At 73.0% G+C, this 57,061-nt stretch carries 48 protein-coding genes and 2 pseudogenes (2 of these 50 running past the window's edge); 31 read left to right on the top strand and 19 right to left on the bottom strand.

What is annotated here, in order from left to right; translation table 11 throughout:
* Window positions 1-2,002 carry the 3' portion of a pyruvate dehydrogenase (acetyl-transferring), homodimeric type gene (gene aceE / locus CP984_RS28135; RefSeq protein ID WP_003979718.1) on the top strand. It extends 731 nt beyond the left edge of the window, so only the last 2,002 of its 2,733 coding nucleotides appear in the window; its start codon lies beyond the left edge, outside the window; the stop codon is at window positions 2,000-2,002.
* A 160-nt stretch (window positions 2,003-2,162) separates the two neighbouring features.
* Here the strand turns inward: aceE and CP984_RS28130 are convergent, their stop codons facing one another.
* From CP984_RS28130 to CP984_RS28120, 3 genes are all read right to left on the bottom strand, one after another.
* Entirely contained in the window at window positions 2,163-2,492 is a 330-nt protein-coding gene (locus CP984_RS28130) for a hypothetical protein (protein ID WP_003979719.1), read from the bottom strand.
* Window positions 2,493-2,561: 69 nt separating this feature from the next.
* Window positions 2,562-2,966 (bottom strand): peptidase inhibitor family I36 protein, encoded by a 405-nt coding sequence (locus CP984_RS28125; protein WP_003979720.1) that lies wholly within the window; start codon window positions 2,964-2,966, stop codon window positions 2,562-2,564.
* 347 nt (window positions 2,967-3,313) lie between these two features.
* Window positions 3,314-4,918, bottom strand: coding sequence for an MFS transporter (locus tag CP984_RS28120; RefSeq protein WP_003979721.1), 1,605 nt, complete (start codon window positions 4,916-4,918; stop codon window positions 3,314-3,316).
* Window positions 4,919-5,032: 114 nt separating this feature from the next.
* Between CP984_RS28120 and CP984_RS28115 the strand changes: the two genes are divergently transcribed.
* The 7 genes from CP984_RS28115 (at window position 5,033) to CP984_RS28085 (ending at window position 13,308) form a co-directional block, all read left to right on the top strand.
* On the top strand, window positions 5,033-5,791 hold the full coding sequence (locus tag CP984_RS28115; protein ID WP_003979722.1) for a TetR family transcriptional regulator: 759 nt from the start codon (window positions 5,033-5,035) through the stop codon (window positions 5,789-5,791).
* Between the two features lie 243 nt (window positions 5,792-6,034).
* Entirely contained in the window at window positions 6,035-7,255 is a 1,221-nt protein-coding gene (locus tag CP984_RS28110; protein ID WP_003979723.1) for an alpha/beta hydrolase, read from the top strand.
* Window positions 7,256-7,520: 265 nt separating this feature from the next.
* The gene (locus CP984_RS28105) at window positions 7,521-8,417 is read left to right on the top strand and encodes a DUF4429 domain-containing protein (protein WP_003979724.1); all 897 of its coding nucleotides are present in this window, start codon (window positions 7,521-7,523) and stop codon (window positions 8,415-8,417) included.
* A gap of 180 nt (window positions 8,418-8,597) precedes the next feature.
* Window positions 8,598-9,941, top strand: coding sequence for a sensor histidine kinase (locus tag CP984_RS28100; protein WP_226048709.1), 1,344 nt, complete (start codon window positions 8,598-8,600; stop codon window positions 9,939-9,941).
* A complete protein-coding gene (locus CP984_RS28095) occupies window positions 9,938-10,618 on the top strand; it encodes a response regulator (protein WP_003979726.1) in 681 nt (226 codons plus the stop codon). The genes CP984_RS28100 and CP984_RS28095 overlap by 4 nt, the downstream gene beginning before the upstream one ends.
* Before the next feature lie 215 nt (window positions 10,619-10,833).
* Window positions 10,834-12,000 (top strand): alpha/beta hydrolase, encoded by a 1,167-nt coding sequence (locus CP984_RS28090; protein WP_003979727.1) that lies wholly within the window; start codon window positions 10,834-10,836, stop codon window positions 11,998-12,000.
* 69 nt (window positions 12,001-12,069) lie between these two features.
* Entirely contained in the window at window positions 12,070-13,308 is a 1,239-nt protein-coding gene (locus CP984_RS28085; RefSeq protein ID WP_003979728.1) for an acyltransferase family protein, read from the top strand.
* A 117-nt stretch (window positions 13,309-13,425) separates the two neighbouring features.
* On the opposite strand, the gene CP984_RS28080 is transcribed toward CP984_RS28085, so the two are convergent.
* Complete coding sequence (locus CP984_RS28080) at window positions 13,426-14,454, bottom strand: aldo/keto reductase (RefSeq protein WP_003979729.1); 1,029 nt, start codon at window positions 14,452-14,454, stop codon at window positions 13,426-13,428.
* A 7-nt stretch (window positions 14,455-14,461) separates the two neighbouring features.
* Complete coding sequence (locus CP984_RS28075) at window positions 14,462-14,935, bottom strand: MerR family transcriptional regulator (RefSeq protein ID WP_003979730.1); 474 nt, start codon at window positions 14,933-14,935, stop codon at window positions 14,462-14,464.
* Between the two features lie 180 nt (window positions 14,936-15,115).
* Here CP984_RS28075 and CP984_RS28070 point away from each other — a divergent pair, with 180 nt between their 5' ends.
* The gene (locus CP984_RS28070; RefSeq protein WP_030183464.1) at window positions 15,116-15,934 is read left to right on the top strand and encodes a serine hydrolase domain-containing protein; all 819 of its coding nucleotides are present in this window, start codon (window positions 15,116-15,118) and stop codon (window positions 15,932-15,934) included.
* A 65-nt stretch (window positions 15,935-15,999) separates the two neighbouring features.
* On the opposite strand, the gene CP984_RS28065 is transcribed toward CP984_RS28070, so the two are convergent.
* Entirely contained in the window at window positions 16,000-16,674 is a 675-nt protein-coding gene (locus CP984_RS28065; RefSeq protein WP_003979732.1) for a pirin family protein, read from the bottom strand.
* Window positions 16,675-16,747: 73 nt separating this feature from the next.
* Between CP984_RS28065 and CP984_RS28060 the strand changes: the two genes are divergently transcribed.
* The 5 genes from CP984_RS28060 to CP984_RS28040 all read left to right on the top strand — a co-directional run bounded on the left by CP984_RS28060 (window position 16,748) and on the right by CP984_RS28040 (window position 21,738).
* Complete coding sequence (locus tag CP984_RS28060; RefSeq protein ID WP_003979733.1) at window positions 16,748-17,938, top strand: PucR family transcriptional regulator; 1,191 nt, start codon at window positions 16,748-16,750, stop codon at window positions 17,936-17,938.
* Window positions 17,939-18,027: 89 nt separating this feature from the next.
* Entirely contained in the window at window positions 18,028-18,969 is a 942-nt protein-coding gene (locus CP984_RS28055; protein WP_003979734.1) for an ACP S-malonyltransferase, read from the top strand.
* 13 nt (window positions 18,970-18,982) lie between these two features.
* A complete protein-coding gene (locus tag CP984_RS28050) occupies window positions 18,983-20,029 on the top strand; it encodes a ketoacyl-ACP synthase III (RefSeq protein WP_003979735.1) in 1,047 nt (348 codons plus the stop codon).
* A 118-nt stretch (window positions 20,030-20,147) separates the two neighbouring features.
* Entirely contained in the window at window positions 20,148-20,396 is a 249-nt protein-coding gene (locus CP984_RS28045; RefSeq protein ID WP_003979736.1) for an acyl carrier protein, read from the top strand.
* A gap of 76 nt (window positions 20,397-20,472) precedes the next feature.
* A complete protein-coding gene (locus CP984_RS28040) occupies window positions 20,473-21,738 on the top strand; it encodes a beta-ketoacyl-[acyl-carrier-protein] synthase family protein (protein ID WP_003979737.1) in 1,266 nt (421 codons plus the stop codon).
* 74 nt (window positions 21,739-21,812) lie between these two features.
* Here CP984_RS28040 and CP984_RS28035 read toward each other — a convergent pair whose 3' ends face one another.
* Window positions 21,813-22,688, bottom strand: a complete 876-nt coding sequence (locus CP984_RS28035) for an NAD(P)-dependent oxidoreductase (RefSeq protein ID WP_030183459.1) — start codon at window positions 22,686-22,688, stop codon at window positions 21,813-21,815.
* 54 nt (window positions 22,689-22,742) lie between these two features.
* On the bottom strand, window positions 22,743-23,237 hold the full coding sequence (locus CP984_RS28030; RefSeq protein WP_003979739.1) for a DUF3145 domain-containing protein: 495 nt from the start codon (window positions 23,235-23,237) through the stop codon (window positions 22,743-22,745).
* A 326-nt stretch (window positions 23,238-23,563) separates the two neighbouring features.
* Here CP984_RS28030 and CP984_RS28025 point away from each other — a divergent pair, with 326 nt between their 5' ends.
* Together CP984_RS28025 and CP984_RS28020 are read left to right on the top strand one after the other, a co-directional pair.
* Entirely contained in the window at window positions 23,564-24,457 is an 894-nt protein-coding gene (locus CP984_RS28025) for an SGNH/GDSL hydrolase family protein (RefSeq protein ID WP_003979740.1), read from the top strand.
* Between the two features lie 137 nt (window positions 24,458-24,594).
* A complete protein-coding gene (locus tag CP984_RS28020) occupies window positions 24,595-25,380 on the top strand; it encodes a DUF4097 family beta strand repeat-containing protein (RefSeq protein WP_003979741.1) in 786 nt (261 codons plus the stop codon).
* Window positions 25,381-25,382: 2 nt separating this feature from the next.
* Here CP984_RS28020 and CP984_RS28015 read toward each other — a convergent pair whose 3' ends face one another.
* Window positions 25,383-25,802 (bottom strand): hypothetical protein, encoded by a 420-nt coding sequence (locus CP984_RS28015; RefSeq protein WP_030183454.1) that lies wholly within the window; start codon window positions 25,800-25,802, stop codon window positions 25,383-25,385.
* A 58-nt stretch (window positions 25,803-25,860) separates the two neighbouring features.
* Window positions 25,861-28,398, bottom strand: coding sequence for a beta-glucosidase family protein (locus CP984_RS28010; protein ID WP_003979743.1), 2,538 nt, complete (start codon window positions 28,396-28,398; stop codon window positions 25,861-25,863).
* 248 nt (window positions 28,399-28,646) lie between these two features.
* On the opposite strand from CP984_RS28010, the gene CP984_RS28005 reads away from it, so the two are divergent.
* From CP984_RS28005 to CP984_RS27995, 3 genes are all read left to right on the top strand, one after another.
* Entirely contained in the window at window positions 28,647-29,180 is a 534-nt protein-coding gene (locus CP984_RS28005; protein WP_003979744.1) for a TetR/AcrR family transcriptional regulator, read from the top strand.
* A 63-nt stretch (window positions 29,181-29,243) separates the two neighbouring features.
* On the top strand, window positions 29,244-30,572 hold the full coding sequence (locus CP984_RS28000; RefSeq protein ID WP_030183450.1) for a C15 family peptidase: 1,329 nt from the start codon (window positions 29,244-29,246) through the stop codon (window positions 30,570-30,572).
* Window positions 30,569-31,354: a carbon-nitrogen hydrolase family protein gene (locus CP984_RS27995; RefSeq protein WP_003979746.1), complete on the top strand. Its 786-nt coding sequence runs from the start codon at window positions 30,569-30,571 to the stop codon at window positions 31,352-31,354. Before CP984_RS28000 ends, CP984_RS27995 begins: the two co-directional genes overlap by 4 nt.
* Before the next feature lie 465 nt (window positions 31,355-31,819).
* On the opposite strand, the gene rbsK is transcribed toward CP984_RS27995, so the two are convergent.
* The 6 genes and pseudogenes from rbsK to CP984_RS27960 form a co-directional block, all read right to left on the bottom strand.
* The gene (gene rbsK / locus CP984_RS27990) at window positions 31,820-32,734 is read right to left on the bottom strand and encodes a ribokinase (protein ID WP_003979747.1); all 915 of its coding nucleotides are present in this window, start codon (window positions 32,732-32,734) and stop codon (window positions 31,820-31,822) included.
* A pseudogene (locus tag CP984_RS43050) lies at window positions 32,727-34,735 on the bottom strand (ABC transporter permease/substrate-binding protein). The gene rbsK and the pseudogene CP984_RS43050 overlap by 8 nt, the downstream one beginning before the upstream one ends.
* Window positions 34,725-36,372, bottom strand: a pseudogene (locus tag CP984_RS27975) (sugar ABC transporter ATP-binding protein). Before CP984_RS27975 ends, CP984_RS43050 begins: the two co-directional pseudogenes overlap by 11 nt.
* A complete protein-coding gene (locus CP984_RS27970; protein ID WP_003979750.1) occupies window positions 36,369-37,436 on the bottom strand; it encodes a LacI family DNA-binding transcriptional regulator in 1,068 nt (355 codons plus the stop codon). Before CP984_RS27970 ends, CP984_RS27975 begins: the two are co-directional and overlap by 4 nt.
* Window positions 37,437-37,679: 243 nt before the next feature.
* Window positions 37,680-38,108, bottom strand: coding sequence for an organic hydroperoxide resistance protein (locus CP984_RS27965; RefSeq protein ID WP_003979751.1), 429 nt, complete (start codon window positions 38,106-38,108; stop codon window positions 37,680-37,682).
* 328 nt (window positions 38,109-38,436) lie between these two features.
* Window positions 38,437-39,459: an NADP-dependent oxidoreductase gene (locus tag CP984_RS27960; RefSeq protein ID WP_003979752.1), complete on the bottom strand. Its 1,023-nt coding sequence runs from the start codon at window positions 39,457-39,459 to the stop codon at window positions 38,437-38,439.
* Window positions 39,460-39,546: 87 nt separating this feature from the next.
* On the opposite strand from CP984_RS27960, the gene CP984_RS27955 reads away from it, so the two are divergent.
* The 3 genes from CP984_RS27955 (at window position 39,547) to CP984_RS27945 (ending at window position 41,604) form a co-directional block, all read left to right on the top strand.
* On the top strand, window positions 39,547-39,978 hold the full coding sequence (locus CP984_RS27955; RefSeq protein WP_030183441.1) for a MarR family winged helix-turn-helix transcriptional regulator: 432 nt from the start codon (window positions 39,547-39,549) through the stop codon (window positions 39,976-39,978).
* A 155-nt stretch (window positions 39,979-40,133) separates the two neighbouring features.
* Complete coding sequence (locus tag CP984_RS27950; protein ID WP_003979754.1) at window positions 40,134-40,772, top strand: mycothiol-dependent nitroreductase Rv2466c family protein; 639 nt, start codon at window positions 40,134-40,136, stop codon at window positions 40,770-40,772.
* Window positions 40,773-40,800: 28 nt separating this feature from the next.
* A complete protein-coding gene (locus CP984_RS27945) occupies window positions 40,801-41,604 on the top strand; it encodes a maleylpyruvate isomerase family mycothiol-dependent enzyme (RefSeq protein ID WP_003979755.1) in 804 nt (267 codons plus the stop codon).
* Here the strand turns inward: CP984_RS27945 and CP984_RS27940 are convergent.
* Window positions 41,591-43,210, bottom strand: a complete 1,620-nt coding sequence (locus CP984_RS27940; RefSeq protein ID WP_043978512.1) for an MFS transporter — start codon at window positions 43,208-43,210, stop codon at window positions 41,591-41,593. The two genes, CP984_RS27945 and CP984_RS27940, sit on opposite strands and share 14 nt — an antisense overlap.
* 160 nt (window positions 43,211-43,370) lie before the next feature.
* Here CP984_RS27940 and CP984_RS27935 point away from each other — a divergent pair, with 160 nt between their 5' ends.
* Window positions 43,371-44,387, top strand: coding sequence for a GntR family transcriptional regulator (locus CP984_RS27935; protein ID WP_003979757.1), 1,017 nt, complete (start codon window positions 43,371-43,373; stop codon window positions 44,385-44,387).
* On the opposite strand, the gene CP984_RS27930 is transcribed toward CP984_RS27935, so the two are convergent.
* Together CP984_RS27930 and CP984_RS41465 are read right to left on the bottom strand one after the other, a co-directional pair.
* A complete protein-coding gene (locus tag CP984_RS27930) occupies window positions 44,353-45,588 on the bottom strand; it encodes a helix-turn-helix domain-containing protein (protein WP_003979758.1) in 1,236 nt (411 codons plus the stop codon). The two genes, CP984_RS27935 and CP984_RS27930, sit on opposite strands and share 35 nt — an antisense overlap.
* A gap of 14 nt (window positions 45,589-45,602) precedes the next feature.
* Window positions 45,603-45,746, bottom strand: coding sequence for a hypothetical protein (locus CP984_RS41465; protein WP_165417060.1), 144 nt, complete (start codon window positions 45,744-45,746; stop codon window positions 45,603-45,605).
* Window positions 45,747-45,949: 203 nt separating this feature from the next.
* Here CP984_RS41465 and CP984_RS27925 point away from each other — a divergent pair, with 203 nt between their 5' ends.
* The 8 genes from CP984_RS27925 to CP984_RS27890 form a co-directional block, all read left to right on the top strand.
* The gene (locus CP984_RS27925; protein WP_003979760.1) at window positions 45,950-46,897 is read left to right on the top strand and encodes a DUF3068 domain-containing protein; all 948 of its coding nucleotides are present in this window, start codon (window positions 45,950-45,952) and stop codon (window positions 46,895-46,897) included.
* Window positions 46,898-47,107: 210 nt separating this feature from the next.
* On the top strand, window positions 47,108-48,340 hold the full coding sequence (locus CP984_RS27920) for a glycosyltransferase family 4 protein (protein WP_003979761.1): 1,233 nt from the start codon (window positions 47,108-47,110) through the stop codon (window positions 48,338-48,340).
* A gap of 7 nt (window positions 48,341-48,347) precedes the next feature.
* On the top strand, window positions 48,348-49,073 hold the full coding sequence (locus CP984_RS27915; RefSeq protein WP_003979762.1) for a class I SAM-dependent methyltransferase: 726 nt from the start codon (window positions 48,348-48,350) through the stop codon (window positions 49,071-49,073).
* Window positions 49,070-53,614 (top strand): alpha-(1->3)-arabinofuranosyltransferase domain-containing protein, encoded by a 4,545-nt coding sequence (locus CP984_RS27910; protein ID WP_003979763.1) that lies wholly within the window; start codon window positions 49,070-49,072, stop codon window positions 53,612-53,614. Before CP984_RS27915 ends, CP984_RS27910 begins: the two co-directional genes overlap by 4 nt.
* Window positions 53,611-55,101 carry a condensation protein gene (locus tag CP984_RS27905; protein WP_226048708.1) on the top strand — a complete coding sequence of 497 codons (1,491 nt, stop codon included), beginning with the start codon at window positions 53,611-53,613 and terminating at the stop codon, window positions 55,099-55,101. Before CP984_RS27910 ends, CP984_RS27905 begins: the two co-directional genes overlap by 4 nt.
* A 157-nt stretch (window positions 55,102-55,258) precedes the next feature.
* Window positions 55,259-56,035 (top strand): class I SAM-dependent methyltransferase, encoded by a 777-nt coding sequence (locus CP984_RS27900; protein WP_003985210.1) that lies wholly within the window; start codon window positions 55,259-55,261, stop codon window positions 56,033-56,035.
* Window positions 56,036-56,039: 4 nt separating this feature from the next.
* Complete coding sequence (locus CP984_RS27895; RefSeq protein ID WP_003985209.1) at window positions 56,040-56,999, top strand: DMT family transporter; 960 nt, start codon at window positions 56,040-56,042, stop codon at window positions 56,997-56,999.
* Window positions 56,996-57,061 carry the beginning of a Trm112 family protein gene (locus tag CP984_RS27890; RefSeq protein ID WP_003985208.1) on the top strand. 168 nt of this gene lie beyond the right edge of the window, so the window shows 66 of its 234 coding nt (coding positions 1-66); the start codon lies at window positions 56,996-56,998; its stop codon lies off the right edge, out of view. The genes CP984_RS27895 and CP984_RS27890 overlap by 4 nt, the downstream gene beginning before the upstream one ends.

The following is a 57,061-nucleotide window of genomic DNA, read 5'->3' as shown; positions in this document are numbered from 1 at the left end:
CGACGGCGAGATGGACGAGCCGGAGTCGCTCGGCCAGCTGTCCCTCGCGGCGCGTGAGGGCCTGGACAACCTGACCTTCGTGGTCAACTGCAACCTGCAGCGCCTGGATGGCCCGGTCCGCGGCAACGGCAAGATCATGCAGGAGCTGGAGTCGCAGTTCCGCGGCGCCGGCTGGAACGTGATCAAGCTGGTGTGGGACCGGAGCTGGGACCCGCTGCTGGCCCAGGACCGCGACGGCGTCCTGGTCAACAAGCTGAACACGACCCCGGACGGCCAGTTCCAGACGTACGCGACGGAGACCGGCGCGTACATCCGCGAGCACTTCTTCGGTGACGACCACCGCCTGCGCGCGATGGTCGAGAACATGACCGACCACCAGATCCAGCACCTGGGCCGCGGCGGTCACGACCACAAGAAGATCTACGCGGCCTACGCGGCGGCCAAGGCCCACAAGGGCCAGCCGACGGTGATCCTCGCGCAGACCGTCAAGGGCTGGACGCTCGGCCCGAACTTCGAGGGCCGCAACGCGACCCACCAGATGAAGAAGCTGACGGTCGAGGACCTCAAGGGCTTCCGTGACCGGCTGCACCTGCCGATCCCGGACAAGGACCTGGAGGACGGCCTGCCGCCGTACTACCACCCGGGCCGCGACTCCGAAGAGATCCAGTACATGCACGACCGCCGCAAGGGGCTGGGCGGCTATGTGCCGACCCGCGTCGTGCGGGCCAAGCCGCTGCCGCTGCCGGACGACAAGGCGTACGCGGGCGCGAAGAAGGGCTCCGGTCAGCAGAAGATCGCCACGACCATGGCGTTCGTGCGGGTCCTGAAGGACCTCATGCGGGACAAGGAGATCGGCAAGCGCTTCGTGCCGATCGCGCCCGACGAGTACCGCACCTTCGGCATGGACGCGTTCTTCCCGTCCGCGAAGATCTACAACCCGCTGGGCCAGATCTACGAGTCGGTCGACCGCGAACTGCTGCTGGCCTACAAGGAGTCGCCGACCGGCCAGATGCTGCACGACGGCATCTCCGAGGCCGGCTGCACCGCCTCGCTGATCGCGGCGGGCTCCGCCTACGCCACGCACGGCGAGCCGCTGATCCCGATCTACGTCTTCTACTCGATGTTCGGGTTCCAGCGCACCGGTGACCAGTTCTGGCAGATGGCCGACCAGCTCGCGCGCGGCTTCGTGCTGGGTGCGACCGCCGGCCGTACGACCCTGACCGGTGAGGGCCTCCAGCACGCGGACGGCCACTCCCAGCTGCTCGCCTCGACCAACCCGGCGTGTGTCGCCTACGACCCGGCGTACGGGTACGAGATCGCGCACATCGTCAAGGACGGTCTGCGCCGGATGTACGGCGAGAACAGCGAGGACGTCTTCTACTACCTCACCGTCTACAACGAGCCGATCCAGCACCCGGCCGAGCCGGCGGACGTGGACGCCGAGGGCATCCTCAAGGGTCTGTACCGCTTCAAGCAGGGCGAGAAGGGCGAGCACGCGGCCCAGATCCTCGCCTCCGGCGTGGCGGTGCCGTGGGCGCTGGAGGCCCAGCAGATCCTGGCCGACGAGTGGAACGTCAAGGCGGACGTCTGGTCGGCGACCTCCTGGAACGAGCTGCGCCGCGACGCGGTGGAGGCCGAGGAGCACAACCTGCTCCACCCGGAGGAGGAGCAGCGCGTCCCGTACGTGACGCAGAAGCTGGCCGACGCCGAGGGCCCGAAGGTGGCCGTTTCCGACTGGATGCGGGCGGTTCCGGACCAGATCGCGCGCTGGGTGCCGGGCACCTACCAGTCCCTGGGCGCCGACGGCTTCGGCTTCGCCGACACGCGTGGCGCGGCCCGCCGCTTCTTCCACATCGACGCGCAGTCGATCGTGCTCGGCGTGCTCACCGAGCTGGCCAAGGAGGGCAAGGTCGACCGTTCGCTGCTGAAGCAGGCGATCGACCGCTACCAGCTGCTGGACGTCGCCGCCGCCGAGGCCGGCGAGGCGGGCGGCGACGCGTAGGCGCCCCCGTACCGACAGCGGCTCGTGGAGCCACAGCGCGGCGCCCCCGGCCGGAACGCTCCGGCCGGGGGCGCCGCGCTCTGCTGTTCCGGTGGTTCCGTCCGCCGCCGGGGTGTCCGGTGACGGACGGGTGACCGCCCACGGTTGCCGCGGAGCCCGGTCAGATCGGGGAGCCCGCGGCGACGCCGACGATCCCGGTGATCGCCAGCACCGTGTCGATCGCACCGAGGACCACAGCCACCAGTGCCGGGAGCGCCTGGCTTCCGGCACCCCACCGGCGGCCCATCGCGAACCACCCGAGGAGCACGGCCACCGGTCCCAGGACGATGCTGAGGATGAAGAATCCGGCGACCGCGCAGATGAGTCCGATCACGCCCAGCGTCGCGCGGTCCGGCCCGCTCCGAGGTCCCGTCCGGCCCCGTGAGCGGGGGGTCTTGCGCGAGTGGGTACGCCATCGCGTACGGCTGTGCTGTCCGAGGCCCGCCATCATCCCTCCCGAGGGTCGCGTGGTCCGGGCTCGCCACCCGGGTACCCCGCGCCGCCGCCTCCACTCCCCCGCTCAGCTCTCCCAGATTTTGAACGCCCGCACCTGGTAGGGGGATTCGGGTACCCAGCTGCCGCCGCCCGGGTAGGTGTCGAACTCCCCGGTCTCCTGGCACTCGGCGCTCTGGTACGTGGTCACCGGCCGTCCGGTGCGGTTGGCGAAGGAGGCGGCACGGGCGCCGGCGGGCAGCGTGACGCAGCTTTCGATGTCGGTGTCGGCCAGTTCGTGGACCTGTCGCTCACCGCTGAAGCCGCGGCCGGGCCAGAGGCAGAACTGACCGGTGGCGCAGTCCCCGGCGGCCGGGCCGGTGTGCGCCCTCGGCCGCGGCTGCGGCGTGCCGTGCGCGGGCGGGACGCCGAGGTGGGCGGCGGCCAGTGCGGCGGCTCCCGCGATCAGGAGGCCGGTGTGGACCGTACGCATGTGGATCACTCCCCCGTGGAGTACGAAGTGGTGTGCCGCGGCGGGCGGTTGGCCGCCGCGGGGTCGGTGATCCGAGCTTGGCGGGGTGCTGGGGCGGGCGCCAGGCCCGCACGGATCGGTCCACCCGGACAGGCGATGCGCTGCCGCCGGGCGTTCAACGGGGCGCGCACGGCCTCTGGTTGACGCGGCTCGCGGGCATAAGGCCCGGTCAGCGTACGCACGGGTGCGGAGAACCTCAGCCCCGTACGAGCGACCGCGCGCCTGTGGAGAAACGAAACGCGCGGCCGGCCCGGGCGGAGAGCCCCGGCCGGCCGCGCGTCAACGCGACCCGGTTGTCCGGCGGTCGGTCAGATATGTCCGACGCCCGCGCCCGCCTCCGCGTTCGCGCCGCGCTTGGTGAACAGCGCGACGACGGCCGCGACGACCGACACGACGCAGGCGACGGTGAAGGCCAGGCCCATACCGGAGACGAACGTGTCGTGCACCGCGGTGCCGATCCGGTCGACGATCTGCGGCGTCATGCCCGGGGCCTGGGCCACCTGCGGCGGCACCGCGCCGACCTCGGCGGCGGCCTTCAGGGCCGGGTCCGGAGCGCCCGGCAGGCCCGCCTTGGTCCAGTTGCCCGCGAAGTCCGAGCTGACCTTGCTGGACATCACGGCGCCGAGCACGGCCGTACCGAGGCTGCCGCCGACCTGCATGGCGGCCTGCTGGAGGCCGCCCGCCACGCCGGAGAGCTCCAGCGGCGCGTTGCCGACGATGACCTCGGTGGCGCCGACCATGACCGGCGCCAGGCCCAGGCCGAGCAGCGCGAACCACACGGACATGGCCAGCGTGCCGGTACCGGTGGTCAGCGTCGTCATGCCGAACATGGCGACGGCGGTGCAGACCATGCCGCCGACGAGCGGGATACGGGGGCCGAACTTGGTGATCAGCGCGCCCGCGGCGGGCGAGCCGACGATCATCATCGCGGTGAGCGGCAGCAGGTGCAGGCCGCTGTCGACCGGGCTCAGGCCGTGCACGTTCTGCAGGTAGAAGGTGACGAAGAAGAGGCCGCCCATGAAGCCGAAGGCCATCAGGACCATCAGGATCGTACCGGCCGTCAGCGGCACGGAACGGAACATCCGCAGCGGGATCAGCGGCTCGCGGACCTTGGTCTCCAGGATCGCGAAGGCGGCGAAGACGACGACAGCGGCGGCGAGGAAGCCCAGCGTCTTCGCGTCGCCCCAGCCCCACTCACCGGCCTTGATCAGGGCCCAGATGAGGCAGAACATGGCGCCCGAGAGCAGCACGATGCCGGGGATGTCGAAGGAGCGCGGGGCGTTCTGGGCGCGGTGGTCCTTGAGGATGACCAGGCCCAGGACCAGGGCGAGCACACCGACCGGCACGTTGATGAAGAACACCGACTGCCAGCTGACGTGCTCGACGAGCAGGCCGCCGACGATCGGGCCGCCGGCGGTGGAGGCGCCGATGACCATGCCCCAGATGCCGATGGCCATGTTGAGCTTCTCGGCCGGGAAGGAGGCGCGCAGCAGTCCGAGGGCGGCGGGCATCAGGAGCGCGCCGAAGATGCCCTGGAGCACGCGGAAGGTGATGACCAGCGAAACCTCGCTGGACAGACCGATGGCTCCGGAGGCGAGCGCGAAGCCCACCACGCCTATGAGGAACGTCTGCCGGTGGCCGAAGCGGTCACCGAGCTTGCCGGCTGTGATCAGCGAGACGGCGAGGGCCAGCAGATAGCCGTTGGTGATCCACTGGACGTCGGCGAGGGACGCCTTCAGGTCCGCCTGGATGGCCGGATTGGCGATGGCGACGATGGTCCCGTCGAGGGCCACCATCATCACGCCGATCGCGACGGAGAACAGGGTCAGCCACGGATGGCCCCGGAGTCCCTTGCGAGGCTCCGGTACGGAAAGGTCCGGTGCGGCTTGGGCAACCGGGGTCTGAGAGCTCATTCTTCGAGGCTAATGTCAGCCACTGACAGTTGACAAAGCAATTCATGAGTCGGTAACTGTCATCTAGCTCACAGGTATTCTGAGCAGCGGCAACAACGAGAAAGGCGGCGCAGGATGGCACCCTCCACGCCGCAGGTGACACGACCTGAAACCGCCTGGTCACCCGGTCCGGGCGACAGGAACACGACTCCTTCGGCGGGCGCCGGCCCGGCCACCGAGCGCCCGGCGCGGCCCGCTCCCGCCCCCTCCGGCGGCCTGCGCGAGCGCAAGAAGCAGCGCACCCGTGACGCGCTGATCCGCTCCGCCCTCGAACTGTTCACGGCGCACGGCTACGAAGAGACGACGATCGACGAGATCGCCGAGGCCGTCGACGTCTCGCAGCGCACGTTCTTCCGCTACTTCGCGAGCAAGGAGGAGGTCGTCTTCGCCGTCCACGAGATGGTGGAGGCGCGCTTCGCCGAGGAACTGGAGCGGCGGCCGGAAGGTGAGGCGCCTTTGGAGGCGCTGCACAACGCCGTGATGTCCTCGTGGGACGACATCGGCGGCGCGATCCAGTCGGTGATTCCGCTGGAACTGCACATGCGCACCTATCAGATGATCGAGTCGACGCCCGCGCTGGTCTCCGCGCACTGGCGCCGCTACGCGATCCTGGAGGAGCAGATCGCCCGCCTCATCGCCCGGCGCGAGGGCGTGGACGTGATGACGGACCCGCGCCCGCGGGTGGTCGTGGCGGCGTTCAGCGGGGTGATGCGGGTCGCCGGGAAGGTGTGGGGCGAGGGCGAGGACGTGAGCGTGGAGTCGATCCGCGAGATCACGGAGGAGTACCTCGCGCAGATCGTTCCGGCCGTGAGCGGTGAGTGGCGGGGCCGGTAGGCGGCGAACGACACGGCCAGTGAGCCGACGGCCGCGGCGGTCCGCCCGTACCCCCGCCACACACCCAGCCGCAGCACCCCGACCCGCCGCCCCACCCGACCACCTACCTGAGAACGTTTCTGCACGTCTGAGCGCCGAACCGCCGCACGGCGTGTCCGTTGTGGCGCCAAATGCGCAGGTCGAAACGTGATATCCCTCACGGGCCGAGCGGGCGCCCCGCCCCGTCTCCTAGGGTGGCCCGCGGTGACTTCTTCGTTCTCGGGGCTCGGTGCTCCCTCCTTCGGTTTCCTGCAGTCCACCGCCTGGCGTGCGGCGCTCGCCCTGGTGGTGGTGTTCGTGATGCTCGCGATGACCGGCTGGACGGCCGTCAGAGGCAGCAAGGACGACGCCGATCCGCTGGCCACCGCGCGGGCCGCCTGGGACCACGCCTCCTTCCGGGGGCACCGTTTGCCGGACGCCGGCTCGGCGCCCGGCGCGCTCGCGGCCTTCTTCGGCTCGCTCGGCCGCGCCGACCGGGCCGCGCTCGCCGACCGCTTCCCGCTGGTGGTCGGCAACATGGGCGGCGCCCCCGTGGACCTGCGTTATCGGGCCAACAAGAAGGCGTTGCGGCAGGCCGGCGACGCGGCGCGGAAACGGATGCACGATCAGCGGCTGACGCCGGTGGGCCGCCAGGACGCGGGCCGGCTGATGCACCGCTTCGAGTCCATGGGCACCGCGGGGCGGCAGATCCTCGCCTTCGACCCGGCCGGCGGCGGCCGGGCCGCCGAGGTCTTCGGTGACCTGGGGCATGCCCGCCGCGTCTCCGTGGTGGTGCCCGGCGTGGACACCAACCTGGCCACCTTCGAGCGCACAGCGCGCGCCACGAGCGCGCCCGCCGGCATGGCCAAGTCGCTCTACGACGCGCAGCGCGCCGCCCGCGCCGACGCCCGTACGGCGGTGATCGCCTGGGCCGACTACACCGCACCTGCCGGGCTCGGGGTCGAGGCCGCCACCGGGCAGCTCGCCGCGCAGGGCGCGCTGCGGCTGAACGCCCTGGTCCGGGCGCTGCCGAAGAGCGCCTCCGTATCGCTGATGTGCCACAGCTACGGCTCCGTGGTGTGCGGCGTCGCGGCCAGCCGGCTGCCGTCCTCCGTGACCGACATCGCGGTGGCGGGCAGCCCCGGCATGCGGTCGGAGACCGTCACCGGGCTCGGTACGCACGCCCGGGTCTGGGCCATGCGGGACGCCGACGACTGGATTCAGGACGTGCCGTACATGGAGGTCGGCGGGCTCGGCCACGGCGCCGACCCGGTCACCCCGGCCTTCGGCTCGCGGGTGCTGTCGGCCCGCGGCGCCGAGGGACACGCCGGGTACTTCGAGCCCGGCACACAGAGCCTGCGCAACTTCGCGATGATCGGGGTGGGCGCGGTCGCCTCGGTGGACTGCGCCCCGCAGGACCGGGACTGCTCGGCCGACCTCGCCTGAGCCGCGGCGCCCGGAGGCGGGCTCCGGGAAGGGAACGCCCTGGCCGGGAGGCGGGCGCGCGGCGGGCCGGGCGCACCGGCCGCGCGCGGGTCACTCCCCGGCCGTGCCGCCGGACCCGATGCCCGCGCCGGATACCGGAGTCACGGGTCGCGCGCTCCGGACACACCGGGCTCGCGGGCGGCATGGGGCAAAAGCGGCTTGACGCGCGTAGCGCATGATGTCCGGAAGGGGGACGGGCGGGCGACCGCCGCTTACGATGAGCCGCATGGGTGATGTGCTGGCCGGTTTTCACGCCGTCTGGGAGTTCGACACGGACTCCGTGCTCATCCGCTTCGAACGGGGGATCCGCAGGCCGAAGCTCTTCCAGGCGCTCGGCGAGCGGCGCGTCCCGTACGAGGCGCTGAAGTCCGTCGAGCTGACGCCGGGCAGGCGCGGCACGGTCGTGCTGCGCGCGGTGCCCCGGCCGGGCGCCGACCCGCTGCTGGAGGCCGCGGCCGGCCAGCTCAAGGAGGACCTCGACCCCTACCGCCTGGTGCTGCCCGCCGAGCGCGAGGTCCTCGCCGAGTACTACCGGGACGAGCTGCGCGGCGCGCTCGGGCCCGACGCCGCGCGGCCCGCCGAGAAGCACCTGGTCACCGCGCCGGAACCGCCGCTGACCTTCAAGGCGTACGACGGCAAGGCGTCGTTCGACGGCAGCGCGGTCGCGTTCCGCTGGTTCTGGACGGGGGCCTCGTCGGCCAAGTGGAAGTGCGGCGACCAGAGCTTCCCGGTCGACGGGCTGGCCGGGGTGGAGTGGCGCTCGCCGGAGGGCGGCGCCGGGGTGCTGTCGGGCAACGGATACCTGCGGCTGGTGGAGAAGGGCGCGGAGGGCCGGCGGCCCGGCGAGGCGGACCAGGACCCGGCCTCGGTGGTGTTCGGGCTCGGGTACGGGCCGGTGCACGAATCGCTGCCGTTCGCCGCCGCGGTGCTCCAGGCCGTACGGGCCGCCGGTTCCGACGGGGACGCGGCGCCGCGCCGGGCGGTGCGGCCCCGCGACGATACGCGGCGGGATCCGGCCGACATCGCGGACCGGATACGGCAGCTGGGCGAGCTGCACACGGCGGGTCTTCTGACGGACGCCGAGTTCACGTCGAAGAAGGCCGAGCTGCTGGCGGAGTTGTAGCCGAAGCAGCGGTGGGGAGCGTCGCGTGGCATCGGGCGCCACGCGTCGCGCCCGTACCGGGGTACCGAGTCGTCCCGGTACCGCGGTACGACGCCACCGCCCCCGTACCGCGGTATGACGGCAGCAGCCCACCCCGGTATGACGCCGCGGCGCCCGGACGCCGCTTACGCTGACCAGGTCATGAAGACCACACCACCGCGCCGCACGGACGGCCTCCGCGATCTCCGCCCCCGCCTCCGGCGGGCCGGGCGGCAGGCGTTGCGCACCCTCGCCGAAGACCTCGGGACGCCGACCGGGCCCGGTGTCCCGCTCTTCGGCCAGGTGCAGAACCGCTGGCTGCGCCTGCTGCCGTACGTGGTCGTCTTCGCCTTCATGGTCTCGCTGCTGCCCACGACCGTGAACGTGCTCATGAACGATTACGGGCTCAGCGGCGGCCCGGCCGGCACGCTGGCCATCGCCCAGACGGTGCCGCTGCTACTGGCGGTGGCCCGGCCGCTCCAGGCGTGGTGGGTGATCTTCCCGGCGGATGTCGCCGGTGGCATCGTGCTGGGGTTCCTGCCGAGTACCGACGACCACGTCTGGCCCTGGCCCCCCACCGTCATCGTCGGCTACCTGGTCCTGATGCTGGCGCTCTCGCTGCGCGAGCGCCGCCGCACGCTGATGGCCGTCTGGGGCGCGACCGGCGCGGTGAGCGTCTTCTTCGAGATGGTCCGGCCGAACCACGGCGACGGCACCTGGGTGCTGATGTTCACCCTCTCCGGCGTCGTGCTGCTGGTGGGCGCCGCGCTCCGGGAGCGCGGGGCCGCGCAGCGCAAGCTGATCGAGCAGGAGAACATCAGCGAGGCGGAGCGCGCCATGCGCACGCTGCTGGAGGAGCGCACCCGTATCGCGCGCGAGCTGCACGATGTCGTGGCCCACCACATGTCGGTGATCACGGTCCAGGCGGACAGCGCGCCGTACCGCATCAGCGGCATACCGCAGGCCGCGCAGGAGGAGTTCAGCACGATCGCGGCCACCGCGCGGGAGTCGCTGGCCGAGATGCGGCGGCTGCTGGGCGTGCTGCGCAGCGAGGAGACGGAGCGGCACGGCGGCCCGGAGAAGGCACCGCAGCCCGGTCTCGCGCAGGTGGCGAAGCTGGTCGAGGGGACGGTGCGGGCCGGGGTCCCGGTCGAGCTGACGCTGCCCGACGGGCCGGTGGCCCTGGCGTCCGCGGTGGACCTGTCGGCCTACCGCATCGTGCAGGAGGCGCTGGCCAACGTCGTACGGCACGCGCCGGGCGCGCACACCCGCGTGTCGGTCACGGTGGACGAGGAGGGCGGCCTGCTGACGGTCCTGGTCGTCAACAGCGCCCCGCCGCGCCCCGCCAAGCCGCTGGAGACCTCCGGTACGGGCCACGGCCTGGTCGGCATGCGCGAGCGCGTACGCCTGGTGGACGGCACCCTGGACACCGGGCCCCTGCCCGACGGCGGCTTTCGTGTAGCCGCCCAACTCCCCATAACAGCAAAGGACCATAACCCCGCATGACCACTCGGGTGATCATCGTCGACGACCAGGCCATGGTGCGCGCCGGCTTCGCCGCGCTGCTCGCCGCGCAGAGCGACATCGACGTCGTCGGCGACGCGCCGGACGGCGCGCAGGGCGTCGAACTGAGCCGCCGTACGCACCCGGACGTGGTGCTGATGGACGTCCGGATGCCGGAGATGGACGGGCTGGAGGCGGCCCGGCAGCTGCTGGACCCGCCGCCGGGCGTGGTGCACCGGCCGAAGGTGCTGATGCTCACCACCTTCGACGTGGACGACTACGTGTACGAGGCGCTGCGCGCCGGGGCGTCCGGGTTCCTGCTCAAGGACGCGCCGCCGGCCGATCTGATCTCGGCGGTACGGGTGGTGGCGGCGGGTGAGGCGCTGCTCGCGCCGTCCGTGACGCGGCGGCTGATCGCCGACTTCGCCCGGCAGCGGCCCGCGCCCCGCAAGGACCGCACCGCGCTGCGCCTGAACGGGCTGACGCCGCGTGAGACAGAGGTACTGGAGCTGATCGCCCGCGGCCTGTCGAACCAGGAGATCGCCGAGTCGCTGGTGCTCGCCGAGCAGACCGTGAAGACCCACATCGGCCGGGTGCTGGCCAAGCTGGAGCTGCGCGACCGCGCGCAAGCGGTGATCTTCGCCTACGAGTCGGGGCTGGTGTCGCCGGGGGCGAACTGAGGGCCAAAGCCCTTCCCCCGGCCCGGTCGGCGCGGCCGGGGTGGGGCTAACCCCCCGAAGGGGCCTGGGGGTGGCCGGTCGTGCTGGAGGACGAGCGCGGCGCGGACCCCCTACCCCGGTATCAGCGGACAGTTGGCTCCGCGGTGTGACGTGCCGTCACCCACCCGCTTCTTACGTTTCCCTCCGCCACACCAACGGAAGAGGGAGACCCCACCATGTCCAAGCCGCGCCGGTCCACACAACGCGGTAGGCGCACGCTCGTCGCGGTCGCACTGGCGGCGGCGGTCGTCGGCGGTACCGGCGGCTGGGCGGCGGGTTCCACGCAGGACGCAGTCACCGGGCCCGCGCCCGGCGCCGCGGCCTGGCGCGCGGACCACTCCGTCGGCAAGCGGCTGCCCGACCCGGCGACCGCGTCCCCGGCCGAGGTCGCCCGGTTCTTCCGTTCGCTGACGGAGGCCGAGCGCCAGGATCTGACGGCCCGTCATCCGCTGACCGTGGGCAACCTCGACGGCGCGCCGCTCGCCCTGCGCTACCAGGCCAATGCCCTCGCGCTGAAGGCCGAACGCGCGCGCCGGCTGGCCCGCGCCACCGACCCCGCCGGGACGCTCCAGGACCACCAGGAAGCGCGCCGGCTGGCCGATCGCTACGCCGAACTGCTCCGCCCCGGCCGCCAGATCCTCGCCTTCGACCCGAGGGGCAGGGGCCAGGTGGCCGAGGTGTTCGGGGATCTGGCGACGGCGCGGCGTACGTCCGTGTTCGTGCCGGGCTCGGACATCGACCTGTCCTCGTCCGACCGGGCGCGCGACCCGTACGGCACGCCGTCCGGCATGGCCAAGTCGCTGCGGGCCCGGATGGCCGCCGAAGCGCCCGGCGTCCGTACCGCCGCGATCGCCTGGACCGGCTACACCACCCCGCTCGGCCTCGGCCCGGACGCCGCGACCGGCCGTCTCGCGGAGGCCGGCGCCCCGCGCCTGGCCCGCTTCCTGGACGGGCTGGCCGCGGTCGGCGTACCGGCCCCGGCCCTGCTGTGCCACAGCTACGGATCGGTGGTCTGCGCCCTGGCCGTACCGGACCTGGAGCGGGGACGGATCTCCGACCTGATCGTCTTCGGCTCGCCCGGGATGCGGACGGACAGCGCTGCGGCGCTGCGCACCACCGCCCGGGTGTGGGCCGCCCGCGACGCCTCCGACTGGATCGGCAACCTGCCGCACGTCGAGTTCCTGGGCCTGGGCCACGGTACGGACCCGACCGACCCGGAGTTCGGCGCCCGCCGGGTGCCCGCGCGGACGGCCGAGGGACACACCGGCTATCTCGCGCCCGGCACGGACTCGCTGCGCAACTTCGCCGACATCGCGCTCGGCCGCTACGACCGGGTGCGCTGACGGGCGCGGCCGCCCCGCCCACCGCCACCGGTCCCTCCCGCCCTTTCGACACCGCGAAAAGAGGCCCCCATGGCCACCCCGCTCCCGGCCCCGCTCCTGGCTCCCGTCCGCAAGGCCGTCCGCACCATAGAGGGCCGTACGCCCGCCCACCGCGACCGCGCGATCGACGGCCTGCGCGCCCTCGCGCTGCTCGCCGTGCCGACCGGTCACTGGCTCCTCGGCGGTTTCACGCTCGACGCCGACGGCGCGCTGCACAACGCCAGCCCGCTGTCCTCGTTCGCCGCCCTGGCGCCCGCCAGCTGGGTGCTCCAGATGCTCGGCATCTTCTTCCTGGTCGGCGGTTACGCGTCGGTGCTGTCCTTCCACCGCGCGGCCGGGCGCGGTGAGTCGACGGGCCGCTGGCTGCGGGCGCGCCTCGCCCGGCTGGGCCGCCCCGTCCTCGGCGTGACCGCCGTCTGGGCGGCGCTGATCCCCGTACTGTCCGCGTGCGGCGTGCCCGAACCCACGCTCCGTACGGGAGCGACGCTGGTCATCCAGCCGCTGTGGTTCGTCGGGGTCTACGCGGGCATCACCGCGCTCACCCCGTACTGCGTCCGCGCGGCCCGCCGCATGGGCGCGTGGGCCGCGGCGCCGCTGCTGGCCGCCGTCGCCGTGGTCGACTTCCTGCGCTACGGGCCGTACGCCGACGCCATGCCGTCCTGGCTGAGCCTGCTGAACCTGCTGCCGGGCTGGATGTTCGCCTACCAACTGGGCGTGTCCTGGGGCGAGAAGCGGCTCGGGCGGCGCGCCGCGTGGACGCTGCTGCTCGGCGGTACCGCGCTGTTCGCGGCGCTGCTGCTCTTCTTCCACTACCCGACGAGCATGGTCGGCGTCCCGGGCCAGGACCGTACGAACTCCCACCCGCCGTCCCTGCTGATCCTCGCGCTGGCCGCGGCCCAGTCCGGCGCGGCGGTCCTGCTGCGCGACCGCATCGCCCGGCTGCTGCGCCGCCCGGCCCTCTGGGCGCCGGTGGTCGTCGTCAACCTCTGCGCGATGACGGTGCTGTGCTGGCACCAGACGGCGATGTTCTCGGCGGCCGTGCCCGCGTCCTTCGCCGGTGCCGTGCCCGGTCTCACCACGGCGCCGGACACCGCGGGCTGGATTCTCGCCCGCCTCGCCTGGCTGCCCGTCTTCGCCGTCGCGCTGGTGCTCATCGGCCGGGTGACCCGCCGATTCGAGGCGCCGTGGACCGGGATGACGGCGGCCCGGCGGACGGTCGCGGGGGCCCTGGCGGCGGCGTTCGCGGTGTTCGCGCTGGGACTGGCCTGAGGCGGGCCGGGACCCGGGAAAGGACCGGCGGGTGGTGCCGCCACGGGGGACGGCACTACCCGCCTCGCTCTTGCCCTGCCGCCATCCCGCCCGGGGACGGCGGCAGCCTGCCGGTCGTTACTCGCGGCCCACCGAGGTGAGCGTCATGTCCGCGTACCGGTCGCCCGCGACCTTGCTCGCGACCGGCTCCAGGCGGGCCAGTTCCTCCTCGCCGAGCACGATGCGGGTGGCGGCCGTGTTCTCCTCGATACGGCTGCGCTTGCGCGTGCCCGGGATCGGCACCACGGCCAGGCCGTGCACCTGCGCCTGCTGCTGCACCCAGGCCAGTGCGATCTGCCCGAGCGAGGCCCCGTGCGCGGCGGCGACCTCGCGCACCGGCTCCAGCAGGGCCGCGTTGGCCTTCGCGTTGTCGCCCGTGAAGCGGGGCTGCTGACGGCGGAAGTCGTCCTCGCTCAGCTCCTGTTCGGCGCTGACGAACGAGCCGGTCAGGAAGCCGCGCCCGAGCGGCGAGTACGGCACGAAGCCGACGCCCAGCTCCCGCGCGGCCGGCACCACGCCGTCCTCCACGTCCCGGCTGAACAGCGACCACTCCGACTGCACGGCCGCGATCGGGTGCACGCCCTGCGCGGCGCGCAGTTCGCTGCCGGTGACCTCGCTCAGGCCCAGGTGCTTGACCTTGCCCTCGGCCACCAGCTCGGCCATCGCGCCGACGGTGTCCTCGATGGGCACGTTCGGGTCCCGGCGGTGCATGTAGTACAGGTCGATCTCGTCCACGCCGAGGCGGCGCAGGCTGGCCTCGACGGCCTGGCGGATGTAGGGGCGGTCGTTGCGGATGGACCGCTTGGCGGGGTTCAGCGGGTCGTCCGGGTCCGCGGCGATCGCGAACTTCGTCGCGAGCACGACCTCGTCCCGGTGGGCCCGGATGAACGGCCCGATGAACTCCTCGTTGTGCCCCACGCCGTACATGTCGGCGGTGTCGAAGAGCGTCACGCCCAGTTCGAGCGCCCGCTCCAGCGTCGCCCGCGCCTCGTCCTCGTCCTTCGTCGGGCCGTAGGCGAAGCTCATGCCCATGCAGCCGAGGCCCTGGACACCGACCAGCGGGCCGGTGGCTCCCAGGCGGACGGTTTCTATCTTCTCAGTGGTCATGCCGACCTCAGACTCCCTCTGACGCCCGGCGGGCGTCCGCATAAGCATCGATCTTGTAATCGAGGACCCGCAGCGTGCTCTGCAGCTCGGCGATCCGGTCCCGTACGTCCTCGCGGTGCGCGGTCAGCAGCTCTTCCCGTTCGGCGAAGGTGTGCCGGCCCTCGCGCACCAGCTCGGCGTAGCGGACCATGTCCGCCACCGGCATGCCGGTCAGCCGCAGTTTCGACACCAGGTCCAGCCAGTCCAGGTCGCGGTTGGTGAAGCGGCGCTGGCCCGTGTGCGTACGGTCCACGTGCGGCATCAGCCCGATCCGTTCGTACCAGCGCAGGGTGTGGGCGCTCAGCCCGGTGTGCTCGGCGACCTCGCTGATCGTGTACTGGTCTCGGCCGGTGGGCCGCGGGTGCAGAACCGGGCTCTTGCACCGGGGCGGTGCCGAAAGCCCCTGGTCCGCCACCCTCGTGTCCGTCGCCGTCACCGTCATGCCGCGCCTCCCGTAGTCGCCGGATGTCCCGGACCCCTCTCACGACGACCTCAACGCTAGAGAGTTCGAGCGCACTCCAAGCAAGCGGAGTTTTTGACCGGATCTTGAAGGGAGCGCGGGCCCGGCGTCCCGTACCCGGGCCGTCCCGGGCGCGGGAGCGGTGGCGTTAGGCTCGTGGCCATGTCCTTGCAGAGCCTTCGGATGATCGAGAACTGGCCGGTGCCGACCGCGGCCGCCGCCGTCGTACGGACCGACGGGACGGTGGCCGGCACGTACGGCCCGCAGGAGCACCGCTTCCCCCTGGCCTCGGTCACCAAGCCGCTCGCCGCGTACGCCGCGCTGCTGGCCGTCGAGGAGGGCGCGGTCGAGCTGGACGAGCCGGCCGGTCCCCCGGGCTCGACCGTGCGCCATCTGCTCGCGCACACCTCGGGGCTGGCCTTCGACGAGGACCGCGTGCAGGCCGCGCCGGGCGAGCGCCGCCTGTACTCGAACGCGGGCTTCGAGGCGCTCGGCGACCACATCGCCAAGGCCACCGACATCCCCTTTCCCCAGTACCTGCGCGAGGCGGTCCTCGAACCGCTCGGCATGACCGCCACCGACCTGCCGGGCTCGCCCGCCAAGGACGGCGTCTCGACCGTCGCGGACATGGCCCGGTTCGGCGCCGAACTGCTCGCGCCGCGCCTGCTGGCGCCGCAGACGCTCGCCGAGGCGACGTCGGTGGTCTTCCCCGGCGTACGCGGCGTGCTGCCCGGCTACGGCATGCAGAACCCGAACGACTGGGGCCTGGGCTTCGAGATCCGCGACGGGAAGTCGCCGCACTGGACGGGCGCCGCCTCCTCGCCGCGCACGTTCGGGCACTTCGGCCAGTCCGGCACGTTCCTGTGGGTGGACCCGGACGCGGGCGCGGCCTGTGTGGCGCTGGCCGACCGGGCCTTCGGGCCCTGGGCGATCGAGGCGTGGCCGCCGCTGACCGACGCGGTCCTCGCCGAGCTGCGCTGAGCACGGGCAGCGGCGCGGTGGCCCCGTTCGCCGCGCTCCCGGGGCCGGTGGCCGGGCGCCGGCCCTCAGCCGTACGACGGTTCGCCCGGCATCTCCCACATCAGGCACTCCGCGTCGCCCTCGGCGGCCAGTTCCAGGTCCGTGGCGTCGGTGATCCGCGCCGCGTCCCCGGCCGCCAGGCGTCCGCCCGCCAGCCGGACCGCGCCGCGCACGACGTGGACGTACACCCGCGGCGCGTCCGGCAAGGCCGAGCGCGCGCCGTCGGCCAGCCGCCGCAGATGCAGCAGCGCGGCGGCCCCGGGCACCGCGTACGGCGTCCCGTCGGCGATGCCGCGCACCACCTCGTACTCCGGTTCGCCGCCGAAACCGGCGGGCGCGAGCCACATCTGCACGAAGCGCAACGGCGCGGCGCCGTCGTTGCGTTCCTCGTGCCGTACGCCGTCCGCCGCGCTGAGGCGCTGTACGTCGCCGGGGCGCACCACGGTCTCGTGGCCGGTGGTCGAGTCGCGGTGGGTCAGCTCCCCCTCGACGACCCAGGTGACGATCTCGGTGTCGCGGTGCGGGTGCTCGTCGAAACCCGCGCCCGGCGCCAGCCGTTCCTCGTTGCAGGCGATGAGCGCGCCGAAGCGCAGGTTGTCCGGGTCGTAGTGCGGGCCGAAGGAGAAGGCGTGCCGCGTCTCGATCCCGGCGGCCACGTCGCCGCCCGGATACCGTTCGTCGCCCCTGTGTACGTGGATCACCCGACCACCGTAGTCCCCTCCCGTCCCGGCCCACCGCGCCATCACACCGCCCCGATAAGGCAGGCTTGTCCCCGTGTCTGAACCCGCATCGCGCGACCCGCACCCGCATCCGCACACCGCGACGCTCCGCCGGCTGGAGAAGTCGTCCGGCAAGCTGGCCGCGAACGCCATCGCGCGCATGGACGCGCAGCTGCCGTGGTACCGCGCCATGCCGCCGGAGAACCGCTCGTGGATCGGGCTGGTGGCCCAGGCGGGCATCGCGGCCTTCACCGAGTGGTTCCGGCACCCGGAGACGCCGCAGGCCATCAGCACCGACGTCTTCGGTACGGCGCCGCGCGAGCTGACCCGGGCGATCACGCTGCGCCAGACCGTGGAGATGGTCCGTACGACCATCGAGGTCATGGAGGCCGCGATCGACGATGTCGCGGCCCCCGGCGACGAGGGCGTGCTGCGCGAGGCGCTGCTGGTCTACGCGCGCGAGATCGCCTTCGCCACCGCCCAGGTGTACGCGCAGGCCGCGGAGGCGCGCGGCGCCTGGGACGCGCGGCTGGAGTCGCTGGTGGTCAACGCGGTGCTCTCCGGGGAGGCGGACGAGGGCGCGGTGTCGCGGGCCGCCGCGCTCGGCTGGAATAGCCCCGAACATGTGTGCGTTGTGCTGGGTACGGCCCCGGACGGGGACAGCGAGCTGACGGTGGAAGCCATCCGCCGCGCGGCCCGGCACGCCAAGCTCCAGGTGCTCACGGGCGTCCTGGGCAGCCGTCTGGTGGTCATCGCGGGCGGCTCGGACGATCCGCTCAAGGCGGCGAAAGCCCTGATCGGGCCGTTCGCGGCGGGCCCGGTGGTGGCCGGTCCGGTGGTCGCCGACCTGCTGGCGGCGACGCGCTCGGCGCAGGCCGCGGCGGCCGGGCTGAAGGCATGTGCCGCTTGGCCGGATGCCCCCCGTCCCGTATTGTCCGACGATCTGCTCCCGGAGCGGGCGATGGCGTCCGACCCGGCAGCGCGTGAGCAGCTGGTGGAGGAGATCTACAGACCGCTGGAGGAAGCAGGCTCGGCGCTCCTGGAGACGCTGAGCGTGTATCTGGAACAAGCCAGCAGCCTGGAGGGCGCGGCGCGGATGCTGTTCGTGCACCCCAACACCGTGCGCTACCGGCTGCGACGTGTGACGGACGTCACCGGGTGGTCACCTTCCGACGTACGCTCCGCCTTTACATTGCGTATCGCACTGATCCTGGGGCGTCTGGCCGACGGTGACAGCCAGCTCTAGGCTTTTGTAGAACACCAACAATTCCCCTGATGGTTCTTCGTCCCTGTCCCCACGGGCGGGCGGGACCTCCCACAAGAGAGAGTGTGAGGGTGCTCGTACTCGTCGCTCCCGGCCAAGGCGCTCAGACGCCCGGCTTCCTGACCCCCTGGCTCGACCTCCCCGGAGTCGAGGACCGGCTTCGCGCATGGTCGGCCGCCATCGACCTGGACCTGATCCACTACGGCACGAAGGCCGACGCGGACGAGATCCGCGACACCGCGGTGGCCCAGCCGCTGCTGGTCGCGGCCTCCCTGGTCTCCGCCCGCCAGCTCTTTGCGACCTCCGAGGACTTCTCCCGGCTGGTCGGCGCCGCCGCCGGACACAGCGTCGGCGAGCTCGCCGCGGCCGCCCTGACCGGCGTGCTGACCGAGGACGAGGCGCTCGGTCTCGTACGGAAGCGCGGCCTGGCCATGGCCGAGGCCGCCGCCGTCACCGAGACCGGCATGGCGGCCCTCCTCGGCGGCGAGCAGGACGTCGTCCTGCCGCACCTGGAGAAGCTGGGCCTGACCCCCGCGAACGTCAACGGCGCGGGCCAGATCGTGGCCGCCGGCACCGCCGAGCAGCTGGCCGCGCTGGCCGAGGACAAGCCCGAGGGCACCCGCCGCGTCGTACCGTTGAAGGTGGCCGGAGCCTTCCACACCGTCCACATGGCCCCGGCCGTGACGGCGCTGGAGGAAGCGGTCGGGCAGCTCACGCCCGCCGCCCCGCACACCCGGTACGTGTCCAACAAGGACGGCCACGTCGTCACCGACGGGCAGGACGTCGTCCGCCGCCTGGTGGGCCAGGTGGCCAACCCGGTGCGCTGGGACCTGTGCATGGAGACGTTCAAGGAGCTGGGCGTCACCGGCATCATCGAGGCCAGCCCCGGCGGCACCCTCGTCGGCATCGCCAAGCGCGCGCTGCCCGGCGTCAAGACGCTCGCCCTGAAGACCCCGGACGACCTCGACGCGGCCCGCACGCTGATCGCCGAGCACTCTGCCCCGGCCGAATAGGAGCCCCGAGAGCATGACCTCGAAGATCAAGCCCGCCAAGGGCGCCGCGTACGCGCGCATCATGGGCGTCGGCGGCTACCGCCCGACCCGCGTGGTGCCGAACGAGGAGATCCTCAAGCACATCGACTCCTCCGACGAGTGGATCCGCTCGCGCTCCGGCATCGCCACCCGGCACTGGGCCGGCCCGGAGGAGACCGTGTCGGCCATGTCCGTGGAGGCGGCCGGCAAGGCCATCGCGGACGCCGGTGTCACGCCCGAGCAGATCGGCGCGGTGATCGTCTCGACCGTCTCGCACTTCAAGCAGACGCCGGCCATCGCCACCGAGATCGCGCACAAGATCGGCGCGGGCAAGCCCGCCGCGTTCGACATCTCCGCCGGCTGCGCCGGATTCGGCTACGGACTCACCCTCGCCAAGGGCATGATCACCGACGGCAGCGCGGAGTACGTGCTCGTCATCGGCGTCGAGCGGCTGTCGGACCTGACCGACCTGGAGGACCGGGCCACCGCGTTCCTCTTCGGCGACGGCGCGGGCGCCGTGGTCGTCGGCCCCGGCAAGGAGCCCGCGATCGGCCCGACCGTGTGGGGCTCCGAGGGCGACAAGGCCGACACGATCAAGCAGACGTTCGGCTGGGACGTCTACCGCCGCACCCCGGTGCCCGGCGGCGACGGCCCCGAGCCCCGGATGGCGCTGGACGAGATCCGCTACCCCGCCATCGCCCAGGAGGGCCAGGCGGTCTTCCGGTGGGCGGTGTTCGAGATGGCCAAGGTCGCCCAGCAGGCGCTGGACGCGGCCGGGGTCAGCCCGGACGACCTGGACGTCTTCATCCCGCACCAGGCCAACATGCGGATCATCGACTCGATGGTGAAGACCCTCAAACTGCCGGAGAATGTCACGGTCGCCCGTGACGTGGAGACCACCGGCAACACCTCGGCCGCCTCGATTCCGCTCGCCATGGAGCGGCTCCTGGCGACCGGCCAGGCCAAGAGCGGGGACACCGCGCTGGTCATCGGCTTCGGGGCGGGTCTCGTGTACGCCGCGACGGTCGTTACCCTCCCCTAGGCAAGATCTGCGCAGCGCCATCCGCTCGAACGCGTTCCGGCGGCTGTACGGAGCTTGAACCACAACCCGGAACTGCACCTGTGCCAGTTCCCCGACACATCACCGAAGGAGCGCCATCATGGCCGCCACCAAGGAAGAGATCGTCGCCGGTCTCGCCGAGATCGTGAACGAGATCGCCGGGATCCCCGCCGAGGACGTCCAGCTGGAGAAGTCCTTCACCGACGACCTGGACGTCGACTCGCTGTCCATGGTCGAGGTCGTCGTCGCCGCCGAGGAGCGCTTCGACGTGAAGATCCCCGACGACGACGTCAAGAACCTCAAGACGGTCGGCGACGCGACCGATTACATCCTCAAGCACCAGGGCTGATCCGGCCCGGCGCATGTCGCCACCCCGCGGTGGCGCCGTGATTCTCAACCCCTCGACCTGTGGAGTAGGAATTTCCGTGAACGCGACCAGTCGCACCGTGGTCGTCACCGGTATCGGCGCAACCACACCGCTGGGTGGCGACAGTGCCTCGACCTGGGAGGGGATGCTGGCCGGCCGGTCCGGTGTCAGCGCCCTCACCCAGGACTGGGCAGCCGACCTCCCCGTCCGCATCGCCGCCTCGGCGGCCGTCGACCCGGGCGAGGTCATCCCCCGGGCGCAGGCCCGCAAGCTGGACCGCTCGGCGCAGCTCGCGCTGATCGCGGCCCGTGAGGCGTGGGCGGACGCCGGTTTCGACGCCAGGGCCGGCGAGGACGCCTCCGTGGATCCCGACCGGCTCGGCGCGGTCATCGCCTCCGGCATCGGCGGCGTGACCACCCTGCTGAACCAGTACGACATCCTGCGGGAGAAGGGCTCGCGCCGCGTCTCCCCGCACACCGTGCCGATGCTGATGCCGAACAGCCCGTCGGCCAACGTCGGCCTGGAGGTCAACGCGCGGGCCGGTGTGCACACCCCGGTCAGCGCCTGCGCCTCCGGCGCCGAGGCCATCGGCTACGCCATCGAGATGATCCGCACGGGCCGCGCCGACGTCGTCGTCGCGGGCGGTACGGAAGCCGCCATCCACCCGCTGCCGATCGCCGCGTTCGGCAACATGATGGCGATGTCCAAGGACAACGACGATCCGCAGGGCGCCTCCCGCCCCTACGACGCCGACCGCAACGGCTTCGTGCTCGGCGAGGGCTCCGGCGTGATCGTCCTGGAGTCGGCCGACCACGCCGCCAAGCGCGGCGCGCGGATCTACGCCGAGGCCGTCGGCCAGGGCATCTCCGCCGACAGCCACGACATCGTGCAGCCCGAGCCGTCCGGCAACGGCATCGCGCACGCCCTGCAGAACCTGCTCGCCAACACCGACCTCAAGCCCGCCGAGATCGCGCACGTCAACGCGCACGCGACCTCGACGCCGCTGGGCGACCTGGCCGAGCTGAAGGCGCTGCGCAAGGTCTTCGGCACCGAGGCCGACCACATGGCGATCTCCGCCACCAAGTCGATGACCGGCCACCTCCTGGGCGGCGCGGGCGGTGTGGAGACCGTGGCCTCGATCCTGGCGCTGTACCACCGGGTGGCGCCGCCGACGATCAACATCCAGAACCTCGACCCCGAGGCGGACGCGGACATCGTCCGCGACGTCAAGCGCGAGCTGCCCGCCGAGGGCACCATCGCGGCGCTGAACGACTCGTTCGGCTTCGGCGGTCACAACGTGGTACTGGCCTTCCGGACCGTCTGACCCGGACCAGCCCGAGCGTCACAGGGGCCGCGCCGTTTCGGCGCGGCCCCTTGCCGTATGCGTACGGCGGGCCCTCAGCCGTCGAAGCTCGCGAAGTACGCCGCGGCCCCGTCCTCGTCGCCGTGCCCCTGCTCCTCCGCCCGCCGGAAGCGCTCCGCCGCCGCCGTCGCCAGATCCATCCGTACGCCGGCCCGTTCGGCCGCCTCCGCGATCAGCCGGGCGTCCTTGCGCGCGGCGGAGACCGTGAAGCTGGCCGGATAGTCGCCGGAGAGGATCAGCTCCGACTTCATCCGGAGGTACGGCAGGTCGAGCGGGCCGCCGGCGACCGCGTCCAGGAGGGCGCGCGGGTCCACGCCGAGGCCCTGGGCGAGCGCGAGCGCCTCGCCCGTGCCGTTGATGACGGTGAGCACCCAGCTGTTGACGGCCAGTTTGAGGCGGCTGGCGGTGCCCGCCGCCGCGTCCTCGCCGAGCCACAGGGTGCGCTGTCCGACGACGTCGAGGATCCGCCCGGCCCGGTCCCGTACCTCCTGCGGCCCGGCCGCCAGAACGGTCAGCAGGCCCTTTTCCGCGGGTTCCTTCGTGCCGAGCACCGGCGCGTCGACGAGGTCCAGGCCGTGTTCGCGGGCGAAGGCGGCGAGCGGGTCGACTCCGTCGGCACCGACGGTGCTCATCTGGAGCCAGAGGGTTTTGGCGCGCAGCGCGGGGGTGCTCTGCCGCATCGCGTCCAGGACGGCTGGTCCGTCCAGCAGGACGGTCAGGACGGCGTCCGCGCCGTCCACCGCCTCGGCCGGGGTGTCCACCACCCGTACGCCGTCGGCGGCCAGTGGCTCGGCCTTGGCGCGGGTGCGGTTCCAGGCGCGTACGTCGAGGCCGGCGCCGGCGAGGTTGCGGGCCATCGCCGAGCCCATGATTCCGGTGCCGAGCACCGCCACTGAGGTCTTGTCAGGCATGTCCGCACGCTACGGCTTGGAGCGCGCTCCAGGGAAAGCGCGACGCGGCCGGTCTCAGACGACCTGGTGCAGCCAGCGGACCGGGGCGCCCTCGCCCGCGTACCGGAAGGGCTCCAGCTCGTCGTCCCAGGGCTTGCCGAGCAGCTTGGCGACCTCGGCCGCCAGCTCCGTCTCGCCGCCCGCCGAGCGGGCCAGCGCGGCGCGCAGCCGGTCCTCCGGGATGAGGATGTCGCCGTGGATGCCGGTGACGGCGTGGAAGATGCCCAGTTCGGGGGTGGCGCTGTAGCGCTCGCCCTCGGCGGTGGCGCAGGGCTCGGCGGTCACCTCGAAGCGCAGCAGGTGCCAGCCGCGCAGGGCGGAGGCGAGTTTGGAGGCCGTACCGGACTCGCCCTGCCAGGAGAACTCGGCTCTCCACGTCCCGGGGGACGCCGGCTGGCGGATCCAGTCGAGGTTGACGCGCACACCGAGCACGCCCGCGACGGCCCATTCGACGTGCGGGCACAGCGCGCGCGGCGCGGAGTGGACGTACAGAACTCCACGTGTCGTCACCGGGACCTCCGATACGGTTCGAGGTTCGCCTTCCCCAGCGGCCTCGTGCCCGTTCCGGTCGCGGCCGGGACAGCTGCAAGCATTCTGCCCCAGTGATCACGTCGGCACCAGCATCCGAGGTTACCTACAGTAAACACCATTAGCCCCAATTTGCCGCAAAAGGGACAGTAAATGACGTGATGTAATGCATCCGTGCCGACTGTGCCGGTGCCGTCGGGCGAGGACCCTACGGGCCACGGCACAAGCTACCGCGCAAGCGGCCGTCGAGGGGTGACGTACCGTCGGTACCGAACAGATATCACTCGCACGCCGGAGGGGGACAGGGGATGGCAAGGGTCAATCGGCCCTTTCGGCCAATCAGGGCCCGCACCGCCGCGGTCGCCGCCGGCACGGCGACCGCGCTTTTTCTGTCCCTGGCCGGCTGCGGCGACCCGGACGACGGCGGACCTGCGGCACACCGCCCCTCCCCCAAGCCCTCCCCGGCGTGGCGCACCGACCCCGCGTCCGTCGCCGCGCTCGGCGACTCCATCACCGTCGGGTTCGACGCCTGCTCGGTCCTGGCCGACTGCCCCGCCGTCTCCTGGGCCACCGGCACGGACCCGCAGGTGAACAGCGTCGCCCGGCGGCTGGTGAAGGACCCCGCCACGCACAGCTGGAACTTCGCGAGGACCGGCGCGCTGATACGCGACCTGCCGGGCCAGGTCGACCGGGCCGTACGGAAGCGGCCCGAGCTGGTCACCGTCCTGGTGGGCGCGAACGACGCCTGCCGCAACGAGGTCGGCGCCATGACCTCCGAGGCCGCCTTCCGCGCCGATTTCGAGACCTCGCTGCGCAAGCTGCGGCGGGCCCTGCCCAAGACGCAGGTGTACGTCGCCGCCGTCCCCGACCTGATGCGGCTGTGGTCGCAGGGACGGCAGAACCAGCTCGGCAAGCAGATCTGGAAACTGGGCATCTGCGGGTCGATGCTGCGCGACCCGGACGACCTGTCGAAGGCGGCGGACACCCGGCGGCAGAGCGTGCGGGAACGGGTGCAGGCGTACAACAAGGCCCTGGAGTCGGTCTGCGCGAAGGACGCGCTGTGCCGCTTCGACCGCTCCGTCTTCGACTTCCGCTTCACCGGCGCCGAGTTGAGCGCCTGGGACTGGTTCCACCCCGGCCGGGAGGGCCAGCGGGAGCTGGCGGAGATGGCGTTCCGAGAGATCACCCGTAAGGGGACGTAGCGGACTGGACGGGACGGAACCGTGCAAGCGGACGCGGGCCCCGGCGCCGGTCACCGGGCGCCCCTTAGGGGAGGCGGCCGGGAGATCGTTCCTTCTGGGGATACGTACGGGACGCGGGCCGCGAGAGGATGACCGGCATGACCGCACGCCGCCCCGCCAGATCCGGACACCGCACCACCCGCACCGCCCTGGCCTCCGCCGCCCTCGTCACGCTGGCCGTCGTCGCCACCGGCTGCGAACTGACCGGCAAGGTCACCGAGAGCGAGCAGACCTACACGGTGGACGGGAAGACCGCGAAGCTGGACGTGTCGACGCCGGGCGGCGACATCAAGGTCGTCGCCGACGACACCGCCGACGGCCGGGTCAAGGTCACCGAACGGCTCGAATACGGCAAGCAGAAGCCCGTTACCCGGCACTCCCTCAAAGACGGCGCCCTGAACCTCACCGCGGAGGACTGCGGCCGGTCGAACGGCACGTGCAACGTCAGCTACGAGGTGCGGGTGCCGCCGTCGGTGGCGGTCACCCTCAGCACCGACGGCGGCAACATCGGCGTCACGGGCATCACGGGAACCGTCGGCACCAGGACCAGCGGCGGCAACATCGACGTCCGGCAGACCGCCGGCCCCCTCACCGCCGAGACCAGCGGCGGCGACATCAACATCAGCGACGCCCGGGGCAAGCAGACCACCGCGAGCACCGACGGCGGCATGATCGACGCCCGCTTCACCGCCGTTCCGGACCGCGTCGACGCCCACTCCGGCGGCGGTAACGTCTCCGTACGCCTCCCCCAGGGCCGCTACGCGATCGACGCCACCACGGACGGCGGCAACCGCAACGTCACCGGCAGCGTGGACAGCGCCTCCCCGCACAAGATCAAGGCGCACAGCGACGGGGGCGATGTGGGGGTGACGGTGGGGCGGTGAGGTCAGGCGGCCTCACCGCCGCTCACTATGCGATCGCGGTACGCGCGCCAGGCGTCGAAGGCCGACCGCGCGGAATCCGCGGTGAGGAATCCCTCCGTGCCGGTGGCGACGGCCCGGGCGTTCAGCTTGTCCGCGACCGCGAGCGCCGCATGGGCCGCGGTCTCGCAGTCACCGTGGATGAACAGGCCGACTCCGGTGACCGGCGCGTCGTCCGCCTCCTTGACCGGGGTGCTGAGGGAGAAGCCAGGCCCTTCGTAGTCGCCCCATCCGTCCTCCGTGTAGACGATGCCCGGCAGGCACGCGTCGAGGGCGGCACGGATCTCCCGGCCGGTGCCCAGGCTCGGCGGGTCCCAGTCAGCGGCGATCTCCTCCACCGACGCGATCCCGGGCGGAAACCGCATGATGCAAACGTCCCAACTCATGCGCTCAACGTAGGTCACGGCACTGACAATCGCGCCGTCGCCGGCCGCCCCGCGCTGGTCAGGCCACCGTCACCCGCGCCGTCAGCCGCCGGTCGGTGACGCTGCGGGCCGCTTCGATCGCATAGGTGCCGTCGATGAAGCGGCGGGTGCCGGATCGCTCGTCCCAGATCTCGAAGGCGCGGCGGGGCAGCGCGATCTCGGCCTCGGCGGTTTCGCCCGGGGCGGCCTCCACCGTCGCGAAACCGGCCAGCCAGCGGTCCGGGCGCTCCGCCGGTACGTGGCCCGCCACCCTGGTCAGGGGCGCGAGGTAGATCTGTACGACCTCGCGCCCGTGCCGCGAGCCGGTGTTGCGCACCCGGACGCGGGCGCGCGCCGGGGTCGCCTCCAGGGACTCGTAACTCCAGTCGGTGTAGCCCAGGCCGTGCCCGAAGGGGTACGCAGGTGCCGGGCCCGCCCCCTTCCGCTCCCGGCGCTGCCAGGCGCGGTAGCCGATGAAGACGCCCTCCTCGTAGTGGATTTCGCCGTCCACCGGGGTGACCTGGGTGACCGGGGCGTCCGCCAGGCGGGCGGGCCAGGTGGTGGGCAGCCGGCCGCCCGGCTCGTGCGTGCCCAGCAGGACGTCGGCCAGCGCGGCCCCCGCCTCCTGGCCCGGGAACCAGCCGAGCAGGACGGCGGGCACCTCGTCGCGCCACGGAAGCTCCACCGGGGAGCCGGAGTTGACGACCACGACCGTGTACGGGTTGGCGGCGGCCACCCGGGAGACCAGTTCGTCTTGGCGGCCGGGCAGGGCCAGGCCCGTACGGTCGAAGCCCTCGGACTCGGTCTCCTCGGTGGTGGCCACGACCACGATCGCGGCGTCCGCGCCGGCCGCGGCCCGTACCGCCTCGTCGAGCTCGGCGTCCGGGTCGGGCTGCGGCTCCGCGTGGCCGAGCGCGAAGGTCAGTACGGGCATGTCCGCGCCGAGCCCGGTGCTGCGCGGCACGAACCGCAGCGCCACGTCCAGGGGCTGCCCGGCCGCCAGTTCCGCCTCCAGGCGGTGCTCCGCCGGGTTCATGAACGCCTCGAACGGGTCGTCCGTTTCCGGGGAGCAGGAAGCGTCGAACAGCACCCGGTCGCCGATGGTCAGGCGCAGCTCGCCGGTGCCGGAGACGGCGAAGGTGTGGGCGCCGGACGCCTGCGGGGTGAAGCGGCCGGCCAGTTCCACGCTGTGCAGGGTGCGCTGTGTGACCCCGTCCGGGAGGCGGCCCATGGCCTGCACCTTGCCGTCGAACTGCGGCTGTTCGGCGAGCAGCGCGCCGTCGGCGCCGTAGTAGCGGGCGCACAGTTCGAAGCCCGCGCGGGCGTGCGGGACCTTCGTGCGCGGGTCGGCGCCGACCGCGTAGGTGACCTCGGTCCCGGCGGGCAGGGCGGCGCGCAGGCCGTCCAGCGGGGAGACGATCCGCTCGGGGAAGACGGTGGCGGAGCCGCCACCGAGCACCCGGGCGTCCTTGGCGGCGGCACCGATGACGGCGATCTTGCGGAGGGTGCGGGGGTCGAGAGGCAGGGCGGGCTCGCGTACGGCCGGCGCGTCCCGTACGTCCTGCTCGCCTCGTACGACCGGCTCGTTGCGTACCAGGACGAAGGACCGGCGGGCGATCTCGCGGGCCAGGGCGCGGCCGTCGATGTCCTTCGGCACGTCGGCCGGGGTGACGGCGGGCGGGACGCTCTCCAGGCAGCCCGTGCGGGCGGCGAGCAGCAGCACGCGGCGGACCGCGGCGTCCACCTCGGCCTCCATGACCCGGCCCGCGCGGACGGCGTCCGCGAGCGCCGGCCCGAAGACCGTGTGCGGACCCGGCATCGCGAGGTCCAGGCCGCCGCGCAGCGCCCGTACCGTGTCGCGGGCCGCCGTCCAGTCCGAGACGTTGACCCCGTCGAAGCCCCACTCGCCCCGCAGCACGCCGTCGACCAGTTCGCGGTGTTCGGTCATCGTCGCGCCGTTGACCTGGTTGTAGGCCGTCATGATGCCCCAGGGGCGGGCGGTTTCGACGATGTGCTCGAAGGGCGCCAGGTACAGCTCGCGCAGGGGGCGCGGGGCGATCCGGTTGTCGACGGTGAAGCGCTCGGTCTCGGCGTCGTTGCCGACGAAGTGCTTGACGGTCGTGCCGACCCCGCCGTCCTGGACCCCGGCGACGTATCCCGCGCCGATCACGCCGGTCAGATACGGGTCCTCGGAGAAGCACTCGAAGTGCCGGCCGCCGAGCGGGGAGCGGTGCAGGTTGACGGTGGGCGCCAGGAGGACGTGCACGCCTTTGCGGCGCGCCTCCTGGGCGAGCAGCCGGCCGGCGCGGCGCGCCAGGTCCGCGTCCCAGGTGGCGGCCAGCGCGGTGGGGCTGGGAAGCGCGACGGAGGGGTCCCCGGCACCCCACTGCCGGCCGCGTACGCCGACCGGCCCGTCCGACATGACCAGCGACCGCAGCCCGATCTCCGGGACCGCGGGCAGCGTCCAGACGTCCTGCCCGGCCAGCAGCCGGGCCTTGGTGTCCAGGTCCAGCTTGCCGAGGGCGTCCTCGACGGCCGGGGCGACGGCCGCGGCGTAGGCGCTTCGGTGGTCGGTCATACGGCTCTCCCTGTCGTGGACGTACGCATCCGGGACGTACGGATCCGGCCCCTCGGCCTGATTGTGACGGTTTCACCTGGCGGACGGTAGGTACCGTTATCTTCTGGTTATCCGACGGATGGGGCAGTCCGCGGGGTTACGCTCGGCCCGTGACTGCACGAGACCAGCCGCGGCCGTCCGGCCGCCGGAGCGGCGGGGGGCGCGAGGCGCAGCGCGCGGAGCGGCGCGAGGCGATCCTCCGGGCCGCCATGGAACTGATCGCCGAGCGCGGCTACCGGGGCACGTCACTCGCCGCCGTCGCCGAGCGCGCCGGACTGACCCAGCAGGGCCTGCTGCACCACTTCCCCAGCAAGGAGCTGCTGCTGGTCGGCGTCCTGGAGGCGCGCGACCAGTGGGACACGGCCGCCGCCGCGGCCACCGGCGCCTGGCGTACGGACACGCTGGCCGGGCTGGTCGAGTACAACGCCGGGCGGCCCGGCGTCGTCCAGACGTACACGGTCCTGGCCGGGGACAGCGTCACCGAGGGCCATCCGGCCCGCGACTTCTTCGAACGGCGGTTCCGGCGGGTGCGGGAGGCGCTGGCCGAGGTGCTGCGCACGGAGTACGGCGACCGGCTGCCGGGCGGGCTGACGCCGGAGCGGGCGGCGCCGCTGCTGGCCGCCGTGATGGACGGGCTCCAGCTCCAGTGGCTGCTGGAGCCGGAGGAAGTGGACATGACGGCGGCGTTCGGGGACTTCCTGGCGCTGCTGCGGGGGGACGAGGCGGAGCCTCCGGCCCCGTAGGGCGGCGGCCGCGCCGTGGAGCAACCCCTTCCGCGATCAGCGCACCGCCGCTTTACTCACCCCATGAGACACATACGCACCAAGGTGGGCGTCGTCGGCGCCGCGTTGCTGACCGCCGCCCCGCTCGCCCTCAGCGCCCCTTCCGCCACGGCGGCCTCCCCCGTCACCGCCGCCGCCCGGCAGGCGACGGCCGCTCCCACCGTCGAGGAGCAGCGGCTGTCGCAGCACGTGCCGCAGGAGATCCTGCGGCGCAGCGGGTTCGCCGGGGTGGCCGGGACGTTCGCCGGCGGGCTCGCGCGGGTGGACTCGTACGGGGCGGCGAAACGGTACGTCACGGAGGCGGGGCGCGGCCTGTGGCGCCGCGCCGTGGACCGCGTCCAGGGGCGCGGGCCGCAGGGCGGCGACCTGAGCCGGGACGACGACCGGCCGCTGTACTGGGCACGGCTGGGGATGACCAAGGCGCTACGGGAGTGGAAGCCGGACTTCCGGCTGAGCGCGAACCAGCGGGACGCGCTGATGGGGGCGCTGGAGCGCGGTTCACGCGGGCAGGACTCGATCGACCTGCCCCGCGGCGGGCACGCCAAGACCCGGGTGCTGCGCGTCGTGGTGACCGGCTTCGACCCCTTCCAGCTGGACGCGGACGCCCGGCGCAGCAACCCGTCCGGGGCCGCGGCGCTCGCCTTGGACGGCACCACGGTCCGTACGTCCTCGGGGCGGCTCGCCCGCGTCGAGACCGCCGTCTTCCCCGTACGGTGGGCCGATTTCGCGGCCGGCACGGTGGAGCGCACGCTCCTGCCGTACTTCCGGCGCGGGCCGCGGCAGGTAGACCTGTTCACCACCATCAGCCAGGGTCGGCCGGGGCGCTTCGACCTGGAGCGGACCAACGGCGCCTGGCGGGGCGGCTATCCGGACAACGCGCGGGAGTCGCGCACCGAGACGGTGCCCGTGCCGAAGGGCGTGCCGACCGTCCGGCCGCAGCCGCAGTGGACCACCACGACCCTGCCGTACGCGCAGCTCACCGCGGCCTCCACCGGGCCGTTCCCGGTGCGGGACAACACGGCGGTGACCGAGATCCCGGCGGGCGGCTCGTCGCCCGTCGAGCGGCCGGACGGGCCGACGCCGGGCTCGACGGCCCGCGCGGGCGGGGGCGGTGACTACCTGTCCAACGAGATCGGCTACCGGGCGACGCTGCTGCGGGACGCGCTGAAGCTGAAGGTCCCGGGGGGCCACCTGCACACGCCGGTGCTCCAGTTCGGCGCCGGGAACACCGACCCGAAGACCGGCGAGGTCACCGATCCCGACTTCGTACGGAACCGGACCACCATCACCGGGCAGGTGCGGAGCATCCTCACCACCGCGTTGTCAGTGGCATCGGGCACCATGGAGAAATGATCGTCGCAACAGCGCAATTTCCGTCCGCCGCGTGGGACATCGAGGCCAACGCGGCCCGGACGGCCGGGCTGATCGCCGAGGCCGCGGGCCGCGGCGCCGAGCTGGTCGTCTTCGCCGAACTGGGCCTGACAGACTATGAGCTGGAGGCGATAGCCGCCGGTCCGGAGCGGTGCGTCCTCGCGCCGGACGACCCGCGGCTGGCCCCCGTCCGCGACGCCTGCCGGGCGGCGGGCGTCGCCGCGGCGGTCAACGGCCCGGGGCGCGGCCCGTCGGGCACGGCGGACGGGATGACGATCGCGACGTTCGTGTACGGGCCGGACGGCGCACTGCTGACCCGTTACGACAAGCACCATCTCTACGGCCAGGAGAACGAGCTGTTCACCCCGGGGCCCACGGCAGGCGGCCGCTTCACCTACCGCGGCCTGAAGTTCGCCCTCGCCACCTGCTACGACAACGCCTTCCCCGAGGTACCGGAGCGGGCCGCGGCCGACGACTGCCAGGTGTATCTGGCCAGCTCATTCCACGACTCGGTGGAACGCACGGACGCGTACGCCACCCTGGCGCGCGACCACGGCTTCGACGTCCTGCTCGCCAACGGCACCGGCCCGCGAAGCGGGGGCACCGGCTGCGGCCACAGCGGCATATGGGCGGCGGACGGTTCCTGCCTCGCGCGGGTGACCGGCGAAGACGGCCTGGCGCTCGCGGAGGTCGGTGTGGCGGCAAGGCCGCTGCCGGAGGGCTCGGAACCGGCTGGGATATCCGACGGCCGGGTCGCCGGATAGCGGGGGCGGGTGCGAGTGCGGGGCCCCGTCGCCTTCGTTCAGGCGGGGAGGTCGTGCAGCGTCGGGTAGGACGACGGCGGGTCGGCCGGGTCGCTCCCGGAAGGCTCGGGACTGGCCGAGATATCCAGTGGCCGGACCGCCGGGCGGCGGAGGCGACGCGAGCACGGCGCCCCCACCGCCTCCGTACAGGCAGGCAGTTCGTCCAGTGCTGGAGAGGACAACGGCGCGTCGGCCGGGCCGCTCCCGGAAGACTCGGAACCGACCGGGATATCCAGCGGCCGGACCGCCGGGCGGCGGAGGCGACGCGAGCACGGCGCCCCCACCGCCTCCGTTCTGGCGGGCTGGTCGTCCAGCGTCGGAGAGGACGACGGTGCGTCGGCCGGGCCGCTGCCCCAAGGTTCGGAACCAACCGGGACGCCTAGCCGCCGGGCAGCGGAGGCGACGCAAGTACGACGCCCCCCCCGTTCACGCAGGCAGTTCATCCAGCGTCGGGTAGGACGGCTGGGCGCCTGGCTTGGTGACGGCTGCTGCGCCGACCCTTACGGCGAAGCGGGCCGCGTCCGGGAGGGAGTCGCCGCGGGCCAGCCGGACGGCGAGGGCGCCGGTGAAGGCGTCGCCGGCGCCTGTGGTGTCGACCGGCTCGACCTTCACGCCCGGGACCCGCTCGCTCTTGCCCTCGCCGTCCACGACCAGCGCACCGTCGCCGCCGAGGGTGACGACGACCGAGCGGGCGCCCTGGTCGCGCAGTGCGCGGGCCCAGTCCTCCGGTCCGCCTTCGCTGCGGTCCGCGAGCTGCTGTGCCTCGTGCTCGTTGACGACGAGGGGGTCGGCGGCGGCGAGGAGGTCCGGGTCGATGCGGTCGGGGGTGGGCGACGGGTTCAGGACGACCCGGGTGCCGGTCTCCGTGGCGGTGGCCGCGGTGGCCCGTACCGTCTCCATCGGGACCTCGAACTGGAGGGAGACGGTGGCGGACCCCGCGATCACCTCGCGGGCGGCGGCGACGTCCTCGGGGGTGAGCGCCGCGTTGGCGCCCGGGGAGACGACGATGCTGTTGTCGCCGTCCGGGCCCACGATGATCATGGCGGTGCCGGTACGGGTGCCGGGCGCGGCGATCACCTGCGAGACGTCCGTGCCCGCCTCGCGCTGCGCGTTCAGCAGCAGTTCGCCGTACGCGTCGTCGCCAACCCGGGCCAGCAGCCCGACCCGGCCGCCCAGCCGGGCGGCGGCAGCGGCCTGGTTGGCGCCCTTGCCGCCCGCCGACTCGACCAGGTCGGAGCCGTGCACGGTCTCCCCCGCGCCGGGCCGCCGCGCCACCCGGACCGTCAGGTCCGCATTGGCCGAGCCCACTACCAGTACGTCGTACATCTGCTTCTCACCCATCGAATTCCGCCGCGTTCCTGCTGGTCACCAGCACGACCGGCACCTTCACCTGTTTCGGCGGCCGCTCGCCGCGCGCCGCCCTGAGCGCCTGGTCCACGGCCTGCTTCCCGAGCAGCCTGGGCTGCTGGGCGACCGTGGCGGTCAGCGTCCCGCCGCGGACGGCGGCGACACCGTCCGGCGTGCCGTCGAACGCCACGATCTTCACGTCCCTGCCCGCCCTGGCGCCCAGCGACTTCGCGGCGCCGAGGGCCATCTCGTCGTTGGCCGCGAAGACGCCGCCGATGTCCCGGTGCGCTTGGAGCATATTGGACATCACGTCCATACCCTTGGTCCGGTCGAAGTCGGCGGGCTGTCGCGCCACCACCTCGATGCCCGGGTACCGCTTGATGCCCTCCTCAAAGCCCTGCCCGCGCTCGCGGGCGGCCGAGGTGCCGGGCTGGCCCTCCAGAAAGGCCACCTTTCCCTTGCCGCCGAGGGATTCGGCGAGCGTCTTCGCGGCGAGCCGGCCGCCCGCGACGTTGTCGGAGGCGATGGTCGAGCCCACGTCGCCGCCGTTGACACCGCGGTCGATGGAGATCACCGGTACCTTGGCCCGGTTGGCGACGCCGACGGCCGGCACGGCGGCATCGGAGTCCACCGGGTTGATGATCGCCGCCTTGACGTCCTGGCTGGTGAACGTCTCCATCTGGTTGATCTGCTGCATGGGGTCGTTCTGCGCGTCGGTGATGTTGATGTGCAGGCCGCGCCGCTCCGCCTCGGCCTGCGCGCCCTCCTTGATGCCGACGAAGAACGGGTTGTTGAGGGTGGACAGGGCCAGCCCGAGGTCCGTGTTCCCGCCGCGGTCGCAGCCGGACAGGACGAGGGCTCCGGCCAGGACGGCCGCGCCGAGCAGGCCCGTACGCCGGCCGGCAGGCCAGCCGAGCCTCCCCGTACTCGTACGCCTGCCGACCGGGCCCGAACCCGTACCCGGGCCGGACCGCCACGCACGCCCCCTCATCGCCCGCTCCGGCGCCGCAGCGTGTCCAGGAGCACCGCCAGCGCGATGACCAGGCCGGTGGCCACCTGCTGCCAGAACGCCGAGACGCTCAGCAGGTTGAGGCCGTTGCGCAGTACGGCGAGGATCAGCGCGCCGATGAGCGTGCCGGACGCCTTGCCGGAGCCGCCGGAGAGGCTGGCGCCGCCGATGACGACGGCGGCGATCGCGTCGAGTTCGTAGCCGACGGCGGCCTGCGGCTGGGCGGAGGTCAGCCGGGCCGCGAGGACGATGCCCGCGACCGCCGCGAACACCCCGGACAGTGCGTAGATGACCAGCTTGCGGCGCTTGACGTCGATGCCGGAGAGCCGGGCCGCCTCCTCGTTGCCGCCGATCGCGAACATCGCGCGGCCCGCGTACGTACGGTTGAGGACCAGGGCCGCGACGAGGCCCATCGCGATCATGACCAGGACCGGTACCGGCAGCCAGCCGCCCAGTGTGTCCCCCAGCCTGCTGACCGAGGCGGGGAAGGCGATCGGCGAGCCGCCGGTGATGACCAGGGCGAGGCCGCGGCCGATGGAGAGCATCGCGAGCGTGGCGATGAAGGCGGGCAGCTTGCCGTACGCGACCAGCGCGCCGGAGACCAGGCCCGCCGCCGCACCGACCGCCAGGCCCAGCAGCACGGCGATCCACACCGGCAGGCCCGCGTCGGTCGCGGCCCAGGCGACGACGGTGGCGCTGAGCGCCGCGACCGAGCCGACCGACAGGTCGATGCCCGCGGAGACGATCACGAAGGTGACGCCGAAGGCGAGCACGGCGGTGACGGACGCCTGGACGCCGACGTTCAGGAGGTTCTGCCCGTTCAGGAAGTCCCCGGACAGCGCCGCCATCACCACGACGAGGGCGATCAGGCCGCCCAGCGGGCCGTTCTTCAGGACGGCCCGGGTGAACCAGGGGCCGAACCCGGCACCGGGCGGGGCCGTGCCGACCGCCTCGGCGCCCGCTCCCGTCTTCACATCAGCGGACATCGGAGCCCTCCATCGCGCTCTCGTTCGTGTGTCGCGGACCGGACGCGCCGGCGGGCCGTACGGCCAGTTCCATCACCGCGTCCTGCGTCGCCTCGTCGGCGGACAGCTCACCGGCGAGCCGTCCCTGTGCCATGACCAGCACCCGGTCGCTCATACCGAGCACCTCGGGCAGGTCGCTGGAGATCATCAGCACCGCCCGGCCGGCCGCCGTCAGCTCGTTGACCAGCTGGTAGATCTCGACCTTCGCGCCGACGTCGATGCCGCGCGTCGGCTCGTCGAGGATCAGCAGCCGGGTGTCGGCCAGCAGCCACTTGCCGATGACGATCTTCTGCTGGTTGCCACCGGAGAGGGTGCGGGCGTGCTGCCCGAGCCCGCTCATCCGTACCTTCAGCTGCCCGGCCACCTCGGCCGCCGCGCGCCGCTGGCCGCGCCGGTCCACCAGGCCGCCGCGAGTGTCCCGGTCCAGCCGGGCCAGCGTCAGGTTGTCCTGGAGGGACGCGTCCAGGACCAGGCCCTGGCCCTTGCGGTCCTCGGGGACCAGGCCGAGCCCGGCGCGCATCGCGGCCCGTACGTCGCCGGGGGGCCAGCACCTGCCCGTCGATCTCGACGGTCCCGGCGTCGTAGCGGTCCACGCCGAACACCGCCCGCGCGACCTCGGTACGGCCCGCGCCGACCAGGCCCGCGAGGCCGACGACCTCGCCGGCCCGCACCTCGAAGTCGATGCCCTCGAAGACCGGGGTGCCGTTGGGGCCGTGCCGGGTGAGGCCGCGTACGCGCAGCAGCGGCGCGCCGGGGGCTTTGGGGCGCTGCCGGGGGTACTGCTCGGCGATGTCGCGGCCCACCATCAGGCGGATCAGCTCGTCCTCGTCCGTACCGGCCGGGACCTCGGCCACCGAGCGGCCGTCGCGCAGGACGGTGACCCGGTCGCCGAGGGCGCCGATCTCCTCCAGGTGGTGGGTGATGAAGATGATCCCCACCCCTTCGTCGCGCAGTTCGCGGACGATCGCGAAGAGCGTCTCGACCTCTTCGGAGGTCAGTACGGCGGTCGGCTCGTCCATGATCAGGACGCGGGCGCGCAGGCTCAGCGCCTTGGCGATCTCGACCATCTGGAGGCGGGCGATGCCCAGTTCGGCGACCGGGGTGTCCGGGGAGACGTCGAGGCGGACCCGGCGCAGCAGTTCGGCGGCGCGCGCCCGCATCGTCTTCCTGTCGATGAGGCGGAGCGCGGTGCGCGGCTGCCGGCCGAGGAAGATGTTCTCCGCGACGGTCAGGCCGGGGACGAGGTTGAACTCCTGGTAGATGGTGGCGATACCGAGCCGTTCGGCGTCCTGCGCGGAGCGGATGCGCACCTCGTGGAGGCCGTCGGGAGCGGTGGTGGCCGCGGGGCCGTCCGCCGGGCCGTCGGCCACGAGAATGCGCCCGGCGTCCGGCCGGTGGGCGCCGGAGAGCATCTTGATCAGGGTGCTCTTGCCCGCGCCGTTCTCGCCGAGCAGGACGTGCACCTCGCCCGCGCGCAGGCTCAGGTCCACGCCGTCCAGCGCCCGTACGCCGGGGAACGACTTCGCCACCCCCTCAACGCGCAGCAGTTCGCGGCCGGCCGGTGCGTCGTCCCGAGCGTCGTCCTTGACGTCGGTCATGCGCTGCCCCTCTCCTGTCGGATCTCCTGTCGGGTGTGGTCCTGCCGGGCCGCGTTTTCCTCCTGGCCGGTGGCCGGTTCGCCGCAGGAACGGCGGATGACGAGCCGGGCCGGCAGCAGTACGGAATCGGCCGGGCGCCCCTCGATCCGCTCCAGCAGGGTGCGCACGGCGGCCCGGCCCAGTTCGCGGGTGGGCTGGGCGATGGCGGTGAGCGGCGGGTCGATGTGCGCGAACCACGGCACGTCGTCGTAGACGACGAGCGCCACATCGCCGGGCACCCGCAGCCCGCGCGCGCGGATCTCGTCCATCGCGCCGAGCGCCATCAGGTTGTCGGTGGCCAGTACGGCGTCGGGCGGCTCGGGCAGGTCGAGGAAGCCGCGCATCATCTGGCGGCCGCCGGGGTGCTGGAGGTCGGGCGTGGAGCCGACCCGCTCGTCCGGGAGCGCGATGCCGTGCGCGGCCAGGGCCGTACGGAAGAGTTCCAGCCGCTCGTCGCCGGTCGGCGTGCCGGCCGGGGCGACGATGATCGCGGGGCGCCGCCGGCCGAGCGTCGCGAGGTGCGCGGCGAGGGCGGTGAGCGCGGCGCTGCCGTCGGCGCGTACGCACGGCGCGTCGACGCCGGGCACGATCCGGTCGAGCAGCACCAGCGGGGTGCCGGAGGCGACGACCTCGTCCAGCATCGCGGAACCGGTGCCGGCCGAGCTGACCAGCAGACCGTCGATGCGGCGGTCCAGCAGCGTACGGATGTAGTCGTCCTGCTGGCCGGGGCGTTCGGCGGCGTTGCCGATGACCAGGCTGTAGCCGAGGCCGCGGGCCGCGTCCTCGACGGCGTCGGCGAGTTCGGTGAAGAACGGGTTGGTCAGGTCGCTGATGACCAGGCCGAGCGTGCCGGTACGGGCGGTGCGCAGGGCGCGGGCGACGTTGTTGGGCCGGTAGCCCAGCTCCTCGACGGCGGCGAGTACCCGTTCGCGGGTCTCGGCGACCGGGCTGCGCCCGTTGAGCACGCGGGAGACGGTGGCCACGGACACCCCGGCCCGCTCGGCCACGTCCTTGATCTTCGCCATGGGCGCCCTTGCCCTTCCCTGGAACCGGTCGAGGACACCGAAAGCTCCGGGCGTCTCGATCGCACGCCGGTGTGTAATCGATTTCGTGTGGCCATACGTAATCGATTACACGGCGGTGGCGTCAAGACACGGGAGGAGTGGCCTGCGTCACAGGGGGCGGCAGTGACGGGCGGGATTCCGGCCCGTACGGCCGAGGGCCGCATCCCCCACGCAGGAATGCGGCCCTCGGTACGGCATGGCGCGTCAGGCGACGGTCAGCTTGACGTCGATGTTGCCGCGGGTGGCGTTCGAGTACGGGCAGACCTGGTGGGCCTTCTCGACCAGGTCCTTGGCGGTGGCCGCGTCCACGTTCGGGATGGACGCGGCGATCTCGACGGTGAGGCCGAAGCCGCCGGACGGGGTCTTGCCGATGCCGACCTTGGCGGTCACCCGGGAGCCGGAGACATCCGCCTTCTCCCGGCGGGCGACGACGCTCAGCGCGCCCTGGAAGCAGGCGCTGTACCCGGCCGCGAAGAGCTGCTCGGGGTTGGTGCCGGCGCCGCTGCCACCCTGCTCCTTGGGCGGGTTGACGACGACGTCCAGCTTTCCGTCGTCGCTGGCGACGCGGCCGTCGCGGCCGTTCTCGGCGGTGGCGACGGCGGTGTAGACCACGTCTACGGGCTGGATGGACATAGAAGATCCTCCTGTGGTTCGCCGCGACTCGCGCCCACGGTCGCGACGGCTTGGTGTGAGCCTAGTGGCCCGGCGGCGCCGGGCCGAGGTGCGGATCAGTCCGTGAGACCGGATCGGTTCGTGGGACCGGATCAGTCAGTGGGACCGGATCCCTGAGACCGGGTGAGTCCGTGGGGCCGGGGCGGCCCGGCCGATCGGAGCCGCCCCACGAGACGGAGCCGTTCCACGAGACGGGGCCGCCCTGCGAAACGGGGCCGATCCGGCAGGCCGGCCGGTCCGTGCGGACAGGCCGGCCCGTGCGGACCGCTCAGTCCGGCAGGCCGGCGATTCAGTCCGTCAGGTCGACGATCATCTTGCCGGTGTTGTCGCCGCGCAGCAGGCCGAGGAACGCCTCGACGCCGTTCTCGACGCCCTTGACCTTGGTCTCGCGGTACTTCAGCTCGCCCGAGCGCACCCAGGCCGAGACCTCCTGCACGAACTGCTCCTGGAGGTGGCTGTGGTCGGCGACGAGCATGCCCTGGATGCGCAGGCGCTTGCCGATGACCAGCGCGAGGTTGCGCGGCGCGGGGGTCGGCTCGGTGGCGTTGTACTGCGAGATCATGCCGCAGACGGCGACGCGGCCGTGGGTGTTGAGCGAGTCGATGGCGGCCTCCAGGTGGTCACCGCCGACGTTGTCGAAGTAGACGTCGATGCCGTCCGGGGCGGCCTTGCGGAGCTGGTCCTTGACGGACTCGTCCGACTTGTAGTTGAAGGCGGCGTCGAAGCCGTACTCCTTCGTCAGCAGCTCGACCTTCTCGTCGGAACCGGCGCTGCCGATGACGCGCGCGGCGCCCTTGAGCTTGGCGATCTGGCCGACCTCGCTGCCCACCGCGCCGGCCGCGCCGGACACGAAGACGGTGTCGCCCTCCTTGAAGGAGGCGACCTCCAGCAGGCCCGCGTAGGCCGTCAGGCCCGGCATGCCGAGCACACCCAGGTAGGCGGAGAGGGGGGCCAGGGAGCCGTCGACCTTGGCGGTCTTCTTGGCGTCCACGACGGCGTACTCGCGCCAGCCCTTGAAGTGCAGGACGTGGTCGCCGACCGCGAAGCCCTCGGCGTTCGACGCGATGACCTCGCCGACCGCGCCGCCCTCCATCGGCTGGTCGAGCTGGAAGGGCGGGGTGTAGGACTTCACGTCGTTCATGCGGCCGCGCATGTACGGGTCGACGGAGAAGTACAGGTTGCGGACGAGGAGCTGTCCCTCGCCGGGCTCGGTGACCTCGGCCTCGCGCAGCGCGAAGTCCTCCGGCTTCGGCCAGCCGTGCGGGCGGGCGACCAGGTGCCATTCGCGGCCGGACGTGGGCAGTGCGGACATGGGCTGCTCCTCCTAAATGCTTCAGGTCCTGAAACAACCATGCTCCTATATATTTCACGTTGTCAAGCAATTCGGTATCCTGGTGTCATGACTCCTCGCGCAGACCCTTTGACCGTCGAGGTCGTCGAGCTGATCGGCACCGTCGTGGCCCGCTACTACGAGGAGTACGAGCACGCGGCGGCCGAGCACAGCCTCACCGGCGCCCAGGCACGGGTCCTGCGCCTGCTCGCCCACGAGCCGATGCCGATGCGGCGGATAGCCGCGAGCCTGAAGTGCGAGCCGTCGAACGTGACCGGAATCGTGGACCGCCTGGAATCCCGGGGCCTGGTCGAGCGCCGCCCGGACCCGGCCGACCGCCGGGTCAAGCTGGCCGCGCCCACGGAAGCGGGCCGCGCGACGGCCCAACGGCTGCGTGATTCTCTGGACTTCGCGCGCGAGCCGCTCGGCGAGCTGTCCGTCGCGGAGCGCGCGCTGCTCAAGGAACTGCTCCAGCGGATGCTGGGCATGACGCCGGAGTAGGACCGGCGTTCAGGGCGGCGCCCGATGGACGCGAACCGGTGGCCAGGTCCCGGTGGACGCGGACCGGAGGGTTCCACCGGTTGGTTTCGGCCCGAGGGCCGCGGCGTGGCGGATTCCGCCCGGCCGAAAGTCCCGGATCGAACTATCGTGGCGCCATGACTGTTGAGAATGCGACTTCCCCGGAAACCACCCGTCACACGGTCGACTTCTACTTCGACCCCCTCTGCCCGTTCGCCTGGATCACCTCCCGCTGGATCCTGGAGGTGGAGCGCCACCGCGACCTGAACCTGCGCTTCCGCGTGATGAGCCTGTCCGTCCTCAACGAGGGCCGCGAGGACCTGCCCGAGCAGTACAAGGAGCTGCTGGCCAAGGGCTGGGGCCCGGTACGGGTCTGCATCGCCGCCGCCCAGGCGCACGGCGAGCCCGTACTGCGGGACCTTTACACCGCGCTCGGCACGCGCCTGCACAACGACGGCCGCGACGACTACGAGGCCGTCATCAAGGAGGCGCTCGCCGAGGCCGGACTGCCCGAGGACCTGGCGGGTGCCGCGGACAGCACGGAGTACGACGACGCGCTGCGCAAGAGCCACCACGAGGGCATGGACCCGGTCGGCGAGGATGTCGGCACGCCCACCATCCACATCGACGGCGTCGCCTTCTTCGGTCCGGTGCTGACGGCGATCCCGCGCGGCGAGGAGGCGGCGCGGATCTTCGACGGCGCCCGTCTGCTCGCCGGTTACGACAAGTTCTTCGAGCTGAAGCGGACCCGGACCGGGGACCTGGACTTCAGCTGACCGGGGGCCGGTTGTCAGTGGCGGGGGCATGAACGCCTCGACGTACGACCGCCACTGCACCGAAATCGTCGCGCAGACCGAGCTGTTGCGCTCCCTCGTCAAGAAGGCACACCACCTCAGAACCCCGGTGCCCTCCTGCCCCGGCTGGAATCTCGGCCAGTTGCTGCGGCATCTGGGCGGCGCCCACCGCTGGGCCGAGGAGGTGGTGCGCACGGGCGCGGCCGAGCCCCCGCCGGACGCCCGCTTCCGCGACCTGTCGCCGTACGCGGACGAGGACCCGGCGCTGCTCGACGGCTGGCTGGGCGAGGGGGCCGCCCTGCTGGCGGAGACGCTGCGGGCCGCCGGGCCCGGTACGGAGGCGTGGGTCCCGCTCCCCCGGCTGGCCCCGGCCGCCGCCTTCTACGCCCGCCGGATGGCCAACGAGACGGTGATCCACCGCGCCGACGCGTTCCTGGCGGCCGGCGCGGAGTTCACCCTCGACGAGCGGGTCGCCGCCGACTGCTTCGCCGAGTGGCTGGAGCTGGGTTCGCAGCCGGAGGTGTTCGCGCGCCACCCGGAGATGCGCGAGCTGCTGGGTCCGGGCCGGACGCTGCGCTTCCAAGCCACCGGCGTGGCGCCGGAGACGACCGCCGACTGGCTGATCGATCTGACCGGCGAGGCGGTCACCTGGCGCCATGCCCCGCGGGAGGAGGCGGCCGTGACGCTGCGCGGCCCGCTGACCGACCTGCTGCTGGTCGCCTACCGAAGACTGCCCGCCGACCACCCCGGTATCGGGATATCCGGTGACCGGCGGCTGCTGGACTTCTGGTGGGAGCGGGTCAGCTTCGGGTGACCGGGGCGGCCGCGGCGTCCGACACGGCCGGAGCGTCCGGGGTCTCCGTGCAGCCCTGCCCCGGTTCGCGCTCCCCTGTCACCGCCTGTATCCGTACGCCCTTGAGCAGCGCCGCCAGCAGCGCCCCCAGCACCATCACACACGCCGCGCCGACCAGCGCCGCGTGCAGCCCGTGGAGGAACGCCGTGCGGGCCGCCGACAGCAGCATCTCCCCTGCCCGGGCCGGCAGTTCGCCCGCGACCGCCGCCGCTCCGGCCAGGGTTTCCCGTACGGTCTCCGCCGCGCCCGCGGGCAGTCCGCCCGACACGGCTCCGTCGATCTCGCCTCGGTAGACGGTGTTGCCGAGGGTGCCCAGCAGCGCCAGCCCCAGCGCGCCGCCCAGTTCCGAGCCGGATTCCAGGAGGGCGGAAGCCGAGCCCGCGCGCTCGGGCGGTGCGACGCCCAGGGCCAGTTCGGTGCCGAGCGACATCACCATCACCATGCCCGCCCCGTAGATGCTGGCCCCCAGCAACACGGTCCACAGGGGTGTGTCCACCTCCGTCGAGGACACCCACAAGAAGCCCCCGGCGGCTGCCAGGAATCCGCCGGCGATGACGAACGCCCGGTCCATGCGCTGCGCGAGGGCCGCGGCGGCCGGGGCCATGCCGCCCACCGCGAGGGTCGGCACCATGTTCCACAGCGCCGCCTCCAGCGGACTCGCGCCCCGTACGGTCTGGAGGTACTGAGTGATGAAGACCGCGCTGCCCACCAGCGCGAACATCGACAGCAGGTTCATCAGGACGGAGACCGAATAGCCGCGGTGCCGCAAGAGTTCCAGGTCCAGCATGGGGTGCCGTGCGGTGCGCTGCCGGTACACGAAAGCGGCGGCGGCCATCAGCCCGGCCGCCAAGGCCAGTACGGGCAGCGCCGAGAAGCCGTTCCGGGCCAGTTCCTTGACGCCGTAGACGATCGGCAGCATCGCGGCCAGCGAGAGCAGTGCGCCCGCCAGGTCGAAGCGGCCCTCCGCCGGGTTCCTGAACTCCGGCAGGAGCAGCGGTCCGGCCACGAGCAGCAGCACCATCGCCGGGGTGTTGATCAGGAACACCGATCCCCACCAGAAGTGCTCCAGCAGCAGGCCGCCGAGCACCGGCCCGACCGCGATGCCGCCCATCATGGCGCCGGACCAGATCGCGATGGCCCGGCCGCGCTGCTTGGCGTCGTGGAAGAGGTTGCGGACCAGGGCGAGGGTGGACGGCATGAGGGTGGCGCCGCCGATACCGAGCACCATGCGGGCGGCGATGAGCATGCCGGCGCTCTGCGCGTATGCGGCCAGGACCGAGGCGATGCCGAAGAGGACGGCGCCGGAGAGCAGCAGCCTGCGGCGGCCGATGCGGTCGCCGAGCGCGCCCATGGTGATCAGGAGTCCGGCGAGCACGAAGCTGTAGACATCGAGGATCCACAGCTGCTCCGCGCCGCTGGGCGCCAGTTCGGCGGAGAGGAACGGCACGGCGAAGTAGAGCACCGAGACGTCCATCGAGACGAGCAGGCAGGGCAGCATGAGCACCACGAGCGCGGTCCACTCGCGCCGCCCGGCGCGGGACGGTGGTGTGTACGGGGTAAACGCCATGACAGGGAAGGTAGGCAGTGCACGCTTACACCACAAACCACTTGGGGCAGTTGGGCGGTAGTAATGCATCACACTAGTGCACTTGGAAGGTGCACCTCCGCGTCAGGGCGGTACCGTAAGCCGCACAGACCCCTGGTGCACTAGTACGGAGGATGCCGCCGTGGACCGTCGGAACCCGTCTTCGCCCCCGCCCCCGTACCGCCGGATCGTCGCGGAGATCCGGCGGCGCATCGAGCGCGGGGAGCTGGCCGAGGGCGACCGTGTGCCCTCGACGCGGCGGATCACCCGGGAGTGGGGCGTGGCGATGGCGACCGCGACCAAGGTGCTGACGACGCTGCGCCAGGAGGGGCTGGTACGGGCCGTGCCGGGCGTGGGGACGGTGGTGACCGCCGGCGGAATACGCGCGGACGACGCGCCCGCGCCCCGGACTCGGGCCATCGGTGATCCCGGCAGCAGCCCACGGCACACCCCGGCCGCTCCTGGCCGACCCTCTCCGCAGGCCCCCGGCCTGAGCCGCGCCCGCATCATCCGGACCGGCATCCGGATCGCCGACGCCGAGGGACTGCGCGCGCTGTCGATGCGCCGTGTCGCCGCCGAGTTCGGCGTGTCCTCGATGGCGCTCTACCGCCATGTGGCGAACAAGGACGAGCTGGTCAAGCTGATGGCCGACGCCACCTTCGCCGAGATCGAACTGCCGGACCCGGCGCCCCGGCACTGGCGCGCGCGGATGGAGGCCGGGGCCCGGCTCCAGTGGAAGCTGTACCAGCGGCACCCCTGGGTGGCCCAGTACCTGTCGCTCACCCGCCCGCAGCCGATGCCGCACGCGATGGTCGTCATCGAGTGGACCATGGCCACGGTGACGCGGTTCGACCCGCTCACCAAGCTGCGGCTGGCCCTGACGCTGATCAACCACGTACGCGGCACGGCGGTCGCCCTGGAGGAGGACCTGGAGGCCGAGCAGCGGACCGGCATGGACGCGGAGCAGTGGATGGAGTCGCTGGGGCCGGAGTACGAGCGGATTCTCAGGTCCGGGTCGTTCCCCATGTACGAGGGGATCAACGACATGGACGGCGAGGGGATGCTGCGGCTGGACGCGATGTTCGAGTTCGGTATGGCCCGGCTGCTCGACGGCTACGAGGTGTTCATCGAGGGCAGGAAGGACGACCCGGCACACTGAGCTCGCCGCGCAACCGCCGCGCTCGCAACACCAGTTCCAGCTCGAAGCGACGATCCGGATTATCCACCTCGTCACCCCACAGCTCCCGTATCTGGCGCAGCCGGTAGCGCACGGTCTGCGGGTGGACGCCGAGCCGGGCCGCCACCTCAGGCGCGCCGCCGCGCGTCTCCAGCCAGGCGAGCAGGGTTTCGGCCAGGCGGCGGCCGTGAGTCGGGCCGCAGTGCGCCAAGGGTTCCAGCCGCCGTCGGGTCAGGTCCTCGATCAGCTCTTCCGGCGGCAGCAGTACCAGCGCCTCGGTGTGCTCGGTGCAGTGCAGCAGCTGCCCGGCGGGCAGCAGGCCGCGCTCCATCAGGTCGACGGCGGCGCTCGCCCAGCGCAGGGACTTGGCCGCGTCGGCCAGGGGTACGGCCGGGCCGAGCGCGCCCGACCACCCGGCCGTAGCGCGCTGGAGCAGCTCCCGGCGCCCGGCGGCGTCCGGTTCCGGCACCACCATGCGGGGCCGCTCGCACTCCATGTCCAGCAGGACGTCCGTACCGACGGCGGGGGCGACGGATTCGCGGGCCGGGCGCAGCAGTACGGCAACCGCGACCTGTCCGGGCAGTGCCCAGCCGATGCGGGCGGCGCGGTCGGTGAGCGCGGACGCCGTGTGCGCGCGGGTACCGGCGGCGAACAGCTGGTCCATGAGGCGCCGTTGGTGCCGCAGCCGCTCGCCCGCCTGGCGGGCCGCCGCCTCGGCGAAGCCGCGTACGGATTCGGCCACCAGCCCGTCCAGGTACTCGAAGCCGGATTCGGCCAGTTCGTACATGGCGGGGGCCGGGATCGCCACCTGCTGGCCGATCTCGGCCAGGCGCCGCCAGGCCAGCCGTACGCCCAGCCGGTAGATCGCCTGGAGGGCGTCCAGGCTGCGCCCCTGGATGCCCGCGCCGCGGCCGAACTCTTGGAAGATCCGCGGGTGGACGTGCGGCAGGTCCAGGCCGGCGGACATGTGCTGGACGAAGTACTCCAGGGACTGCCGGATTCCGGTCAGGGCGCGCGGCTCGCCGTACTCGTCCAGGGCGAGCGGGAGCTGCGGATACTCGCGGCGGATCTCGGCCAGAATGCGCTGGGCGAGCGCCGGGACCTCGTCGAGGGCGCGGGCGGCGAACTCCCGTACCTGCGCCGGGGGTACGTCGCGCCACGCCGAGCGGACGGTCTCCACCACGCCTGCGCCCTCCTCTACGGCGTCCGGCCGAAGGTCACCAGGGGCACGTTCGGCTGCTCCGGCGTGGCGTCGAGGGCGGCGACGATGCCGAGGGCGGCGCCCACGGCGAGGGCGGCGGCGGCCAGCGAGGTCAGTACGGCGGCGAGCAGTCTGTGCATGGCGCGGCGGGCCCCTTCGTGGCGGGTACGTCGAGGGTGGCGCGGCGCACCGGTCCGGCCCGGTCCGCGGACGGCCGCGGTGCCTGCCGAGTGTGTGGGGGCATTGACGGCATGTCAAGCAGTCGCCTACGGTTCCCGCCCGTTCACCCGGACCACCGCCACGCCGCACGCGCACTGCCCCCGCCGCCCTCAGGAGTGCTCGTATGCGTAAGACCGCCTCGCCCTTTTCCCTGGTCCTGCTGGGACTCGGCGTCTTCCTGCTGGTGCTCGCGCCGATGCTCGCCTGGTACGTGGCGCCGCGCGCCCAGCGCACCCCGGTGGACGTCGATGTGACCACCGTCTTCACCGGTACCGGCAGCTACTTCGACACCGGGGCCCTGCGCACCAGGAACCAGCAGAAGATCACCATCACCCGGCATGTGCTGGGCGACGTGGCGGAGAGCGAGCGCAGCGGGCGGGCCGTGTGGGACGTGTCCACGACCGTGGACACACCGGTGACGCTGGAGCTGCGGGACCCGCGCAAGGCGTTCCAGTGGACGGTCGAGCGCTGGGTGACCGACCGGCGCACCAACGCCCCGGTGCACTGCTGCGAGGAGGCGCCGACCCGCTTCGAGGGTGAGGCGTACCTGAAGTTCCCCTTCGACGTGCAGCGCCGGACCTACCGCTGGTGGGACAACACGCTGGGCGCCGCGGTCCCGCTCCGCTTCGCGGGCGTCACGCGGGTGCAGGGGTACGAGGGCTACCGCTTCACCGGGACCGTCGAGCCCACCAGGACGGGCAGCCGGCAGGTGCCGGGGCGGCTGGTGGGACGGCCGGCGCAGGGCCAGGTCCAGGCCGAGGAGTGGTACGCGAACCAACGTATCGAGCTGGTCGTCGACCGGCGTACCGGCCGGATCATCAACGCGTCCATCTCCCCGCACAAGACGCTGCGGGCCCCCGGCGCGCAGACCGACGCGGTGACCCTGCTGCGCGGCGACGGCCTGGAGTTCACCCCGGCGACGCAGCGCAGGCAGGTGGCGCTGGCGGACGCGGACAGCACCAAGCTGGCGCGGGTCGGCGAGACGGCGCCGGTCGTGGCGGCGGTGGCGGGCGGCGGATTGACGCTCTTCGGCGTGGTGCTGGTGGTGCGGGGGAGGCGGCGGTTCAGCTGATCCTGCGCGAAGTGATGAGGCGTCAGGTCGAAGAGGCGCGGAAATTGTCATCCCGGTGAGTAGCCGCATCGAACAGGGCGGCGAAAACTATCCAGCTCACCCACCGATGTCCCACGACGCTGTCCCACGGCCGGCAGGTCCGCACGGCTCAGTACGCAGTACATCCCCCCACACCACTGGTACCGCACCCTGAGACGAGTTGGAGCGCACATGCCCCAGCACGTACGACCGTCCTCGTCCGCCGCACCGCTCGCACGTCCGGCACCGCCCGCACCAGCACGTTCCGCACCGCCCGCACCACCGGCACCCCCCGCTGCCGCGGCACCACCCGCCCCGTCCGCACACCACACCCCCGCACTCCCCCACCGCATCGTCTTCCTCGCCCGCCGCGACCTCGGCAACCCTGCCGCCGGCGGCTCCGAACTGCTCGTCGACCGCATCGCCGAGGGCCTGACCGCGCACGGCCACGAGGTCACCCTGCTGTGTGGCGGCCCCGCGGCCGACCATGGCTACCGCGTGGTCTCGGCCGGCGGCGACGCCGGGCACTTCCTGCGCGTCCGCCGCCGGCTCGCCCGCCGTGTCGGCCCCTGCGACCTGCTGGTCGAGGTCTGCAACGGCATGCCGTACCTGGCTCCCCTGTGGCACCGCGGCCCGACGCTGTGCCTGGTCAACCACGTCCACACGGACCTGTGGGGCCTGCGCTACCCGGCGCCCGCCGCCCGGCTCGGCCGCCGCCTGGAGCACTGGGCGCTGGCCGGCGCCCACCGCGGCAACCTCATGGTCGCGGTGTCCGGCTCGACCGCCGCCGCGCTGCGCGGGCTCGGCGTGGCACGCGACCGTATCCGGCTGGTGCACAACGGCGTGGCGGAGCCGGGGCCGCTGCTCCCGGAGTCGCCCGAGCCGCTGTTCCTGGCCATGGGCCGGCTGGTCGAGTACAAGCGCGTCGATCTGCTGCTGCGCCTGTGGGAGCGGGTGCGGCCGGTCACCGGCGGCCGGCTGGTGATCGTCGGGGACGGCCCGGAGCGCGCCCGGCTGGCAGCCATGGCCGGGCCCGGCGTGCACTTCACCGGCCGGATCAGCGAGCAGGACAAGCACGAACTGCTGTGCCGCGCCTGGCTGTTGCTGCATCCGTCGCTGGTCGAGGGCTGGGGCCTGGTGGTCATGGAGGCCGCCGCCCGGCACACCCCGACGGTCGGCTTCGACATCCCGGGCCTGCGCGACTCGGTGGACGACGGAACGACCGGGCTGCTGGCGCGCGGCGAGAGTTCCTTCGCCGCGCACTGGTGCACGCTCGCGCTCAGCGGCGCGCGCCGGCACGCCCTGGGCGCCGCCGCCGCGCGCCGGGCCGCCCGGTTCCGGTGGAGCGCCACGGTGCGCAGCTTCCGCGCGGTGGCGGCCGAGTCGTACGACCGGGCCCACCTCGACCGCCCCGCCGGGCGGTGATGCTGAGGTGCGGGACCCTTCCCTGCGCAGATCACTCACCCTTTTCCGCGCCTTCCTGCGCGAACAGCACGACCCCGAGCACTGTTACGGCCTGCTGGCGCGGGACGCCGCCGACCAGATCGAACGGTACGAGCCGCTGGAAGGCCGCGTCGTCGCGGACATCGGCGGTGGCAGCGGGCACTTCACCGAGGAGTTCCGGCGCCGCGGCGCGCAGAGCTACCTCTTCGAGCCGGACCGGCGCGAGCTGACCGCCCGCGGGCGCATCCCCGCGGGCGCGGTGCTCGCCGACGGCTACCTCCTCCCGCTGGCCGACGGCGCCGCCGACGTGTGCTTCTCGTCCAACGTCCTGGAGCACGTGGCGGACCCGCGCACCTTCCTGAGCGAACTGGTGCGGGTCACCAGGCCCGGTGGCCTGATCTACCTCTCGTTCACCAACTGGCTCTCCCCGTGGGGTGGACACGAGACGGCACCCTGGCATTACCTGGGCGCCGGGCGGGCCCGCACGCTCTACCGGTGGCGCACCGGCCGGACCGCAAAACACACCCTGGGCGAGAACCTCTTCGCCCTGCACGTCGGCCCGACCCTTCGGCACATCCGCTCCCGCGACGACGTACGGATCGTGACGGCCCGCTCCCGGTACGCGCCGTTCCTCGCCGAAACGATCCCGCGCCTGCCGGTCGTCCGGGAAGTGGCCACCTGGAACCTCCTTCTCATCCTGCGGCGGTTGCCATGACCCAGACGCTCGTGTCCAGCTCACCGGGTTCGCCTGACGCCGGCGGCACCCCGGCGGCCGCGCCGGGCGCGCCGCCGCCCGGACCGCCCCGGTCCCGGCGCTGGCTGCTGGCGTTCTGGGCCCTGGCCTTCGTGCTCTTCCTGGTGCCCTCCTTCGGGAAGATGACCTTCGAGACCAAGCTGGGCGTGACCACCGACCCCTGGAAGTTCCTGAGCGATCTGGGGCAGCTGTGGCACGACCGGGCGGGCTTCGGCGGCATCACGGACCAGTACGTCGGCTACGCCTTCCCGTCCCTGCCGTACTACGCCCTCGCCGACCTGGTGCACCTGCCGGTGTGGATCGCCGAGCGGCTGTGGATGTCGCTGATCGTCACCACCGCGTTCTGGGGCGCGCTGCGGCTGGCCGAGCGGCTGCGCGTCGGCTCCCCGCCGTCCCGGCTGCTCGCCGCCGCCGCGTACGCGCTGTGGCCGACCTTCACCATGCTCATCGGCTCCACGTCCGCCGCGGCGCTGCCCGGCGCGCTGCTGCCGTGGGTCCTGCTGCCGCTCACCAGCCACCGCACCCCGGCCCGCCTGGCCGCCACCCGCTCCGCGCTGCTCATCCCCTTCATGGGCGGCGTCAACGCGGCCTCGACACTGGCCTCGCTGCTGCCCGTCCTGCTGTACGTGCTCTCGCGCACCGGGCCCCGGCGCAGGTCACTGCTGGTGTGGTGGATTCCCGGCGTCGTCCTGGCGACCGCGTGGTGGGCGGTGCCGCTGCTGCTGCTCGGGGTGTACGGCGAGAACTTCATGCCGTACATCGAGCAGGCGACCACCACCACCGGCACCATGTCGGCGACCGAGTTGCTGCGCGGCGCCGGCAACTGGGTCGGCTACCTGAACTTCGGCGAACCGTGGCTGCCCGCCGGCTGGACCCTGGTGGCCGGGGCCGGCGCGGTCCTCGGAACAGCGCTGGCCGCCGCGCTGGGCCTGGCCGGGCTGGCCCGCCGGGACGTGCCGGAGCGGCGCTGGCTGCTGCTGACCGTGCTGGTGGTGGCCGGTATCTGCCTGACCGGGTACGCCGGTTCGCTGGGTGGCCCGTTCCACGGGCTGTGGCAGGACTGGCTGGACGGCTGGCTGCGGCCGTTCCGCAACATCTACAAGTTCCAGCCCGGCCTGGCCCTGGCGCTCGCCTACGGCCTCGCCCACATTCTCGGCGTGGCCGCCGAACGGCGCGGCACCCGGCGCGTACCGGGGCGGCAATACGTGCCCCTACTGGTCGCGTTGCTGACGCTCCCCGCCCTGGCCCTTCCGTACCTCAACGGCACCGTCCTCCAGCCGGGCGCCTTCAAGAAGCTGCCGTCCGCCTGGGAGCGCACCGCCGACTGGCTCAAGGCGAACACCCCCGACAACCGCGCCCTCGTCGTCCCCGCCACCGCGCACGGCATCTACACGTGGGGCTCCCCCATCGACCACCCCCTGGACGTGCTGGCCGCATCCCGCTGGGCGCAGCGGGACTTCGTGCCGTTCGGCACGCCGGGCGTGCGGCGTGCGCTGGACGCCGTCGAGCAGGCCCTGATGTCCGGCTCGGAGGTGCCGGGGCTGCGCGACTTCCTGGGCCGGGCGGGGCTGTACGACGTGGTCGTACGCAACGATCTCGACCCCGACCAGATCGGATACGTGCCGACGCAGACCGTCAAACGCACCCTGGAGGCGTCCGGTTACCGGAAAGTGGCCGCCTTCGGGGCACCGACCACCGACGGGAAGATCGCCCCCGGCACGCCGGTGCAGATCCAGGGCCTCTACCCGCGCCAGCGCTCCGTGGAGATCTACGAACCGGTGGGCACCCCGCGGCCCGGCCCGGTCACCGCCCTGCCGGTCGCCGACACAGCGCAGGTCAGCGGGGGGCCGGAGGCGCTGCTCCCGCTGTCCGCCGACCCCACGCTGCGGCACCGTCCGGCCGTGCTGACCGGCGACAACCACCCGGGCGTCGGCACCCCGCCGCTCCAGCTGACCGGCGACGGGCTGCGCCGTGCCGACACCCGGTTCGGGCTGGTCAACTCCAACACGTCCTACACGTACACGCCCGGCGAGCGAAATCACCCGGACAGCCTGCAGGATCCCGGGCGCGAGCCCCGGCAGATCCTGCCGACCGAGGGCATCGCGCACCAGACCACCGGGGTGCTGCGCGGCGCCGCCTCCGTCACCGCGTCCAGCAGCGGCAACTGGCTCTTCCACCTGCCGCAGTACGACCCGGTGCACGCCTTCGACGGCGATCCGAAGACGGGCTGGGCGGAGGGCAGCGCGGGCAATCCGGTGGGCCAGTGGCTGCGCATCGGCTTCACCCGGCCCACGTACATACCGTCCACGATCTCGCTGACGCCGCTGCCCGGCGACGGGATGCGCGCGGCGCCGACCTCCGTGCTCGTCCAGACCGACCGGGGCAGTGTGGCCACCCCGCTGCTGACCAACGGCCAGAAGCAGCGGATCTGGGCACCGGGCGGCACCGCGAAGTGGCTGAAGATCACCATCACCGCGTCGCAGACGCCGCGCGCCGGGCTGTCCGGCGCGGGCTTCTCCGAGGTGTCCATCCCGGGCGTGCAGGTCACCCGGCTGCTGCAACTCCCGGCGGACGCCGAGAAGTCGACGTCCCCGGCCGCCACGTACTCGCTGCACCGCGGCAGCGACCCCGGCGGCCTGTCGCCGGTCTCCGCCGAGGTGGGTCTGCACCGGCAGTTCCGTACCGGTACGGGCGGGTCGTACCAGGTCTCCGGCCGGGCGGTGGCCGTACCGGGCCCCGAACTCGACCAGCTGCTGGACCGGGTGACGCCCGGAAAGAAGAACCGGATCACGGCGACCGCCGACTCCACCGCCTTCGGCTCCGGCCCTCAGCTCAGCCCCCGCAACCTGGTCGACGGCGACCTGACCACCGCCTGGATCGCTGGCGACAAAGCGACACTGCACCTGCGCTGGCCCGGCAAGCGCAGCATCGACCGGATCGTGCTCGCCGCGGCGGGCGGCGTTTCCACCCGCCCCGAAGAAATCCTCATCAACTCGCCCGACGGGGCGGCGACCACCGGGGTGGACGAGAACGGCTGGGCCCGCTTCGACCCCATCACCACCGACCAGCTCGACATCACCATCAGCAAGGTCAAGGACCTCACCGTCCACAACCCGGTGGTGGGCGAGGCCCTGCAACTGCCCGTCGGCCTGAGCGAGGTCTACATCCCCGCCCTGGACGACCTGCGGACGCCGCCGCCCTCCGCGGGCGAGCGGTTCTCGCTCGCCTGCGGCCAGGGACCGCCGCTCGCCGTGGACGGCACACTGCACGCCACCAAGGCGTCCGGTTCCGTACGTGATCTGACCGAACGCCGACCGGTCAAGGTCGAACTGTGCGCGGGCGAGGCACGCGACGGACGGCTGGACCTGCCGTCCGGACAGCACCGGGTGGAAGCCGGCGACCAGGGCCCGCTGGCGCTGACGGACGTCACCCTCAGCCGGGGCAGCGCCCCCGCGCCCGCCACCGAACGGCGGACCGTCACCGCGCGGGACTGGGCGGGCGACCGCCGCACGGTCCAGGTGAGCGCGGGCGGGGCCGCCTACCTCCAGACGTACGAGAACGCCAACGCCGGGTGGCGCGCGACGCTCAACGGGCGCGAACTGTCGCCCGTGCGCCTCGACGGATGGCAGCAGGGATTCCTGATCCCGGCGGGCGAAAGCGGCATGGTGCGGCTGACGTACGCGCCGTCCACCACGTACGACCTGGGGCTGTTCGGCGGCGCGCTCGGCATCGCGCTGCTCATCGGCTCCGCCCTGGTACGCCGGACACGGCGCACCCCACCGGAGCCGCAGGCCCCGCCCGCGCCGTCCTGGGTGCTGGGAGTCGTCGCCCTCACCGTGGTCGTGGCCCTCGCCTCCGGGCCGTACGCGGTGATCGTGCCGCTGCTGGCCCTGGTGGCCCGGTTCCGCCACGGGCTGCTCGTACCGCTGGCGCTGCTGGCCATGCTGGGGGCCGGAATCACGGCGGCCCTCGGCGCAGGCGAGTCCCCTGCCGACGGTGACGGGCCGTTCAGCGCTGTTGCCCAGGGGCTGGCCCTGTTGGGGCTGGTGGCGGCGGTGGTGACGGTGCCTGCCGGGAAGGTGCGGCGTGGGGTGCGTGCGGGGGCGGGGGCGGAGCCGGAGGGGGGACCGGCTGTGGCCGCGGCGCCGGTGGGGGCGGGCGCGGGGGCGAGTGCGGGTGGGGAGTCGCTGGTGGCGGAGCCGGATGCGGGGGGCCGGGAGGGGGAGGCGGCATCCCGGGAGGGGGAGTCGGAGGCCCGGGAGAGGGAGGCGGGTACGCGGAAGCGGAGAACCCTGCCGCCGTTGCCGCGCCGACGGCGGCGTACCGGGGGGTCGGACGGCGAATCGCCGGATGTCGCACCGTCGGACGCCGCGCCACCGGATACCGCCTCGCCGGACGCCGCGCCACCGGCCCCATCAGAACGGCCAGCCCCATCAGACCCGCCAGCTTCATCAGACCCGACAGCCCCTTCGAACCGACCTGGGGAGGAACCCACCCGATGACCGCACTCCAGCCCGCACGGCAGGAACCGGCCGGGAACGGGCCACCCGGGGCGGCGGAACGGACCGTACAGCGCATCCCGTTCCCGGTGGTGGACGAGATCACCCGGCACTGCCTCACGGCCGACGAACCGGAAACCGTGCACATCGAGGTGCACCTGCCCGGGAAGCCGGACCCCGGCCGGCTGCGGGCGGCGTTCCGGGAAGCGCTGTGCCGGCACCCCCGCATCCTGATGCGCCAGGCCCCGTACCGGTGGTGGCAGCGGCGGTACGAGTGGGAGCTGACCGGCGTCCCGGACGCGGACCCGGTCGTCTTCCCGCCGCCCGGCCCGGACGCGCTCGACCTGGCCAGGGGGCGGGCACTGACCGAGCTGCCGCCGCTGGATGCGTCGCCGCCAGTGCGGCTGGAGGTCATCGACCGTGGGGCCGAGGAGAGCGGTGACAGTGGCGGAACCGTTCTGCTCATCACCATCAACCACACGGCCCTCGACGGCCCGGCCTGCATGCGGGTGCTGGCCACCGCCGCCCAGCTCTACGGCGGCGCCGACAACTCCCCCGCGCCGCCGCCCGTACGCGCGGCCGGGCCCGCCGCGGCCGACGGGCCGCAGGACACAGCGCCGCCGCTCGGCGGGCACCGGCTGGCCCGGCCCGTACGGATCGCCGGGGACCGCGGGCCCCGCGCGGTCAGGCGGGGCGGCGCCCGGCACACCACCGGCAACGGCATGCTCATCACCGAACTGCCGGTCCCGGCCCGCCCGCCCCGCACCAACGGCGTCGCCGCCTACACCGTCAACGATCAACTCCTCGTCGCCACCTGCCTGATGGTGGCCCGCTGGAACCGCCTCCACGGGCGGCCGAGCGCCCCCGTCGTCGTCACGATGCCGGTGGACGACCGCCCGCGCGGCACGGACATGCCCATCGGCAACGGCACCCGCCTGGTCTCGGTCGGCTTCGGGCCGGAGGAGCGGCAGGACGCCGAACTGCTCACGGCCGACCCGCCCGACCCCGCAGCGGTCGCCCGGCTGCTGCGGCGCACCGCCGCCCGCACCCGCTCCCTGAAGTCCGCACCGGGCTCTCAACTCGGGCTTGGCGCGACCCTGTTGACTGCCCCCGTGCTGCCGGTCGGACTGCGCGGCGCGCTGACGCGGGCGCTGCGTACGGCCGCCGCGCCCCTGGCCTCCACCACACTGCTCTCCAACATCGGCCGCATCCCCTACCCCCTCGACTTCGGCGACGCGGGCCGGCCCACCGCCGTATGGTTCTCGGCCCCGGCCCGGACACCACGCGGCCTGACCGTCACCACCGTCTCCGTCGGCGGCCGCATCCAACTCGCGCTGCGCTGGTCACACGCACTCCTCGACGACGCGGCCGGTACCCGCCTGGGCACCCTCTTCGCCCGGACCCTCGCGGCCACATCGTGGTCACCGGAGGCCGAAGGGGACGCACCGCGAGCCGAGGAAGACGCCCGACGGCAAGGAAACCAGCCGTGAACCGACAGCCGACCGCCATCCCGGAGAGCCGCGCCGCGCAGCCTCCACCGGGCGGTCTGCGGGAGTTCGACGACGCGGCCGGCACTCGCCTGGGCGCCCCCTTCGCCCGATCACCCGCGGCCACTTCGCGGTCGCCCGAGGCCGCGGGAGGCGCGCCATGACCCGGTGGTCGGCCATTGCCCCGAAGGGCCGTGCCGCACCGGCCCGTCCGGACGGCCTGCGGGAGTTCTACGAGAACCCCGCCGTGCCCGTCGCGTCCGGTGCCGAGCGCAGCCGGCGGCAGGCGCTGATGCTGGCCCGTGCCCTGGGGCCGGTACGCGCCGGGGCGCGCCCGGGCACCGTTCTGGACATCGGCTGCGGTGACGGAAGCGCCGCCGCCACCGCGTCCGCCGCCCTGCCCGGTCACCGCATCGTCGGCGTCGACTGGTCGCAGGACGCGCTGTGCCGCGCCGCGGCCCGCATCCCGTACGTCGTGCGCGGTGAACTGGGCAATGCCGGGCTGCCGTTCGCGGACGGCGCCGCCGACGCCGTGCTCTTCAGCGAGGTCATCGAGCACCTCGTCGACCCCGACGCGGCCCTGGACGAACTGCGCCGGGTGCTGCGTCCCGGAGGTCACCTGATGCTCTCCACCCCCAATCTCGCCGCCTGGTACAACCGCGGGCTGCTGCTCGCGGGGGTCCAGCCCGTCTTCTCGGAGGTGAGCATGCGAGGCATCCACGGCCGGCCCGGCACCCAGGTCGTCGGCCATCTGCGCCTCTACACCGCCCGCGCGCTGCGCGGCTTCCTGGCGGCCTGCGGCTTCGAGGTCGTACGGATCGCGGGCGCGCCGTACCACGACGTGCCGCGTCCGCTGCGGCCTGTGGACCGCGCCGCCTGCCACCTGCCGTCACTGGCCTCCATCCTGCTCGTCCATGCCCGCCGGAGAAGGGAGTAGGGCGATGCTGTGGTGGGGCGTGGCGTCCGCGCTGCTCGCCAACGTCCTGTACAGCACCGGCTTCGTGCTGGAGAAGCGCGCCCTGTCCGGGCTGCCCGCGCTCAGCACCCGGCAGCCCGCCCGGCTGGTCCGCCACCTGCTGAGCAGCCCGCTGTGGCTCGGCGGCTCGCTGGCCCTCGCCGCCGGCTTCGCCGCCCAGCTCGCGGTCTACCGCACCCTCCCCATCGCCGCCGCGCAGGGCATCTTCGTCTCCGGACTGGTCCTGCTGCTCCTCCTGTCCTCCGTCTTCCTCGGCGAGCGCACCAGCGGCCGGGAGCGGCGCGGCATCCTGGCGATCCTGCTCGCGCTGGGCATGGTCGTCGGATCGCTCCAGGGCAGCGGCGCGAGCACGGTCACCCGCACCGCCCCCACCGGCACCCTGCTGGCCATCGCCCTGCCCTCGCTGGCTGCGGGCCTGTGGCTGTACGGCTCCGCCGAGCGGCGCGCCAAGCGCCGCCACCGGCAGCCGTCCTCGGGCGTCCCCTACGGTGTGGCCGTCGGCCTGCTCTACGGCGTCAGCTCGCTCGCCATCAAGGGCGTCTCCGGACTGCTGGACGCGCGCGACCCGGCGGGCGCCGTCCGTGCCCTGTTCACCTCCCCGTATCCGTATCTGCTGCTCTTCACCGGCGCGGTCGGCCTGGTGCTGTCGCAGACCGCGCTCCAGCGCTGCCGTGCCTCCTTGATCGTCCCCGTGTGCACCACCGTCACCTGTGTGTTCACGGCCGCCTGCGGCACCGTCGCCTTCGGCGAGCCGCTGCCCGCCGACCCCCTGCGCCTGGCGCTGCGCCTGGGCGGCACCGCGATGGCCGTACTCGTCCTGCTCGCCCTGCCCCGCCAGGACACCGACGCCTCGGCGCCGCCCCCGGAACAACACCCGGCCTCGGAGCCGGAGCCCTCCGCCCCCTCCCAAGGAGCCGACCCGTGAAACCCGACGACCCGCTGCTGAAGATCCTCGTCTGTCCGATCGACAAGGGGCCGCTGTCCCTG

The organism is Streptomyces rimosus, assembly GCF_008704655.1.
GTDB lineage: Bacteria > Actinomycetota > Actinomycetes > Streptomycetales > Streptomycetaceae > Streptomyces > Streptomyces rimosus.
Note: the sequence above shows the minus strand (reverse complement) of the source record. Positions and strands in the feature narration are given on the sequence as shown.

What these genes read in the sequence shown, in the direction of transcription:
- CP984_RS28130 (WP_003979719.1), bottom strand. Translation starts at nt 2,492, where the DNA reads ATGATGGCGGGCCTCGGACAGCACAGCCGTACGCGATGGCGTACCCAC.
- CP984_RS28125 (WP_003979720.1), bottom strand. Translation starts at nt 2,966, where the DNA reads ATGCGTACGGTCCACACCGGCCTCCTGATCGCGGGAGCCGCCGCACTG.
- CP984_RS28120 (WP_003979721.1), bottom strand. Translation starts at nt 4,918, where the DNA reads ATGAGCTCTCAGACCCCGGTTGCCCAAGCCGCACCGGACCTTTCCGTA.
- CP984_RS28115 (WP_003979722.1), top strand. Translation starts at nt 5,033, where the DNA reads ATGGCACCCTCCACGCCGCAGGTGACACGACCTGAAACCGCCTGGTCA.
- CP984_RS28105 (WP_003979724.1), top strand. Translation starts at nt 7,521, where the DNA reads ATGGGTGATGTGCTGGCCGGTTTTCACGCCGTCTGGGAGTTCGACACG.
- CP984_RS28100 (WP_226048709.1), top strand. Translation starts at nt 8,598, where the DNA reads ATGAAGACCACACCACCGCGCCGCACGGACGGCCTCCGCGATCTCCGC.
- CP984_RS28095 (WP_003979726.1), top strand. Translation starts at nt 9,938, where the DNA reads ATGACCACTCGGGTGATCATCGTCGACGACCAGGCCATGGTGCGCGCC.
- CP984_RS28090 (WP_003979727.1), top strand. Translation starts at nt 10,834, where the DNA reads ATGTCCAAGCCGCGCCGGTCCACACAACGCGGTAGGCGCACGCTCGTC.
- CP984_RS28085 (WP_003979728.1), top strand. Translation starts at nt 12,070, where the DNA reads ATGGCCACCCCGCTCCCGGCCCCGCTCCTGGCTCCCGTCCGCAAGGCC.
- CP984_RS28080 (WP_003979729.1), bottom strand. Translation starts at nt 14,454, where the DNA reads ATGACCACTGAGAAGATAGAAACCGTCCGCCTGGGAGCCACCGGCCCG.
- CP984_RS28075 (WP_003979730.1), bottom strand. Translation starts at nt 14,935, where the DNA reads ATGACGGTGACGGCGACGGACACGAGGGTGGCGGACCAGGGGCTTTCG.
- CP984_RS28070 (WP_030183464.1), top strand. Translation starts at nt 15,116, where the DNA reads ATGTCCTTGCAGAGCCTTCGGATGATCGAGAACTGGCCGGTGCCGACC.
- CP984_RS28050 (WP_003979735.1), top strand. Translation starts at nt 18,983, where the DNA reads ATGACCTCGAAGATCAAGCCCGCCAAGGGCGCCGCGTACGCGCGCATC.
- CP984_RS28045 (WP_003979736.1), top strand. Translation starts at nt 20,148, where the DNA reads ATGGCCGCCACCAAGGAAGAGATCGTCGCCGGTCTCGCCGAGATCGTG.
- CP984_RS28035 (WP_030183459.1), bottom strand. Translation starts at nt 22,688, where the DNA reads ATGCCTGACAAGACCTCAGTGGCGGTGCTCGGCACCGGAATCATGGGC.
- CP984_RS28025 (WP_003979740.1), top strand. Translation starts at nt 23,564, where the DNA reads ATGGCAAGGGTCAATCGGCCCTTTCGGCCAATCAGGGCCCGCACCGCC.
- CP984_RS28020 (WP_003979741.1), top strand. Translation starts at nt 24,595, where the DNA reads ATGACCGCACGCCGCCCCGCCAGATCCGGACACCGCACCACCCGCACC.
- CP984_RS28015 (WP_030183454.1), bottom strand. Translation starts at nt 25,802, where the DNA reads ATGAGTTGGGACGTTTGCATCATGCGGTTTCCGCCCGGGATCGCGTCG.
- CP984_RS28010 (WP_003979743.1), bottom strand. Translation starts at nt 28,398, where the DNA reads ATGACCGACCACCGAAGCGCCTACGCCGCGGCCGTCGCCCCGGCCGTC.
- CP984_RS28005 (WP_003979744.1), top strand. Translation starts at nt 28,647, where the DNA reads ATGGAACTGATCGCCGAGCGCGGCTACCGGGGCACGTCACTCGCCGCC.
- CP984_RS28000 (WP_030183450.1), top strand. Translation starts at nt 29,244, where the DNA reads ATGAGACACATACGCACCAAGGTGGGCGTCGTCGGCGCCGCGTTGCTG.
- CP984_RS27995 (WP_003979746.1), top strand. Translation starts at nt 30,569, where the DNA reads ATGATCGTCGCAACAGCGCAATTTCCGTCCGCCGCGTGGGACATCGAG.
- rbsK (WP_003979747.1), bottom strand. Translation starts at nt 32,734, where the DNA reads ATGGGTGAGAAGCAGATGTACGACGTACTGGTAGTGGGCTCGGCCAAT.
- CP984_RS27970 (WP_003979750.1), bottom strand. Translation starts at nt 37,436, where the DNA reads ATGGCGAAGATCAAGGACGTGGCCGAGCGGGCCGGGGTGTCCGTGGCC.
- CP984_RS27965 (WP_003979751.1), bottom strand. Translation starts at nt 38,108, where the DNA reads ATGTCCATCCAGCCCGTAGACGTGGTCTACACCGCCGTCGCCACCGCC.
- CP984_RS27960 (WP_003979752.1), bottom strand. Translation starts at nt 39,459, where the DNA reads ATGTCCGCACTGCCCACGTCCGGCCGCGAATGGCACCTGGTCGCCCGC.
- CP984_RS27955 (WP_030183441.1), top strand. Translation starts at nt 39,547, where the DNA reads ATGACTCCTCGCGCAGACCCTTTGACCGTCGAGGTCGTCGAGCTGATC.
- CP984_RS27950 (WP_003979754.1), top strand. Translation starts at nt 40,134, where the DNA reads ATGACTGTTGAGAATGCGACTTCCCCGGAAACCACCCGTCACACGGTC.
- CP984_RS27945 (WP_003979755.1), top strand. Translation starts at nt 40,801, where the DNA reads ATGAACGCCTCGACGTACGACCGCCACTGCACCGAAATCGTCGCGCAG.
- CP984_RS27940 (WP_043978512.1), bottom strand. Translation starts at nt 43,210, where the DNA reads ATGGCGTTTACCCCGTACACACCACCGTCCCGCGCCGGGCGGCGCGAG.
- CP984_RS41465 (WP_165417060.1), bottom strand. Translation starts at nt 45,746, where the DNA reads ATGCACAGACTGCTCGCCGCCGTACTGACCTCGCTGGCCGCCGCCGCC.
- CP984_RS27925 (WP_003979760.1), top strand. Translation starts at nt 45,950, where the DNA reads ATGCGTAAGACCGCCTCGCCCTTTTCCCTGGTCCTGCTGGGACTCGGC.
- CP984_RS27920 (WP_003979761.1), top strand. Translation starts at nt 47,108, where the DNA reads ATGCCCCAGCACGTACGACCGTCCTCGTCCGCCGCACCGCTCGCACGT.
- CP984_RS27910 (WP_003979763.1), top strand. Translation starts at nt 49,070, where the DNA reads ATGACCCAGACGCTCGTGTCCAGCTCACCGGGTTCGCCTGACGCCGGC.
- CP984_RS27905 (WP_226048708.1), top strand. Translation starts at nt 53,611, where the DNA reads ATGACCGCACTCCAGCCCGCACGGCAGGAACCGGCCGGGAACGGGCCA.
- CP984_RS27900 (WP_003985210.1), top strand. Translation starts at nt 55,259, where the DNA reads ATGACCCGGTGGTCGGCCATTGCCCCGAAGGGCCGTGCCGCACCGGCC.
- CP984_RS27895 (WP_003985209.1), top strand. Translation starts at nt 56,040, where the DNA reads ATGCTGTGGTGGGGCGTGGCGTCCGCGCTGCTCGCCAACGTCCTGTAC.